This window comes from Enterobacter cloacae complex sp. AR_0002 (assembly GCF_001922365.1).
GTDB lineage: Bacteria > Pseudomonadota > Gammaproteobacteria > Enterobacterales > Enterobacteriaceae > Enterobacter > Enterobacter hormaechei_C.
In genome coordinates this window covers 344,363-401,137 of record NZ_CP018814.1, presented here as the reverse complement: position 1 = coordinate 401,137, position 56,775 = coordinate 344,363, and the positions used below count along the sequence as shown (strand labels likewise).

Genomic DNA, 56,775 nt, shown 5'->3' with positions numbered 1-56,775 from the left:
AGGCTGAACGGCAAGCGAGGTGGCTTCCAGCATCTCTGCCAGCCTCGGGCCGTTGTTCCGGCTGCGCAGCGCGATCAGCGCCTTGCGCTGTTCATCAGTAAGGGAGGCAAAGACCGGCTGTTGATACCAGTCGGCAAAGACGGCCTCCAGCGGCTCACTGCGTAAACGTGATGCCCAGCGGCGGTCAGAGGTCAGCCGCGCCTGGCGCGCATCGGGGTCTTGCAGGCCCGGGTGTCCACCTTCCACAATAACCCCGTCTAACCCCGCTGGATGCTGGCAGGCATGGAACATCGCAATGCGGCCGCCGAGGGAGTACCCTATCAGCCAGTACTTTAGTATGTTGTAACTAAAAAGGGTGTGCGTGAGCAAATCGCTCACCTCTGCAAACCCCGTCACGTCCGTATCCGCTGAACCACCGTGCCCGGGCAGGTCAAGGTAGAGCCGGGGGTAGTCATGCAGCGACGCCCCGACAGCCTGCCACTCGCGACAGTCGCCGGAAAAACCGTGCAGGAAAACCAGCCAGGGGTAGCCTGGATTTCCTGGCTGGGTGACGCCTGCGAGGATCACAGGTGACTCACCTGCGCCAGCAGATGTTGCAGCTTCTGCGCGCCGTCAGCATCGTTTACCACCAGCTCAATGAGCGTCGCGCCAGGCTGCCGCCAGGCGGTGTTCAGCGCCGTCTCCAGCGCGTCCCAGTTTTCCGGGCGATGGTACTTCAGGCTGAACATGGCGGCGGCGTGTTCGAACTGCACGTTTTGCGGCATCAGATAGAAGCGCTCACGCTCGCTTTGCGGCGTCGGCAGCAACGAGAAAATCTGCCCGCCGTTATTGTTCACAATAATCAGCACGAACGGGGCCGACGCCTGACGCAGGAGCGCCAGCGCGTTGAGATCGTAGAGGGCTGAGAGATCCCCCACAATCGCCAGCGTGGATTTCGCGCTGGCCCTCTGTACGCCAGCGGCGGTGGAGATCAGGCCGTCAATGCCGCTCGCGCCCCGGTTGCTGTACACCGGATAACCCGCCGGCAGCTGCGAAAAGGCGTCAATCAGGCGCACCACCAGGCTGTTACCGACAAAAAGTTGTCCCTGCTCGGGAAGATATTTGCGGATACGGTGCGCCAGCCCGGCTTCACTGAACGCCTCGCACTGCGCTTTGGTGAGTTCCCACGCCTGACGTGACAGCGCCGGGATCTCCACCGCCCAGGGTTTGCGTTTTTCCGCCGGATGCAATTCCAGCCAGCTGTTAATATCGCTCACCAGGCGGCGGCCACGATGGTGCGCCGGGTCAAGGCGTCCTTCGAGCGGGTCCACCAGCCAGTACTCTTCAGGCGTACAGGTGGCCTGCCACTGGAGCAGACGCTTCCCCGTCAGGCTCGATCCCAGCTGGACGACAATCTGCGCCTGCGCCAGCTCGGTGACCGCTTTCGCGTTCCCCAGCCAGAGGTCGGCGCAGGGCAGCGGCTGGCCCGTCTGGGAAAGCACGTCACCAATCAGCGGCCAGCCAAGCGTTTGTGCCCACTCCGCCGCAAGCTTACCTTCCGCCGCACTCATCCGCCCGGCTATCACCACGCCGCGCTTCTGACGCCAGAAGAACCAGTCGCGCTGTTTAGCGCTTTCCAGATGCGTCTGCTCGCGCAGCCAGGGTTTTTCGCTCTCCCACCAGTCTCCCAGCTGCTGTTGCCAGACGAGGCCAGTATCGTTCATTTCACCGTACAGCGGCTCGGCAAACGGGCAGTTAATGTGTAGCCCGCCGCTGCGCAGTGCGTTCATGGCGTGGTCGAGGGTTGAGACCAGCCAGCTGGCGGGAATGTCCTGGGTGGGGCGCGGCAACGAGACCGTCTGTGAAGGATGCGAGGCAAAAATGCCAGGCTGACGAATAGCCTGGTTAGCGCCGCAGTCGATAAGTTCCGGGGGACGGTCGGCGGTGAGTAAAATCAGCTTTTCACCGGTTAATCCCGCTTCAATCAGCGCCGGATAGAGGTTCGCCACCGCCGTGCCGGAGGTGACGATCACCGCCACGGGCGCTTTACTGACTTTCGCCAGCCCGAGCGCCAGATGGCCCAGACCACGCTCATCAAAATGGGTGTGGTGAATAAAAGCCCGGTTTTCCGCGGCAGCAAGGGTGAGCGGCGTGGAGCGAGAGCCCGGGGCAATACACACATGCCTGACACCATGACGGGTCAGGGCTTCAAGGATCACCGCCGCCCAGCGTCGGTTAAAAGAACTTACTGACATGAGATTGTCCAGTATCAAGAATGCGACACAGTATAAATAATAGAAAAAGTCAGAATTTTGATATGAATCGGGATTGCACGAATCAGTATTAATCCCTTAGGAGAAGGGAACGCAGCCCGGCGGCCTTGTTTTCGATCTCCTGCCACTCCTGCTCAGGATCGGAGCCGCTGACGATGCCCGCCCCCGCATAAAGACGCAGCGCAGCGTTGTGAACGCGGGCGGAGCGTAATGCCACACAGAATTCGCTCTGATCGCGCGATAAATAGCCCGCCGAACCGGCGTACCACTCCCGGTCAAACGGCTCGACTTTCGCAATAAATTCTCGGGCCGCCTGTCGCGGCAGCCCGGCCACCGCCGCCGTCGGTTGCAAAATATGCAGACACTGTTCGTCGTCAGGCTGTTTAAGTTCGGTCCAGATACAGCGGCGTAAATGCTGCACCTTGCGCAGACGCAGCACCTGCGCCGGCAGGATCTCCAGCGTCCGGGTATGGTGCTGAAGACGCTGGCAGATATCTTCCACCACCAGCATATTTTCCCGCTGATTTTTATCGTCGTTCATCAGCCAGTCGCCCAGACGCTGGGCCTGCTTATCGTCAGAATGGCTGGCGACGGTGCCTGCCAGCGCTTCAGTGCGCAGCAGCGTGCCGCGTCGCCGCCACAGGCGCTCGGGCGTCGAGCCGAGGAAGGCATTGCTGGCGTCAAAGACCATACAAAAATGATAGCAGTTGAGTTTTAGCGCGCGGCTGGCAGCCATCAGCGCGATGGCGTTCACGGGCTGCTGGCACTGAACGTCTGTAGCACGTGCGAGCACCACTTTCTCAAAATCACCGCGAGCAAGGGTATCCGTCGCCTGACGAATCAACGCCAGCCAGTCCGGTTTTTCCGGATGATGGGTTTCCTGCACAATCTGCACGGACAACGGGCGGATCGGCGCGGCGTCGCGCAGGTTATCGACAAAATTCAGCGCCTCACGGGCATCTTCCCGCAGCGACGTTTCGCTCCACAGTTGCAGACGCAGCGTGGCGACCCCGCCAGACCGTCGCCAGAGAAGGCGCGGTAAAAACAGCTTGCCCTGCGCCGGGTTGAAGGCGTTCAGGCCGCAGATACGGGTGTCATTGGCTACGTCACGGGCATGCAAAAACCGCGAGGCCGAAGCCAGAGAATCAAACTGGGCGAGGCTTCCGAGCGCGGCAAGTTCTTCATCGCCGCTGCGCTGTTGCCAGTAAAACTGAGGATAGCATCGCTGCACACCCAGCCAGGCCAGCGGATCGAAGGCGTCGTTTAACGGGAAAGAGACATCGAAATGGCGTAAACCGGGTATAGCAGGCAATGCTTGCGCAAGCTGAGTGCGCAGGCTTTGCAGCGCGAGGAAAATCGAGTGCACGCGAACCTCTCCCTGTTAAAGCCTTATATTATACGGGGTACTGACGATAAATAGCAGTACCCACGTGTAGGGAGTGGTTTACCGGCTTAACGACGGGCTAACAGCAGACCCAGCACCAGCCCTACGGCCGCACCGACCCCAATGCCCTGCCACGGTTTTTCATGCACATAATCGTCGGCACGATAAACCGCCTGTTTGGCGCGGTAGTAATAATTGTCGGAGGCGTTACTGACGCGGTTTTTCACGTCATGCAGCGCCTGCTCGGCGCGGGCTTTGAGCTCAATGTACTTCTGATCGGCAGGATCGCCTGAAGAGCGCAGCACTTCTTCCAGCGTTTCGCTTAGCAGCGTCAGGTCGTCGTCGACTCGGGTATCCCAGGATTGAAATGACATATTTTTCTCCATGTTAGTACACCAGTCCGGTAACTATAGACAACGTATTGCTATTGCGCCTGTTTCGCTTCGCGTGCCATGCCGATGTGTGGGATGCCGTCTTCGTCGTAAATGTCCGTGACCGGGGTAAAACCAAAATGGCCATAGAATGATTGCAAATGCGCCTGCGCGCCCAGGTATAACGCCTTGTCCGGCCACTGTTTCTGGCATGCGTCCAGCGTTTTTTCCATCAGCTGATAGCCCAGCTTTTCACCGCGCGCGCGGCCACTGATAATGACGCGCCCAATGACGACAGGGTCAAATTCCTCTTCGCTTTTCAGAATCCTCGCATACGCCACCAGCTCGTTATCGCGCCAGCCGAGGATGTGCCGGTTCTCGCCGACCAGGTCATCGCCGTCGATATCCTGATACGGGCAGGTTTGTTCAACCACGAAGACTTCACAGCGCAGTTTGAGCAGGGCGTAGAGTGACTGCACGGTCAGTTCGCTGTGGTGTAGATCTTGCCACTGGATCATGTGTTTCTCCTTCCTGGGGTTCATCACGTTATACTAAACCCCTTCCCATTCGGCAAAGGGCTGATTGCGTTATGGAACTGATTTTTCTGGGTACGTCCGCCGGGGTGCCAACCCGCTCACGAAACGTGACGGCGATTCTGCTGGATCTTAAGCATCCTACCCGCGGTGGGCTGTGGCTGTTTGACTGCGGCGAGGGTACGCAGCATCAGCTGCTGCATACCTCATACCACCCGGGGAAAGTGGATAAAATATTTATCACCCATCTACACGGCGACCATCTGTTTGGCCTGCCGGGCCTGCTGTGTAGCCGTTCGATGGCCGGTAACGCTAACCCGCTGACCATTTATGGCCCTGCGGGTATTCAGGAATTTGTTGAAACCACGCTGCGCCTGAGCGGCTCGTGGACCGATTATCCGCTGGAGGTGGTGGAGATCGGCGAAGGTCTGGTGTTCGACGACGGAGATTATCAGGTGCGCGCTTACCCGCTTAACCATCCGGTGGAATGTTACGGCTATCGCGTTGAGGAGCATGACAAGCCCGGTGCGCTGAACGCCGCCGCGTTGCAGGCCGATGGGGTGAAACCTGGCCCGCTGTTCCAGCGTCTGAAGCACGGCGAGACCGTCACGCTGGAGGACGGGCGCGTCATCAACGGTCAGGATTACCTCGCGCCGCCGCAGCCAGGCAAAAAACTGGCTATTTTTGGGGATACCGCCCCCTGCCCTTCGGCGCTCAGGCTTGCCGGGGGTGTGGATGTGATGGTGCATGAGGCGACGCTGGAAGCGGCGATGGAAGAAAAAGCCAACAGCCGGGGGCACAGCTCAACGCGTCAGGCGGCGCAGCTGGCGCGTGAGGCTGGCGTCCGGAAACTGATTGTTACTCACGTCAGCTCACGCTATGACGTCCGCGGCGCTGAAAGCCTGCTGACAGAGTGTCGGGAAGTATTTCCGGCATGCGAGCTGGCGGAAGATTTTGCTCAGGTCAGCGTTTAGTCCTTCATTTTTCCCTCAGCGTGCCGATAACGATTAAAAGGCCAGCATTTCTCTTGAGGGTAGAATGGATAATTTCCAGAAAGATATTGATGACAGGGCGAACCTGACCCTGTCCAACCGTTTTGAACTGTTGCTGTTCCGTCTTGGCACCTCTCTGAACGAAAATAAATCCGAGCTGTTCGGCATCAACGTGTTCAAATTGCGCGAAATTGTGCCGATGCCGACCTTCACCAAACCGGCGGGAATGAAGTCTCCACTGATGGGGATGGTGAACATTCGCGACCAGGTGATCCCGGTGATCGATCTGGCCGCCGTCGCCGGCTGCAAGCCAGCCACCGGGCTGAACATCCTGCTGATCACCGAATATGCCCGCAGCGTGCAGGCGTTTGCTGTGGAATCGGTGGAAAACATCATGCGTCTGGACTGGAAGCAGGTGCATGCTGCGGAAACTGCCGTCAGCGGTCGCTACATTACCAGCATTGCCTGCCTGGACGAGAAGACGGATACCAACGATCTGGCGATGGTGCTGGACGTGGAGCAGATCCTGTACGACATCACCCCGGCGAACCACGATCTGCACGCCACCCATCTGGAAACCACCAAATTCAACATCAAGCCTGGCTCTGTCGCGATTGTTGCAGAAGATTCGAAAGTGGCGCGCTCAATGCTGGAGAAGGGATTGCAGGCGATGGAGATCCCGGCCCAGCTGCATATCACCGGCAAAGACGCGTGGGAGAAAATCACTCAGTTGGCCGCGCAGGCTCAGGCTGAGGGCGTCCCCGTTACCGATAAGATTGCCCTGGTATTGACCGACCTCGAAATGCCGGAGATGGACGGCTTTACGCTGACGCGCAAAATCAAAACCGACCCGGTACTGAAAGATATTCCGGTGGTGATCCACTCGTCTCTTTCCGGCAACGCGAACGAAGATCATATTCGCAAAGTGAAGGCGGACGGCTATGTGGCGAAGTTTGAGCTAAATGAGCTATCGTCGGTGATTGAAGAGGTGCTGGACCGCTCGATGAAGAAGATTGAAGGGCCGCTTATAAGCAGGAAGCAGTTAGCTTAGTCGGGTGACGCTTCGCTTACCCGACCTACAAGACCCGTATGCCCTGCAAGCGTAGCGCCCTGGGCATGTTTTACTCTGTGCGGGCTGGTGCCCTCACCCCGGCCCTCTCCCACGGGGAGAGGGAGAAAACAATAAAAAACCCGCCGAGGCGGGTTTTTTGTTTTTACATCAGCGGCATCGCTCGCTGCACGATATCAATCAGCGGCTGCGGATAGATACCGAAGATCAGCACCAGCAGCGCGGAGATTAGCACCACGATACCGCCGGCGCTGTACTGCCAGTTGGACGGCGCATCGCGGTTGAGCTGCTGAGGCGCGCTCAGGTACAGGCTCACGGCAACGCGCAGGTAGTAGTAGAGACCAATCGCGGAGCCGATAACGACACCCGCCGTCAGCCACCACAGACCCGCCTGCACACCGACGGCCAGCACGTAGAACTTACCGATAAAGCCCAGCGTCATTGGGATACCCGCCAGAGAGAGCATCATCACGGTCATTACCGCAGACAGAATCGGACGGTGCCAGAACAGTCCACGGTAGGAGAACAGGGAATCTGCATCCGGGCCACGGTACGGGCTGGACATCAGGCTCACCACGCCGAACGCGCCGAGGCTGCTGAACAGGTAACCGGCCAGATACACACCCACGGTTTCCATCGACATTTCACCGCTTTGCAGCGCAATCAGCGCCACCAGCAGGTAACCCAGATGGGAGATAGAGGAGTAGCCCAGCAGACGCTTGATGTTGGTCTGGCTCAGCGCCATCAGGTTACCGAAGATGATAGAAACGAACGCGATAATGCCCAGCACCACGCGAACCGCTTCGCTGTCACCCACCGGGGCGTACAGGAACAGACGCATAACCACGCCGAAGATAGCGATTTTACTCGCCGTCGCCAGGAAGGTAGAGACCGGTGCAGGCGCACCCTGGTAGACGTCTGGCGTCCACAGGTGGAACGGAACCAGAGAGAGTTTAAAGCCAAGGCCAACAATCATCATGCCCAGACCCGCCAGCAGCAGCGGCTCATGCATCATGCCGTCGCCGAGGCTCTTACCGATGGCCAGGAAGGAGAGGTTACCCGTCTGTGCATACAGCAGCGCGATACCGAACAGCAGGAACGACGACGCGGCAGCAGACAGAATGGTGTACTTGATAGCCGCTTCCAGAGAGCGCTTCTGACGGAAGGCGTAACCAATCAGGCCGAACAGCGGCAGTGAGATCAACTCAATACCAAGGAACAGCGCGGCCATGTGGTTCGCGTTCGCCAGCAGAATGCCGCCCAGTGCAGCAATCAGTACCAGCAGGTAAAACTCTTCTTTGTTGTCGCTGTACCCTTCGAGCCACGGGTACGCAAAGGTACAGGTTGCCAGGCTCGCCAGCAGCACCAGACCGGTGTAGAGCATGGCGTAGCCGTCAACGCGCATCAGCGGCGTGACGTCCATCGCTCCCGCCTGGCCAACAAACCAGAGGGAGACTAACGCAGCGTTCAGACCCAGAACGGACAGGGTCGCATTCAGGAAGTGATTGCGTCGCCACGCAATGGAGAGCATCACAACCACCACCGTCAATCCGACGATCAGCAGCGGTAGCAGCGCGATCAGTTGTTGTGGAGTTATTGTCATGGCGAATTACGGCCTTGTAGTAGAAGCAGAATTAACAAACCACTGCTGGATGTTACCCATCGCGGAGTGCGAGGTATCCAGAATCGGCTGCGGATAGAAGCCCAACAGCACCAGCAGTACGACCAGCAGCAGGATGATGAACAGCTCTCGCAGCGACATCCCCGGCAATTCTTGTGCAGCAATTTCACTCTTCGCTTTACCGAAGTAAGCGCGGTGCAGCATCGCCAGCGAGTACACGGAGGCAAACACCAGACCAAAGGTGGAGATGACGGTGATCGTCGGTACCACGTTGAAGCTGCCGAACAGGATCATAAACTCGCCGACGAAGTTACCGGTACCCGGCATACCCAGAGTCGCCACCGCGAAGAACATCGAGAGCGCCGGCAGCCATTTCATTTTGCCCCACAGACCGCCCATCATACGCATGTCGCGGGTATGGAGACGTTCGTACAGCTGACCACACAGGATGAAGAGACCGGCAGCGGACAGGCCGTGCGCAATCATCTGGATCACCGCGCCCTGGTACGCCAGCTGGCTGCCGGTGTAGATGGCAATCAGCACGAAGCCCATGTGGGAAACGGAGGTGTAAGCAATCAGACGTTTGATGTCGTACTGCGTGAAGGCCATCCATGCACCGTAGAAGATACCGATCACGCCCAGCCACATGGCAATCGGCGCGAACTCTGCGGAGGCGTTAGGGAACAGCGGCAGGGAGAAACGCAGCAGACCGTAAGCCGCGGTTTTCAGCAAGATACCCGCCAGGTCAACGGAACCTGCCGTTGGCGCCTGAGAGTGCGCGTCTGGCAGCCAGCCATGCAGCGGAACCACCGGCATTTTAACCGCGAAGGCGATAAAGAAGCCCAGCATCAGCAGGTATTCCACGCCGTGGGACATCGGGGTCTTCAGCAGGTCTTCGTAGTTGAAGGTCCAGACACCGGTCGCGTTGTAATGCACAAACACCAGCGCCAGGATGGCAATCAGCATCACCAGACCACTCGCCTGGGTATAGATGAAGAACTTGGTGGCCGCCGTGATACGCGTTTTACCGTCGGATGCCTTGTGACCCCACAGCGCGATCAGGAAGTACATCGGCACCAGCATCATCTCCCAGAAGAAGAAGAACAGGAACATGTCGATGGCCAGGAACACGCCGATCACGCCGCCCAGGATCCACATCAGGTTCAGGTGGAAGAAGCCCTGGTATTTTTCGATTTCTCGCCAGGAGCAAAGTACCGCCAGAACGCCGAGCAGACCGGTCAGCACCACCATCAGCAGCGACAGACCGTCAATCGCGAGGTGGATCGTGATACCGAAACGTGGGATCCACGGCAGAATGAACTCAGACTGCCACTGCGGAAGGCCCGCAGACTGGGTCAGTGAGTAGCCACCCTGCAACCACAGTTGCAGGCCAAGCGCGAGCGTCAATCCCATGGTGATCAGCGCGATCCAGCGCGGCATCTTCACGCCAAAGCGTTCGGTCTGCCAGCACAGGAAGCCGCCGATGAAGGGAATTAATATTAGCCAGGGTAGTAACATGGCGATTTACATTCCTTTTTAAGGCCCCCAGCAGGGGCCTGATTTTCAACGAATTCGAATAAAATTCACTTTACGATCAACGCAACACCATCAGCAGCGCCAGCACGACAACCGCACCGATGCTCATGGACGCCACATACCAGCGCAGATAACCGTTCTCGCTAAACAGCAGGCCTTTACCTGCAAAGCGAGAGAGGATCGCCGGGATATTCATCAGGCTGTTCAGTGGATCGCGCTTCAGCAGCCACGCAATGCCCAGGAACGGCTTCACGAAGATCATGTCGTACAGCCAGTCGAAGCCCCACGCGTTGTACCACCAGGTGCCCAGCAGACGGCCCGGCGCGCTGTTGGCAACGGCAGTTACCAGCGTGCGTTTGCCCAGCCACAGCCATGCGGCAATCAGGATGCCCGCTATAGCCACTACGCCGGAGGTGATTTCAAGCGTCAGAACGCGACCGTGCTCAAGCTCGGTTGTTGCCGGCAGTACACCCTGCAACGGTGGCACAATCATCGCGCCAACGAAGGTGGACAGGACCAGCAGCACAATCAGCGGCAGGTGGTGGGTAATCCCCTTCCCTGCGTGAGCGTGAATTTGTTCTTTACCGTGGAAGACGATGAAAATCATACGGAAGGTGTACAGGGAGGTCATGAACGCACCGACCAGACCCGCAACCATCAGATTGATATGACCATTCGCCATGGCGCCCGCAAGGATTTCGTCCTTACTGAAGAAGCCCGCGGTAATCAGCGGCAGTGCCGCCAGCGCCGCGCCGCCCACCAGGAAGCAGACATAGACCAGCGGGATGGACTTACGCAGTCCGCCCATTTTGAAGATGTTCTGCTCGTGGTGGCAGGCCAGGATCACCGAACCGGATGAGAGGAACAGCAGCGCTTTAAAGAACGCGTGCGTCATCAGGTGGAAAATGGCTGCGTCCCACGCCTGAACGCCCAGCGCCAGGAACATGTAACCAATCTGGCTCATGGTGGAGTACGCGAGAACGCGTTTGATGTCGGTCTGCACCAGCGCGGCAAAGCCTGCCAGCACCAGCGTAACCGCACCGACAATACCCACCAGATGCAGAATTTCCGGGGTCATCAGGAACAGGCCATGGGTACGCGCAATCAGGTAGACACCGGCGGTAACCATGGTCGCGGCGTGGATCAGCGCGGAGACAGGGGTTGGACCCGCCATCGCGTCGGCCAGCCATGTCTGCAACGGCAGCTGCGCGGATTTACCCACGGCGCCACCCAGCAGCATCAGCGTTGCCCACCACAGCATGTTGTTGCCTGCTTCGAAGTGCGCCGGCGCCAGTTCCACCATTTCGCGGAAGTTCAGCGTGCCCAGTTCGTTGTAGAGAATGAACAACGCGAAAGCGAGGAAGACGTCACCCACGCGGGTCACGACGAACGCTTTCATGGCCGCTGCGCCATTCTTCGGATCGGTGTAGTAGAAACCGATCAGCAGGTAAGAGCACAGACCCACGCCTTCCCAGCCCAGATACATCAGCAGCAGGTTATCGGCCAGCACCAGAACCACCATGCTGGCGATAAACAGGTTGGTGTAGGCGAAGAAGCGGGAGTATCCCTCTTCACCGCGCATGTACCAGGAGGCGAACATGTGGATCAGGAAGCCGACGCCGGTGACCACGGAGAGCATGGTCAGAGACAGACCATCCAGCACCAGGTTGAAACCGATGTTGAAGTTACCGACCGACATCCAGTTCCACAGCGGTACGCTGTAGGCCTGACGTCCATTGTTAAAGAAGTCGATACCCGCATACGCTGTGACCAGCGCAGCCAGGCCGATAGAGCCAATGCCCACGGTGGCAGACAGATTCTCAGACCAGCGGCCGCGAGAAAACGCCAGCAGCACGAAGCCAATCAGCGGAAAAATAATGGTTAAGGCAAGCATGTTCATCCACGCAACTCACTTACTGAATCGATGTTCAGGTTCTGGCGGCGACGATGGAGCTGTAGCAACAGCGCCAGGCCAATACTCGCTTCAGCAGCCGCGAGGCTGATGGCGAGAATGTACATCACCTGACCATCGGTCTGGCCCCAGTAGCTGCCGGCGACCACAAAGGCCAGCGCGGAAGCGTTGATCATGATTTCCAGACCGATCAGCATAAACAGCAGATTGCGGCGGATAACCAGACCGGTTAAGCCCAGAACGAATAAAATCGCAGCGAGGATCAGTCCATGTGTTAAGGGGATCATGCGCGTTCCTCCGTTTTTCTTTTCGCGCGGTCGTCAGTGCGGTTGCTCAGCACCTCGCCGACACGCTCTTCGCGGCCAACGTGGAAGGCCACAACCAGACCCGCCAGCAGCAGCATCGAGGCCAGCTCAACCGCCAGAACGTACGGACCAAACAGGGTGATACCCACGGCTTTCGCGCTGATTGGCGTCCCGTCGATACCCTGGTCGTTGACGCCCAGAATGGCGTAAACAATCACCGCCAGCATGATGGCCGACAGAATCGCCGGGCCAATCCACACCTGCGGTTTTAACCACTGACGTTCCTGCTCAATTTCAGAGCCGCCCAGGTTGAGCATCATCACCACGAACACGAACAGCACCATGATGGCCCCGGCGTAGACGATGATTTCCAGCGCACCGGCGAAGTGCGCGCCCAGCGCAAAGAACACCCCGGAAATAGCCAGCAGCGAGATGATTAAATACAGCAGCGCATGCACCGGATTGGTGTGCGTGATCACTCGCAGCGTAGCCAGGATGGCGATAAGGCCACAGATATAAAAAGCGAATTCCATTGCCCTCTCCTTACGGTAACAGGCTCTTGACGTCGATAGGCTTAGCTTCGTTCTCAGCTTCGCCTTTATCTTTGCCGTCGATTGCCATACCCGCCATCCGGTAGAAGTTATATTCCGGGTATTTGCCCGGACCGGAAATCAGCAGATCCTCTTTCTCGTACACCAGATCCTGACGCTTGTACTCACCCAGCTCAAAGTCTGGAGTCAGCTGAATCGCCGTGGTTGGGCACGCTTCTTCACACAGACCGCAGAAAATGCAGCGTGAGAAGTTGATGCGGAAGAACTCAGGATACCAGCGGCCGTCTACCGTCTCTGCTTTTTGCAAAGAGATACAGCCCACCGGACACGCTACCGCACACAGGTTACAGGCAACGCAACGCTCGGAACCGTCCGGGTCGCGCGTCAGCACGATACGTCCACGGTAGCGCGGCGGCAGATATACCGGCTCTTCCGGGTACATCCGGGTTTCGCGTTTGGCAAACGCATGCAGGCCGATCATCCAGATACTGCGTACCTGGGTGCCGAAACCTACCAATAATTCTTTTAAGGTCATGATCTCAAAGCCCCTTATGGCTGCTGCCAGAGAATGACAGCCGCCGTTACCAACAAGTTGACGAGCGTCAGCGGCAGGCACACTTTCCAGCCGAAGGACATTACCTGGTCATAACGCGGACGCGGTAACGCTGCGCGAATCAAAATGAACATCATCATGAAGAACGCGGTTTTCAGCGCGAACCAGATGAACGGCGGTAAGAACGGGCCATGCCAGCCACCAAAGAACAGGGTTACCATCAACGCCGAAATGGTGACGATACCGATGTACTCGCCCACGAAGAACAGACCGAACTTCATACCGGAATATTCAATGTGGTAACCGTCGGCCAGTTCCTGTTCGGCTTCTGGCTGGTCAAACGGGTGACGGTGACACACCGCCACGCCCGCGATGGCAAAGGTAATAAACCCAAAGAACTGCGGGATAACGTTCCAGATGTCGGCCTGGTTGTTGACGATGTCGGTCATGTTAAATGAACCGGCCTGCGCCACCACGCCCATCAGGGAGAGACCCAGGAACACTTCGTAGCTCAGCGTCTGCGCGGAAGCACGCATCGCACCCAGCAGCGAGTATTTGTTGTTACTGGACCAGCCTGCGAACAGCACCGCGTAAACCGCGAGGCCTGCCATCATCAGGAAGAACAGAATGCCGATGTTCAGGTCAGCGACCACCCAGGTCGGGCTGACCGGAACGATAGCAAACGCCAGCAGCAGCGAGGTGAAGGCGATCATCGGCGCCAGCGTAAAGATCACGCGGTCCGAGAAGCGCGGAACCCAGTCCTCTTTAAAGAACATCTTGATCATGTCCGCGACCAGCTGGAGTGAACCACCCCAGCCCACGCGGTTCGGTCCGTAACGGTTCTGGAACAGACCGAGCAGACGACGTTCACCAAAGCTCATGAACGCGCCGCAGGTGACCACCACCAGCAGAATCACAACCGCTTTCAGAATGCTCAGCAGGATGTCGATAAGATCCGGCGTTAACCAACTCATGCTTTTGCCTCCTGAAGGTTATCAAGATGCGCACCCGCCAGGACCGGCGCGATGCCAGGCATACCCATCGGCAGACCCACCTGCCCTGCTGACAGGCGTTCAGAAATAATCAGCGGCAGGCTGATTGTCTGGCCGTCGTAGCTAAAGGCAATGTTCGCACCCGCGTTAACGCCAAGCTTCGCGGCATCCGCCGGGTTGAGCTTGATGTACGGCTGCGGCATACGCTGCTGGAATACCGGAGAACGCTGGGACATTTCGTCGCTACCGAACAGATGGTAGTACGGTGCAATACGCCAGTGACCTTCCTGCGCCTGGAAGCTCGCCGGAACGGTGGTGAAGAAGTCCAGACCGGTTTCGGAGGCTTCAATCAGACGCACGCCCGGATCGCCGTGGCGCAGGTGACCGCCCACTTCAGCCTGGAATTTGTTCCATGCCTGCGGGGAGTTCCAGCCCGGTGCCCATGCAAACGGGATTTGCGAACGCGGCGCAGACGGCTGGTTGTTCCCTTCCATCGAGAAGGCGAACATGGTGTCTTTATCCTGCGGCTGACGCGGTTCGTGCACGCTGATGTTGGCGCGCATCGCGGTACGACCGCTGTAGCGGTGCGGCTCACGCGCCAGTTTCTGGCCGCGAATGCGGAAGCTTGCATCCGGCGCGGCATCTTTAATACCCGCCAGCTGAGGCAGTTTCTCAACAACCGCGTCGATAACGTGGTCGAGCTGCGTCCAGTCCACTTCACGGCTCTGCACGGTGCTGTGCAGAGAGTGCAGCCAGCGCCAGCTTTCCAGCATCACGGTGTTGCTGTCGTAGTAGGCCGGGTCATAAACCTGGAAGAAACGCTGGGCGCGACCTTCGTTGTTGATCACCGTCCCGTCACTTTCTGCGAAGCTTGCCGCAGAGAGTACGAGATGCGCTTTGTCCATGATCGCGGTGCGCTGATGGTCGATAACCATCACCAGCGGCGCTCTGGAGAGCGCGGCGTCAACGCGAGCGGCAGAAGCATGGCGATGCAGGTCATTTTCCAGCACCACAACGGCGTCAGCGGCACCGGATTCCAGTTCGCTTAACGCAGCTTCCAGCGAGCCGCCGCCAATCATGCCCAGACCAATGCTGTTCACCGCACGGGCAATCATGGTCACACCGACGTCAGCACCGCGGCCTTTCAGGGCTTTGGCCACGTTGGCTGCGGCCTGAATGATCTCTGCGCTACCGGCGTTAGTACCGGAAATAATCAGCGGTTTCTTCGCCCCCGCCAGCGCCTGAACAATCACGTCGACCTTGTTTTGCAGGTCGCGATCCAGTTCAACGGCCGGCGAGTTGCTGTCCAGCGCGTGGGCAATGGCAAATCCGAGGCGCGCCTGATCTTCAACCGGCGCGCAGTAGGTCCACGCCGCGATATCGTCCAGACGGGTGTTGTCGACGTTAGTCACAAACAGAGGATGCTTCGCGCGCTGACCGATGTTGAGGATGGCCGCAATCTGCCAGTCAGCCACTTTCTGCGCCGCTGCCATTTCACGTGCTTTGCCTTTCACCGCCTGACGAACCGCCAGGGCCGCGCGTGCGCCAGTCTGCGTCAGATCTTCACCCAGCACCAGAACCGCATCATAAGATTCGATTTCGCGCAGCGCAGGCGTGTGAATGCCGCCTTCACGCAGCACTTTCAGCACCAGCTGGAGACGTTCCTGCTCGCCCTGGGCGATACCGGTGTAGAAGTTTTCCGCCCCAACCAGCTCGCGCAGCGCGAAGTTGCTTTCGATGCTGGCGCGCGGGGAGCCAATGCCGATCACTTTCTTCGACTGACGCAGAATATCTGCCGCGCCCTGCATCGCCTGCTCAGCGTTGAGGGTAATGACGTCATCGCCACGGCGCTGAACCGGCTGACGCGGACGGTCTTTCAGGTTCACATAGCCATAGCCGAAACGACCGCGGTCGCAGAGGAAGTAGTGGTTAACGGTACCGTTGTAACGGTTTTCGATACGACGCAGTTCGCCGTAACGTTCACCCGGGCTGGTGTTACAGCCAAGGGAACACTGCTGGCAGATGCTTGGCGCAAACTGCATGTCCCATTTACGGTTGTAACGTTCAGAGTGGGTTTTATCCGTGAATACGCCGGTCGGACAGATTTCTACCAGGTTACCGGAGAATTCGCTTTCAAGGGTACCGTCTTCCGGACGACCGAAGTAGACGTTGTCATGCGCGCCATATACGCCCAGATCCTGACCGTCTGCATAATCTTTGTAGTAACGCACGCAGCGGTAGCAGGCGATGCAGCGGTTCATTTCGTGAGAGATGAACGGCCCCAGATCCTGGTTACGGTGGGTACGTTTGGTAAAGCGATAGCGACGGAAGCTGTGACCGGTCATGACGGTCATATCCTGAAGGTGGCAGTTACCGCCCTCCTCACACACCGGACAGTCGTGCGGGTGGTTGGTCATCAACCACTCCACCACGCTTTCACGGAACTGTTTGGCTTCTTCGTCATCAATCGAAATAAAGGTGCCTTCGGCGGCTGGCGTCATACAGGACATCACCAGGCGACCACGCGTGTCTTCCGCGTTTTGATATTGCTTCACCGCACACTGGCGGCAAGCACCGACGCTGCCCAGCGCCGGATGCCAGCAAAAGTACGGAATATCGAGGCCAAGAGACAGACAAGCTTCCAGCAGGTTGTCCGCCCCGTTGACTTCGTATTCTTTGCCGTCTACATGAATCGTAGCCATTAGCATGCTTCCAGTTGGCTCGGCCGAAACCGAGCGTTAATCAAAATTCTGTTTTTACCAGCGCGCTTTCAGCAGGTTCGGCTGAATACCATTGATCGAATGGGTATTGCTGAACGGCTGCTTGATGCCTGCTTCGAATTCGTCGCGGAAATATTTAATCGCGCTTTGCAGCGGCTCGACGGCGCCCGGTGCGTGGGCACAGAAGGTTTTACCCGGTCCTAAGAATCGACACAGTTGCTCAAGTGTCTCGATATCGCCAGGCTGGCCTTCGCCACGTTCGATAGCACGCAGGATCTTCACGCTCCACGGCAGACCATCACGGCACGGTGTGCACCAGCCGCAGGACTCGCGGGCGAAGAACTCTTCCAGGTTACGCACCAGGGATACCATGCCGATCTCGTGGTCGACGGCCATCGCCAGCGCGGTACCCAGACGGCTACCTGCTTTACCAATGCTTTCGAACTCCATTGGCAGGTCAAGGTGGGCTTCGGTCAGGAAGTCCGTCCCTGCCCCACCCGGCTGCCAGGCTTTGAATTTCAGGCCATCGCGCATGCCGCCGGCGTAGTCTTCAAGAATTTCCCGTGCGGTGGTGCCGAACGGCAGCTCCCAGACGCCAGGGTTCTTCACCCGACCGGAGAAGCCCATCAGCTTGGTACCAGCATCTTTGCTTGAGGAGATGCCCTGATACCACTCCACGCCGTTCGCAAGGATCGCCGGGACGTTACACAGGGTTTCGACGTTGTTGACGCAGGTCGGTTTACCCCACACGCCGGAGCTTGCCGGGAACGGTGGCTTGGAGCGCGGGTTCGCGCGGCGGCCTTCCAGGGAGTTAATCAGCGCGGTTTCTTCACCGCAGATATAACGCCCGGCACCGGTGTGCACGAACAGCTCGAAGTCAAACCCGGTGCCCAGGATGTTTTTACCCAGCAGTCCCGCTTCGGTGGCTTCGGCAATCGCGCGACGCAGGTTTTCCGCCGCTTCGATGTATTCGCCGCGCAGGAAGATGTAGCCACGGTACGCTTTCAGCGCGAACGCGGAGATCAGCATGCCTTCCACCAGCAGGTGCGGCAGCTGTTCCATCAGCAGACGGTCTTTATAGGTACCCGGCTCCATTTCATCGGCGTTACACAGCAGGTAACGGATGTTCATGGATTCATCTTTCGGCATCAGGCTCCACTTCAGACCGGTGGAGAAGCCCGCACCACCGCGGCCTTTCAGGCCAGACTCTTTCACCGCGTTAACGATGTCGTCCGGCGCCATGCCGCCAAGGGCTTTACGCGCACCGGCATAGCCGTTTTTGCTCTGATATTCGTCGAGCCATACCGGCTGTTTGTCATCACGCAGACGCCAGGTCAGCGGATGCGTCTCAGCAGTACGAATTACAGTTTTCATTTGTACTGCTCCAGCAGGTCAGGAATCGCTTCCGGCGTCAGATGGCTGTGAGTGTCCTCATCAATCATCATGGTCGGCCCCTTGTCGCAGTTACCCAGGCAGCAGGTTGGCAGCAGAGTAAAACGTCCGTCGAACGTGGTCTGGCCCGGCTTAATATTGAGTTTCTTCTCAATCGCAGCCTGAATGCCCTGATAACCGGTGATGTGGCAGACCACGCTGTCACAGTAGCGGATCACATGGCGGCCTACCGGCTGACGGAAGATCTGGCTGTAGAACGTGGCTACGCCTTCTACGTCACTTGCCGAAATGCCCAGCACTTCTGCGATCGCATAGATCGCCCCATCCGGCACCCAACCACGCTGTTTCTGTACGATTTTCAGCGCTTCAATGGACGCCGCACGCGGGTCTTCGTAGTGGTGCATCTCGTGCTCAATGGCGGCACGCTCTGCTTCACTCAGCTCAAAAGCCTCGGTTTGTGGTTGTTGATTCTCGTGCATAATTAGCGGTCCACATCTGACATAACAAAATCGATACTACCCAGATACACAATCAGGTCGGAGACCAGACTGCCGCGAATGGCGGCCGGGATCTGCTGCAAGTGCGCGAAGCTTGGCGTACGCACGCGGGTGCGGTAGCTCATGGTGCTGCCGTCGCTGGTGAGGTAGTAGCTGTTGATACCCTTGGTCGCTTCAATCATCTGGAAGGATTCCTGTGCCGGCATGACCGGGCCCCAGGAAACTTGCAGGAAGTGGGTGATCAGGGTCTCGATATGTTGCAGCGTGCGCTCTTTCGGTGGCGGCGTCGTCAGCGGGTGATCCGCCTTGAACGGGCCTTCCGGCATGTTGTTGAGGCACTGCTCAAGGATGCGCAGGCTCTGGCGCAGCTCTTCCACTTTCAGCATCACGCGGGTGTAGCAGTCGGAAACACCGCCGCCAACCGGGACTTCAAAGTCGAAGTTCTCGTAACCAGAGTAAGGACGCGCTTTACGCACGTCGAAATCAATCCCGGTCGCACGCAGGCCAGCACCGGTAGTCCCCCACTCCAGCGCTTCTTTCGCGCCGTAGGCAGCAACGCCCTGGGAACGGCCTTTCAGGATGGAGTTACGCAGCGCAGCTTTCTCGTAAGACGCCAGACGTTTCGGCATCCAGTCGAGGAATTCACGCAGCAGACGGTCCCAACCGCGCGGCAGATCGTGCGCCACACCACCGATGCGGAACCAGGCTGGGTGCATACGGAAACCGGTAATCGCTTCTACCAGATCGTAGATTTTCTGACGGTCGGTAAAGGCGAAGAAGACCGGCGTCATCGCGCCGACGTCCTGAATGAACGTGGAGATGTACAGCAGGTGGCTGTTAATACGGAACAGTTCAGACAGCATTACGCGAATCACGTTAACGCGATCCGGGACGGTGATGCCTGCCAGTTTCTCAACGGCCAGCACGTATGGCATTTCGTTCACGCAGCCGCCGAGGTATTCGATACGGTCGGTATACGGAATGTAGCTGTGCCAGGACTGACGCTCGCCCATCTTCTCGGCACCACGGTGGTGGTAGCCGATGTCAGGCACGCAGTCGACAATCTCTTCGCCGTCAAGCTGAAGGATAATACGGAAAGCACCGTGCGCAGACGGGTGGTTCGGACCGAGGTTGAGGAACATGAAGTCCTCGTTTTCGGTGCCGCGCTTCATGCCCCAGTCTTCCGGCTTGAAGGTCAGCGCTTCCATCTCCAGATCCTGCTTGGCTTTGGTTAGCTCAAACGGGTCGAATTCGGTGGCGCGTGCCGGGTAGTCTTTACGCAGCGGGTGGCCGGTCCAGGTCTGCGGCATCATGATGCGCGTCAGATGCGGGTGGCCGTCGAAGGTCATGCCGAACATTTCCCAGGTTTCACGCTCGTACCAGTTGGCGTTCGGGAAAAGTTTGGTGATCGTCGGCAGATGCATGTCGTTTTCAGACAATGCCACCTTGAGCATGATATCCGTGTTGCGGTCTATTGAGATCAGGTGGTAGAAAACGGAAAAATCCGCGGCAGGGAGACCCTGGCGGTGCGTTCTCAGACGTTCGTCCATGCCGTGTAAGTCAAACAGCATGACGTAAGGTTTTGGCAATTTCTTGAGGAAATCGACAACTTCCAGTAATTGCTCACGCTTCACCCAAACAACGGGTACCCCGGTGCGGGTGGCCTGAACAGTAAAGGCATCCGGCCCAAAACGGTTGCGCAGTTCGCCAATGACCGGGTCATCGAGATGATCCCGAGTCTGCCAGGCGGCTTCTTGCGCGGTTAAGTCGGTCATATTGTTCACCATTGCAAATGGTCCGTGGTGACTGTTAAGCCTGGCTTCGCGCTATTTGAGTAGTGATATGCGAAGGTGTTCTCCAGGCCCACAGGCGCAAATTAAATTTCGTCAGGCGTACGCAGGTTGGTGACGGCAATACGTTCACCACGTTTACGCTCGCGCTCAGACTGCATGTTCGCGCGATAGACACCCTGATCGCCAACAACCCATGAAAGCGGGCGGCGTTCTTTACCAATTGACTCCTGGAGCAGCATCAGCGCCTGCATATAGGCCTCTGGACGCGGCGGGCAACCCGGGATGTACACATCCACCGGAATGAACTTATCAACGCCCTGCACAACGGAATAAATGTCGTACATACCGCCGGAGTTTGCACATGCGCCCATGGAGATAACCCATTTTGGCTCCAGCATCTGGTCATAAAGACGCTGAATAACCGGTGCCATCTTGGTAAAGCAGGTCCCTGCCACCACCATCAGGTCAGCCTGACGCGGAGAAGCACGCAGTACCTCGGCCCCAAAACGCGCAACGTCATGCACCGCAGTGAATGACGTCACCATTTCAACGTAGCAGCAAGAAAGGCCAAAGTTGTATGGCCAGATGGAGTTCTTACGACCCCAGTTGACCATGTCGTGCATGGCATGTTCGAGCTTGCCCATGTACACGCTTTTGTTGACTTCTTGCTCCAGGGGGTCGGTTACGATCTCCTGTTTTTGCAGGGGGTAACGGTCATTCTCACCGTTAGGATCTATGCGGGTGAGCGTATAATCCATCTTATTGCCTCGCTGTTACTGCTGACGATTAGAGATACTGTTTTCCGGGTTGATGTGTTCACGGCGTGAACGCACAGGTGTCCAGTCCAGCGCGCCAATACGCACCAGATAAACCAGACCGGCCAGTAACACTAAAATGAAAATTGCGGCCTCGACAAAGCCCACCCAACCACTTTCGCGAATGGAGGTAGACCACGCGAAGAGGTAAAGCGCTTCCACGTCAAAAATGACGAAGAACATGGCTACCAGGTAAAACTTGGCAGACAGGCGTAAGCGAGCGGTACCTACTGAATCAATACCTGATTCGAAAGGTGTGTTTTTGTGCCTTGCGCGGGCGCGACCGCCCAGGAACCAGCCGCCGACTAACATCAGGCAGCACAGGCCAATGGCTACAATAAGAAAGATTGCGAATGCCCAGTGATGAGCGATGATTTCTGTGGATGTTGACATACTCATTGCTTACTCATCAAAAGTGATACCGACGACACTGCTCTTGCTGGCAGATGGGCATCACATCGATTCATGGGGAGGAACAAAATAACCTTACACTAACTGTCAGAAATGAGACATAGACAGCAAAATGATGGGGTTTTTTACTCCTTTCTATAACCTTTTGTCAACTTTAACAAAGGTTTCTTCACATTAAATTACAACGTGCGATTCTCATTAACATTTGGTGCCCTTTAACCCTGGTGGGTACATGACTTTCCGTCAAATGCATCTTGTTGAATCGTGTCCGTTTTGGAAGTAAAAAAAATAACCCTCCTATTTTGACAGGATTTGCCAACGATTCCTCCCCCCAAATGGGAGTATTTTCTTGATCTGAGACACGCTTTTGTTAATTCAATCAAAAAAACAGCAACATATTTCCTGTTTTTTTAACATCGGTGGGGTATGAGGTAAGTTAGTACAGGTCTTGTTTACATCTTAATCAAAAGCATTTTCTGCATTGATAAATAAGCGGTATTTGCTTTATCCCTGCTCCGCCCGCGGTTATGAATAGCAAAAAAAACCACTCGCAGGAAAAAATCATGCGAGTGGCTCTTTTTTGCACTTACATTTTGTTACGAGAATTTTGAGGGAATGATCACTCAAAATCCCCTTCCACAATCAGGGAGTCATCCCCTCCTTCGGGAGTAACAGCCGCGTACTGCCATGGATTGTGGTAGTTTTCCATTGCCTCGAATACCACTTTTGCCAGCTCGTTGTTGCTGGCGGCGTTATGGCACAGCAGGTACTCCGTATCCGGCAACGACGGGAGTCCCTCGGATTGACCCAGCACACGCAGATCGGGGCTCATCATTTCCACCGGACGGGCCGTTACGCCAAGCCCAGCCTTCACCGCCGCTCGCACTGCGGGCAAGGTTGACGCCACGTACGCCAGGCGCCATGGAATACTGGCTTCGTTGAGTGCTGCCAGCACCATATCGCGGAATGGACTGGGATCATCCAGCAGGACCAGGGGTATCGGCTCACTTTTCTGCAATACATACTCCGCGGCACAGTACCAGTGCGTTGGAGAAGTACGCAGCGTCAGGCTGTCAAACTGGCCAGGTCGATGCGTGGTGACCACCAGGTCAACCTCGTTTTCTGTCAGCATCTCAACCATGAAGGCATTGCGTTTAACGCTAACGTCCAGGGCAAGCTTCGGATAAACCGAGCTAATTCGGTTGAGAAGGAAGGGTAAAATGGTATCTGCTGATTCATCTGACGCCCCTAATGTTAACACTCCCTGAAGGTTGCTAAACATTAATGACATACAGGCTTCATCATTAAAGCGCAGTATCTTTCTGGCATAACCCAGAAGCTGAATACCATGTTCTGTTAAAAGCTTATTACGCCCATGACGCGCAAAAAGCTCTTTACCAACCAGTTGTTCCAGCCGCTGCATTTGCTGACTCACGGCGGACTGGGTACGGCAAACGGCGGCAGCAGCTGCTGCAAAAGTGTTGAGATCGGCGACCGCAACAAACGTTCTCAGCAGATCGAGGTCGAGATTCATTATCGGACGATTTGCATTTATCATATCTTTTCACTTTCAGGTTGCTCGTGCGGAGCTGCCCGGGTTGAAGCTGTGTGTAACAGTTAAGCAATTCCTTCTGAAGAGTTTCCCTCGCATCCCGGCCCGGCAGACTGCCTGACAGATAGTTATTGTACTGCGGTATATCACCAGTCAGAAATCACGTTTCATGACGTTATTTTTATTCTCTTGCGTCCAGGATATTTCGTTGTTTGCAGGTCGATGTAAATACCATAAAAAGTAAGACATGTTTTCTGCCATCTATATCGCAGCGTTGCCAGCGTAGCAAGATGTGACTTACCCAATCAGCCAGAGATAACTTTAACAATAACAATCGATTAATACAGAAAAGCAGAAGCCGATATACGTAACAGGCCTATCGCTATGCTGCATTCCCGAAACACATCTTAACCCAAATCCACTATATTTATAAGTCTTATTGCAATATTAAGGAGTTACCGCCAATGATAAGCAACTACACTCTTTTTATTAAAATTAACGAAAGTTGCATTTTCGTCGTTAATAATAAATAAAGTTTAATTTAGATTCAGGCCATTCATTAATAACCCTTAACATTAATTTCACATGAGTAACTTTTAGCCTGGCTTTGCTAATATGGCAATCGGTATCTCAGCATTCAGGTTTTACGAATGATCACTCAGGGGGACTAATGCATCAGCCCGGATCGTCTTTTTATTTACACCAGAATAAAATTCATAGTTACATGCAATTTTTAGCATAAAAAACCCATTAATAACCTTTATTACGATAAATTCAGGCACAAAATCACTCCCTCGTTAGAGTAAGCGATCACAGCGACATTCCCCGGTGGAACGAAATCTTCTTCTGTGCGCCCTTCAAAACGAAGCGCGGTGGGAGTACATTGTTCCGTGCACACTTCCACGGCAGGAAGTTGCAATAATAGCGAAAAGGTTAAAGGTTCATGTCCCCTATCGAAAAATCCAGCAAGCTCGACAACGTCTGTTACGACATCCGTGGCCCGGTACTCAAAGAGGCAAAACGCCTTGAAGAGGAAGGCAATAAGGTTCTGAAACTCAACATCGGCAACCCCGCGCCATTTGGTTTTGAAGCGCCGGATGAGATCCTGGTGGATGTGATCCGTAACCTGCCCACTGCACAAGGCTACTGCGATTCAAAAGGGCTTTACTCCGCCCGTAAAGCCATCATGCAGCACTATCAGGCTCGCGGTATGCGCGACGTCACCGTTGAAGATATCTACATTGGCAACGGTGTCTCGGAACTGATCGTTCAGGCGATGCAGGCGCTCCTGAACAGCGGCGATGAAATGCTGGTTCCTGCCCCAGATTATCCGCTGTGGACGGCTGCGGTGTCCCTGTCCAGCGGTAAAGCGGTGCACTACCTGTGCGACGAATCCTCTGACTGGTTCCCGGATCTGGATGATATTCGCGCCAAAATTACCCCGCGCACCCGGGGTATCGTGATCATTAACCCGAATAACCCGACGGGCGCGGTCTATTCAAAAGAGCTGCTGATGGAGATCGTCGAGATCGCCCGCCAGCATAACCTGATCATCTTTGCCGACGAGATTTACGACAAGATCCTGTACGACGCGGCGCAGCACCACTCTATCGCCGCGCTGGCACCCGATCTGCTAACGGTCACCTTTAACGGACTGTCTAAAACTTACCGCGTTGCCGGTTTCCGTCAGGGCTGGATGGTACTGAACGGTCCGAAAAAACATGCGAAAGGCTACATTGAAGGGCTGGAGATGCTGGCATCCATGCGTCTGTGCGCCAACGTACCGGCGCAACATGCGATCCAGACAGCACTCGGCGGCTATCAAAGCATCAGCGAGTTTATCGTTCCAGGCGGCCGCCTGTATGAACAGCGCAACCGTGCATGGGAATTGATTAATGATATTCCGGGCGTCTCCTGCGTGAAGCCTAACGGCGCGCTGTACATGTTCCCGAAAATCGACGCGAAGCGCTTTAATATTCACGACGACCAGAAAATGGTGCTCGACTTCCTGTTGCAGGAAAAAGTGCTGCTGGTTCAGGGTACGGCGTTTAACTGGCCGTGGCCGGATCACGTGCGTATCGTCACCCTGCCGCGCGAAGACGATCTCGAAATGGCCATCAGCCGCTTCGGGCGCTTCCTCTCCGGGTACCATCAGTAGCGCTGACTATCCGCCGGGTAGCGCTGCGCTTACCCGGCCTGCAACATCCGCAAATTTGCATCTTCCCTCCCCTCCCCGCACAATGAAGTCTGTCGCAGTGAAGACATAAGGTAACCTATGAGTCAGAGTCATTTCTTTGCCCACCTCTCCCGCCTGAAACTCATCAACCGCTGGCCGCTGATGCGCAACGTGCGCACTGAAAATGTGTCTGAGCACAGTTTACAGGTTGCCATGGTCGCGCACGCGCTGGCCGCGATTAAAAACCGCAACTTCAACGGGCAGGTGAATGCCGAACGTATCGCCCTGCTGGCGATGTACCACGATGCATCGGAAGTGCTGACCGGGGATCTGCCTACGCCGGTGAAATATTTCAACTCGCAGATTGCCCAGGAATATAAAGCTATTGAGAAGATTGCCCAGCAGAAGCTGATTGACATGGTGCCTGAAGAGCTGCGCGATATCTTCGGGCCGCTCATCGACGAGCATCAGTATACGGAAGAGGAGAAATCCCTGGTTAAGCAGGCCGATGCGCTGTGCGCCTACCTGAAGTGTCTGGAAGAGCTGTCCGCCGGGAATAACGAATTTTTACTGGCAAAAACGCGTCTGGAAAAAACGCTGGAATCTCGTCGCAGCGAAGAGATGGACTACTTTATGCGCGTGTTTGTGCCGAGCTTCCATTTGTCACTGGATGAGATTAGCCAGGATTCGCCGCTGTAGTTTTTTGCCGGGTGGCGGCTCCGCCTGACCCGGCCTACGTTTCTGCACTCACGCTAAAACGGGAATAACACCGGAATTAACACCACGCATACCAGCATTACCAGCACGGTGAACGGCACACCCAGCTTCACGAAATCACTGAAACTATAATTCCCGGGCCCCAGCACCAGCGTATTGACCGGGGAAGAGACCGGCGTCATAAATGCCGCGGACGCCGCCATCGCAACCATCATCGCAAACGGATACGGCGAAACGCCCATCGATTTTGCCATCGCCAGTGCAATGGGCGCCATCAGCACCGCCGTTGCGGTATTGGAGATGAACAAACCAATGGTGGCGCACATGACGAACAGGCAAACCATCATCAGGTACGGACCATATCCCCCGCCCGCGTCCATTAAGCCTTTTACGATCAAATCCACCCCGCCGGTTTTCTGTAGCGCCAGGGCGAAGGGCATCATCCCGACGATGAGAATAATGCTCGGCCAGTGAATCGCTTTGTAAGCGCTTTCTGCGTCGATACAGCGGAATTTGCCCATTAACAGACAGGCGATTATTGCCGCCACCGGGTTAGGGATCTCGTCCGTCAGCATCAGGGCAACCATCAATACCAGGCAAAAAATTGCATGGGGCGCCTGGCTGTGCGCCGGTGATGCATCGCTCTCTTCAATCGGCATATTTAGCACCACAAAATCGCGGCCTTTCTGCCCGAGCTGGCTAATCAGTTTCCAGTTGCCGACCACGAGGAAGATATCCCCCAGCAGGATCGGCTCATCCACCACCGCCCCTTCAAGGGCTACGCCATCGCGCTTCAGGCCTACCACGTTGAGGCCATAGCGGGTACGAAAGCCGATTTCACGCACGGTTTTGCCCAATAACTCCGATTCCGGGATCAGCGACACCTCGGCCATTCCCACATCCAGCGCCTGGTCAGAGAAATACTCGCCGCGCAGGACCATCGGCTCCAGCAGCTGCTCACTACAAAACTCCCGCAGATCCACGTCTGCGGTGGACATATCAATCAGCAGGACGTCACGCGCGCGAAACTCTGACACCCCGTTCACGTTAACGATCACCCGACGAAAACGACGCCAGCGCTCAACCCCGATGACGTTCGCGCCATAGCGTTCGCGTAGCTTAAGGTCATCCAGCCTCTGCCCCACCATAGGCGACCCCGGGCGGATAGCCAGACGTCGGGCACGCCCGGTCAGACGATACTCTTTAATCAGATCGCGGAAAGAGCGCCGCTTCCAGCCCTCTTTGGCTTTATCCTGCTTCTCCCCTTTCAGCGCAAAACGGGTCAATAGCATATAGATAATGCCCATCACCAGTACCACCAGCCCGATCGGCGTAACGCTGAAAAAGCTAAACCCCTCAAGCCCCTCACGGATCAGTTCGCTGTTCACGACGAGGTTCGGCGGCGTCGCGACCAGCGTCATCATGCCGCTGATGAGCCCGGCGAAGCTCAACGGCATCATCAGCCGCGAAGGGGAGATCTGCATCCTCATGCAGACGCTCAGCACGACCGGAATAAAGATGGCCACGACGCCCGTAGAGCTCATAAACGCGCCCAGCCCGGCGACCGTCAGCATCAGGTAAATCAGCATTTTGGTTTCGCTGCTGCCCGCCACCTTCACCAGCCACGACCCCATCATCGTCGCCACGCCGGTGCGTACCAGCCCGTCGCCAATAATAAACAGAGCGGCAATCAAAATAACGTTGGGATCGCTAAACCCGGAAAAGGCTTCCGGCAGGGAAAGGGTACCGCTTAGAACGAATGCGACAATCACAAACAGGGCGACGGCATCCATGCGCACCTTGCCCGTGGCAAAAAGAATGATGGCGATTAACAGCAGGCTCAGGACCCAAATCAGTTCACCGTTCACAACATGTCCTTGTCAGTGGAGGAGAAGCAATTCTGCCATAAAAAAGCCCCGGTAATGCGGGGCTATATCATGGGATTACATTTTTAGCGAGACGGTTACAACTCCGTCTGACGCCTTCGAGACGTCGATGGCGGTCAGGGTGTTAAGCACGAAATCCGCCTCCTCCAGCCGGGGGGAACCCGCCGGGACGTTAACGGCAATGACGTGGCTGCCGGCGTTCAGCCCGGCCAGCACGCCTGCCGCCGCGTCTTCCACCACCACGCACTCTGCTGGCGCAAGGCCGAGCAGTTCAGCGCCGAGCAGGAACGCATCCGGTTCAGGCTTGCCGCGCTTCACGCGCTCAGCGGTAATGAAGACGTCCGGCGTCGGCAAACCTGCCGCCTTATGGCGTGCATGCGCGACGGGAACCGAGCCGGAGGTGACGATAGCCCACGGGATCTGCGCTTCATTCAGGTGCTCAAGCAGTTCACGCGCACCGGGCAGCGCGGTGATACCCTCGGTATCGGTAGCTTCAATCTGCTCAAGATAGCGGAACTCCGCCTGAATCTCTTCCTCAGAACGTCCCGCCAGGAAGTGCCGCAATGAGGTAATGGCCTGTTTGCCATGGATGAAATTCAGTACGTCCTGATGGTCAATGCCGTGCCGGTCGGCCCAGTGGCACCACGAGCGCTCCACCACCGGCAGCGAATCCACCAGCGTACCGTCCAGATCAAACAGAAAACCTTTACACTGCACACGCACCTCCGTCAGGCATTAATGATTTGTTGAATTTCGTTGCTGCTTAAATGGTACTGACGCGGACAGGCGTGCCACGCGCTCAGCATACGTTGATACTTATCCCACATCGGGGTCTGGGCGTTGAAGCCGTGCGTACCCGCATCAAAATGGGTGTAGCGCCCTTCGGTATTCACCATAAAGCGTACATAGCTCAGATAGCGCGCTTCCGTCGCAGCATCAAAGCCCAGGAACGTCACGCGGCGCTCGTCAATGGTCTGCTGGTCCTTCAGATTGGTCCAGGACACATGCAGCGCATGGTACATCTCCATGATGTCGATAACGATACGGCAGGTTTCCTCTTTCAGTTCGCCAAATTCGCGATCCAGTTCGCGCATCTGCAAGCCAAAACCACGTTCAACAATGGTTTGCAGGCGGCTGTAGCGCGCAGCGTTATCGGGATCAAGCATAGTCATCATCTTGTACTGGTTAGACAAAATCAGACGTTGAGCATGGGTCATTTCCATCTTTCGACTCCTGTAGCGCATTGCACTGTAAAAAAAAGACACGGTAACTGATTGTTACTGTGCCTTCTTTTGGTCGTCGTTTCGATGATCAATCACAAGTCATCGAGGAATGTTTTATCAAGCTGTTTAAACGCACGCTTGAGGGTATCCGCCAGCGCCTGATAGTCCGGCTTACCTTCAACCGGTGCCAGCGCCTGGCCAGCCTCTTCCAGTTTTCCACGCACTTCATAAAACCAGTGTAAAATAGAAGGCGGAAGTGGCGTGACGGAACGTTTACCTAACCACCATAGCCCCTGCATCGGCAGGCTTAACGCAAAGAGCGCCGTCGCGACGGCAGGGCCAAGCTGCCCACCTAACGCTATCTGCCAGCACAGGGTAAAAACGGCAATCGGGGGCATAAAGCGAATCGCATAGCGCGTGGCGCGAATAGTGCGATTTTCAATAAACATGGGCGCGAGGCGCTTTTCCATCGGCCATGTCTTTGCGTAATGCTGTCCCCGACGAAACAGACTAAAAAAGTTCACGGACGGGATTTCGGGTGTCGACATGGCTGTACCTCAACTTCACATATAAAAATTAAAATTTTCGTGCAAAACCACAACAGGCTATGACAACGTTCAAAATATTTTGTCATCGCTACCCCGTATCGGGTATCCTGTGCCAGCCTGATAGGGCCGTAGACGATAAGCGTTAACTCGTCAAATTATCGCATATTATGCCATTGTCTGAAAAATGTTCAAAATGGCTTAAAATCATAGGTATTTCTTTCATCCTGCCAGAATGTTCGTTTGGCATGATGTTAATCATAAATGTCTGGGTCAGCATGCGTTACGCTTTTAGACTCACTGACGTTTTTTTAGCCACGTATCAATAATAGGTACTTCCATGTCGAGTAAGTTAGTACTGGTTCTGAACTGCGGTAGCTCCTCACTGAAATTCGCCATCATCGATGCGCTCAACGGTGACGAGTACCTCTCTGGTTTGGCCGAATGTTTCCATCTGCCTGAAGCACGTATCAAGTGGAAGATGGACGGCAGCAAACAAGAAGCGGCTTTAGGTGCAGGCGCCGCTCACAGTGAAGCGCTGAACTTTATCGTTAACACTATTCTGGCACAAAAACCAGAACTGTCTGCTCAGCTGACCGCAATTGGTCACCGTATCGTCCACGGCGGCGAAAAATACACCAGTTCCGTGGTAATCGACGACTCCGTGATTCAGGGTATCAAAGACTCTGCGTCTTTCGCACCGCTGCATAACCCGGCTCACCTGATCGGTATCGCTGAAGCACTGAAATCCTTCCCGAGTCTGAAAGACAAAAACGTGGCCGTGTTTGATACTGCGTTCCATCAGACCATGCCGGAAGAGTCTTACCTCTATGCCCTGCCATACAGCCTGTACAAAGAGCACGGCGTCCGTCGTTACGGCGCACACGGCACCAGCCACTTCTATGTGACTCAGGAAGCCGCAAAAGTGCTGAACAAGCCGGTAGAAGAAGTCAACATTATCACCTGCCACCTGGGCAACGGTGGTTCTGTTTCCGCTATCCGCAACGGTAAGTGTGTTGACACCTCTATGGGTCTGACCCCGCTGGAAGGTCTGGTGATGGGTACCCGTTCCGGTGATATCGACCCGGCGATCATCTTCCACCTGCACGACACCCTGGGCATGAGCGTTGACGACATCAACAAAATGCTGACCAAAGAGTCTGGCCTGCTGGGCCTGACCGAGGTCACCAGCGACTGCCGTTACGTTGAAGACAACTACGCAGAAAAAGCTGACGCTAAACGTGCAATGGACGTTTATTGCCACCGCCTGGCGAAGTACATCGGTTCTTACACCGCGCTGATGGAAGGCCGTCTGGATGCTGTTATCTTCACCGGTGGTATCGGTGAGAACGCGGCAATGGTACGTGAACTGTCCCTGGGCAAACTGGGCGTTCTGGGCTTCGAAGTTGATCATGAGCGTAACCTGGCTGCCCGCTTCGGCAAGTCTGGCTTCATCAACAAAGAAGGCACCCGCCCTGCTATCGTTATTCCAACTAACGAAGAGCTGGTCATCGCGCAAGACGCACACCGCCTGACTGCCTGATTCCACACCGCCAGCAATGCTGGCGGTGCTGTTTTGTAACCCGCCCAACGCGGCGGTAACGAAAGAGGATAAACCGTGTCCCGTACTATTATGCTGATCCCTACCGGAACCAGCGTCGGCCTGACCAGCGTCAGCCTCGGCGTGATCCGCGCTATGGAACGCAAAGGCGTTCGTCTGAGCGTCTTTAAGCCTATCGCCCAGCCACGTGCCGGTGGCGATGCGCCAGACCAGACCACCACCATCGTTCGCAAGAACTCCAATCTGCCAGCGGCTGAACCGCTGAAGATGAGCCACGTTGAATCTCTGCTCTCCAGCAACCAGAAAGACGTGCTGATGGAAGAGATCATTGCCAACTACCACGCAAACGCGCAGGACGCGGAAGTGGTGCTGGTTGAAGGCCTGGTCCCGACCCGTAAACACCAGTTTGCCCAGTCTCTGAACTTTGAAATCGCGAAAACCCTGAACGCAGAGATCGTTTTTGTAATGTCTCAGGGCACGGATACCCCAGAGCAGCTGAAAGAGCGTATCGAACTGACGCGCAGCAGCTTCGGCGGTGCGAAAAACACCAGCATCACCGGCGTGATTGTTAACAAGCTGAACGCGCCAGTAGATGAGCAGGGCCGTACGCGTCCTGACCTGTCCGAAATTTTTGACGACTCCTCCAAAGCGAAAGTCATCAAAGTTGACCCGGCTAAGTTGCAGGATTCCAGCCCGCTGCCTGTTCTGGGCGCGGTGCCATGGAGCTTCGATCTGATTGCCACCCGTGCAATCGATATGGCGCGTCACCTGAACGCCACCGTGATCAACGAAGGCGATATCAACACCCGCCGCGTGAAGTCCGTAACCTTCTGCGCACGTAGCATTCCACACATGCTGGAACACTTCCGCGCAGGTTCCCTGCTGGTGACCTCTGCTGACCGTCCAGACGTGCTGGTTGCAGCGTGCCTGGCTGCGATGAACGGCGTGGAAATCGGTGCAATTCTGCTGACCGGCGGCTATGAAATGGACGCGCGTATCAGCAAGCTGTGCGAACGTGCGTTCGCCACTGGCCTGCCAGTCTTCATGGTGAACACCAACACCTGGCAGACCTCCCTGAGCCTGCAAAGCTTCAACCTCGAAGTGCCGGTTGATGACCACGAGCGTATCGAGAAAGTTCAGGAATACGTTGCGGGCTACATCAATGCGGACTGGATCGAATCCCTGACGGCGACCTCCGAGCGCAGCCGTCGTCTGTCTCCTCCAGCCTTCCGTTACCAGCTGACCGAGCTGGCGCGTAAAGCGGGCAAACGCGTGGTTCTGCCAGAAGGCGACGAACCACGTACCGTTAAAGCGGCAGCCATCTGTGCAGAACGCGGTATCGCGACCTGTGTGCTGCTGGGTAACCCGGATGAGATCAACCGCGTTGCGGCGTCTCAGGGCGTTGAGCTGGGCGCTGGCATTGAGATCGTTGACCCGGAAGTGGTTCGCGAAAGCTACGTTGCTCGCCTGGTTGAACTGCGTAAGAACAAGGGCATGACCGAAGCCGTTGCGCGCGAGCAGCTGGAAGACAACGTCGTGCTGGGTACGCTGATGCTGGAGCAGGACGAAGTTGACGGTCTGGTTTCCGGTGCGGTTCACACCACCGCGAACACCATCCGTCCACCGTTGCAGTTGATCAAAACCGCACCGGGCAGCTCTCTGGTCTCCTCCGTGTTCTTCATGCTGCTGCCTGAACAGGTTTATGTTTACGGCGACTGCGCGATCAACCCGGATCCAACCGCAGAGCAGCTGGCAGAAATCGCTATCCAGTCTGCGGACTCCGCGATTGCCTTCGGTATCGAACCGCGCGTCGCGATGCTCTCCTACTCCACCGGTACCTCTGGTGCAGGTAGTGACGTAGAGAAAGTCCGTGAAGCGACCCGCATTGCGCAGGAAAAACGTCCGGATCTGATGATCGACGGCCCGCTCCAGTACGATGCCGCGGTAATGGCTGACGTGGCGAAATCCAAAGCGCCGAACTCGCCGGTTGCAGGTCGCGCTACCGTGTTCATCTTCCCGGATCTGAACACCGGTAACACCACCTATAAAGCGGTACAGCGTTCAGCAGACCTGATCTCCATCGGGCCAATGCTGCAAGGCATGCGCAAACCTGTGAACGACCTGTCCCGTGGTGCGCTGGTAGACGATATCGTCTACACCATCGCGCTGACGGCGATCCAGTCTTCGCAGCAGCAGTAATGTTTTGCCGGATGGCGCTTCGCTTATCCGGCCTACAGGACCGTAGGCCCGGTAAGCGCCAGCGCCACCGGGCAACAAAAAGGCGACCACACGGTCGCCTTTTTTTATTACAACAGCTCCCGCGCCGCCGACACAATGTCATGTGCCGTCAGGCCATACTCCTTTTGCAAGAAGTCCTGCGTGCCCACCTGACCATATCGTTCCTTCACCCCCACCCGACGCAGGGGCACCGGACAGGTTTCCACCAGCACTTCCGCCACCGCCGACCCCAGCCCGTTGTGAATGCTGTGGTTTTCGCAGGTCACAATACGCCCGGTTTTCTCGGCATAGTTTTTCACCAGCATCCGATCGATAGGCTTCAGGGTAAACATGTCGATGACCGCTGCGCTTACCCCTTCCTGCTCCAGCTGGCGCGCCGCCTCCAGCGCTTCCGCCACCATAATGCCGTTAGCAATCAAGGTAATATCGGTTCCCTCGCGCAGCACGTTGCCCTTGCCGATGGTGAAGGTTGACCCCGGGGCATACACGCTCGGGGCTTGTTTACGGATGGTCCTCACCCAGTAGAAGCCTTCCAGGTCGATAAGCTGACGCAGCACATCTTCGAACATCACCGCATCGGTCACCTCCAGCACCACTGAATGCGCCAGACCGCGCACGATGCCCATGTCCTCAAACGACATATGCGTCCCGCCGTTGTGGCAGGCCGTCACGCCCGCATCCGAGGCAATCACCTTCACGTTATTGCGCTGGTAGTCCAGGGACATAAACAGCTGGTCGAAGCAGCGACGGCTGGCAAAGGCGGTAAAGGTATGGACGAACGGCTTACGTCCGGTGAGCGACAGCCCGGCGGCCGTCCCAATCACGTTAGCCTCCATAATGCCGCAGTTGATGACGTGCTGTGGATAATCACGCGCTACGCCGTCCATCGCCATCGAACTCATCAGATCCGCTTCGAGCGCAATAATCTCGCTCCCGGCCTCAATCTGTTTTGCCACAAAACCCGCGTAGACCTTACGCATCTCAACGGCATCTTTCTGTCCTGTCGGTGCAACCTTAATCATGTGAAGCCTCCAGTTGGCGAATCGTCTCGTTGAGCGCCGCTTTGCTCTCCTCAGTTAATCGCAGGTGATGCGAGTTGCTGAGCTGTTCCAGGTATGGCACCCCCTGCCCTTTGATGCTGTCGAGGATCACCACCCGCGGACGCGCATCGGCCGCAGGGATCGGCGCGGTCACCTCCAGCAGCGCCGGAATGTCATCCCCTTTCACCGTTACCACGTCAAAACCAAAGGCGCGGAATTTGCCTTCCAGGTCGAAGGCGCTGATGATTTCGTCCAGCTCGCCGTCGAGCTGCTGTTTGTTCCAGTCCACGAATACCGTCAGGTTGTTCAGTCGATGGTGAGCAATAAACTGGAAGGCTTCCCAGCACTGTCCTTCGTTCAGCTCCCCGTCACCGACGATGCAGAACACCCGGTTTGGCCTTCCTGCCAGCTTGTGCGACAGCGCCATGCCGCCAGCAATGGAGATCCCCTGCCCCAGTGATCCGGTGGTGGCATCCACGCCGCGTGTTTTCAGGCGATCCGGGTGACTTGGCAGACGCGTCCCGTTCTGGTTCAGCGTGCTCAGCTCGTCAATCGGGAAGTAGCCCTTAATCGCCAGCGTACTGTACAGCGCCGGGCCCGCATGGCCTTTCGACAGCACAAAGTAATCGCGCTCTGGCCAGTCCGGATCGGCCGGGTCAATTTTCATCACCGCGCCGTACAGCACCGCCAGCGTTTCAACGACTGACATGCTGCCGCCGTAGTGCCCAAAACCCAGCTGCGTAAGGGATTTCAGCGTCTCAAGGCGAATCTGACGCGCCAGTTCGGTTATTTCATTCTCATTCATGATTTGGCTCCGGGGTTTTCCTGCGCGTTACCGCTGGCAGGTTTGTTTTTAGCGAAGACGTTGTAGGCCACCAGCAGCGCGAACAACACAACAACCAGTCCGGTGATGGCAAACGGCGACAGGAAGCGCGCCAGGTTGCCCAGCACAATCCCGACCGCACCAAAATCAGCGTCCGAGAAGGTCGTATTCGCAAAGCCAATTGCGCCCAGAACAGGCAGTAGCAGGACCGGGAGGAAGGTGATCAGCAGGCCATTAGCAAAGGCGCCAATCATTGCCCCGCGGCGTCCACCGGTGGCGTTACCAAACACGCCCGCCGTTGCACCGGTGAAGAAATGCGGCACGACGCCCGGCAGGATCAGCACCCAGCTAAACTGACCGCAGATGAACAAGCCCACAATCCCGCCGAGGAAACTAAACAGGAAGCCAATCAGCACCGCGTTTGGCGCATACGGGTAGACTACCGGACAGTCCAGCGCAGGCCGCGCATTGGGCACCAGTTTTTCCGAGAAGCCAGTAAAGGCCGGGACGATTTCCGCCAGAATCAGGCGCACGCCCTGCAAGATGATGAACACGCCTGCCGCGAAGGTGATGGCCATAATGATGGCGTACACCAGGTAGTTTTGGCCGCCGCTGAAGGTGGCCTCCACGTACTCACGTCCGGCGCTCACCGCCATGATCAGGTAGATAATCATCATGGTCAGGGAGATGGAGATTGAACTGTCACGCAGGAAGCTAAGGTTCTTCGGCAGGTTCATCTCTTCGGTGGAGCGCGAACCTTTACCGACCTTGCTGCCAATCCAGCCGGACAGCACGTAGCCCAGCGTGCCGAAATGACCGAAGGCGATCTCATCGTTGCCGGTAATACGCTTCATATAGCGCTGCGCAATCGCCGGGAAGAAGGCCATAATCAGGCCGAGGATCAACGAGCCGGTAAAGACCAGCCCGACCCCCTCGAAGCCTGCAACCGTCAGGATCACGCCAATCATGCATGCCATGTAGAAGGTGTGATGCCCGGTGAGGAAGATGTATTTCAGGCGGGTAAAGCGCGCAACAATAATATTCGCCACCATCCCGAAGGCCATAATGAGCGCGGTGGAAGCGCCATATTTTTCCAGGGCAATCGACACAATAGCTTCATTGTTGGGAATAATGCCCTGAATATTAAAGGCGTGCTCAAACATACCGCCGAGCGGATTTAATGAGCCCACCAACACGGTTGCGCCGCCGCCCAGTACAATAAAGCCGAGAATGGTTTTAATTGTGCCTTTTACCACATCCGAAAAGGCTTTTTTCTGCGCCACAAGACCAATCAGGGCAATTAAACCGACCAGCACTGAAGGGACTTTTAAAATATCAACAACGAAGTTCAGCGTTTCAAGGATAAACATATCCACCTCGCCTTATCAGGATTATTGTCTTTCGAACCAGGCGCGCAGCTGCGCTTCGAGTTCGTTAATATCGATGATATTGTTGATCACCACCAGCTGGCTTTCCGGCACGCTGGCGCTGGCGGCAATGTCTTTCGCCATTACAAACAGGTCCGCCGCGCCCGGCGTAGCCGAGGAGAGATCGGAGTGTTCAACCTCGGCCTCAATTTCCAGTTTTTTGAGCACCTTTTTAATATTCATTTCGACCATAAAACTGCTGCCCAGGCCGGAGCCGCAAATAGCCATGATTTTCATTGTTATCCCCTTTTTTGAGTAGAGTACGCCCCATCACGCTGATGCGTAATGTTGAGATGAATCGGATTAAATAATTAAATCAGAAGCGATCGATGATGGTTTTTATCTCCTCCAGCGTATTCGCCCGATGTAATTCAGCCATATCTTCGTCGCTGGAAAATAATTCCGCTAAGGCTGAGATCATTTCGATATGGCTATGCTTGTCCGGCGCCGCCAGCATCACAATCACATCGACGGGGTCAAACTCACCGGCACCAAAAGAGACACCCTGTTTCAGTTTTAATAATGACAGGCCAAGTCCTTTCGCCCCTTCTTCCGGTCGCGCATGGGGCATTGCCAGCCCTGGAGCAAGCACATAGTAGGGACCTAACGTGTGATGCTGCTCGATGATAGCCGTGACATATTCCGGCGCAATGACCTGCAAATCCAGCAGCGGTTTCGCGCACAGTTCCAGCGCCTGGGGCCAGCTTTCAACGCTATCCTGTAGGATGATGGTTGTATCATATATCCACTTTTTGAGCATTTTTCACTCCCGCTAAAGACCAGACATGGGCAAACTCTATTCAACCCATCAATTAATGACTGCGATCGCGATCACAAAGATAGCGCTACCAACAACTAACATGCAGAACTGTGATAGCGCTATCAAATTACTATCATGGTGCGAAATCACAGCAAAAAAAGGGATTTAAGGCGTATACTGCCTGTCACGTAAAATGAAGGATGAAACTGAATCGCGTCCTGTCAGCAGGAAGATGTATGTCTTTAACCCGAAAACGGCGCAGTACCGGAAAAGTAACGCTCGCGGATGTCGCGCAGCTTGCCGGCGTAGGCACGATGACTGTTTCCCGTGCCCTCCGCACGCCCGAACAGGTTTCCGATAAACTGCGTGAAAAAATTGAAGCCGCGGTGCAGGAGCTGGGATACATGCCCAATCTTGCCGCCAGCGCACTGGCATCGGCATCGTCATGGACGATTGCGATGGTTGTACCCGATCTTTCCGAAGCTGGCTGTTCCGAGATGTTCGCCGGGCTACAGCAGGTGCTCCAGCCAGCCGGATATCAGATCATGCTGGCGGAATCTCAGCATCGTCTTGAACAGGAAGAGAAACTGCTTGAAACGCTGTTGGCCTCGAACATCGCCGCGGCGATACTGCTCAGCGTCGAGCACTCCGATACCGTGCGACACTGGCTAAAAAACGCCTCTATCCCGGTGATGGAAATGGGTGCAATGCGTGCCGATCCGATTGATATGAATATCGGGATTGATAACGTCGCCGCCATGTATGAACTTACCGAGATGGTGATTCAGCGCGGCTACCAGAATATCGGCCTGCTGTGCGCTAACCAGGAACAGTGGATTTTTCAGCAGCATTTGCAGGGCTGGTACAAGGCGATGCTGCGCCACCACCTGGCGCCGAACAGAGTGATTAATGCCGCCATGCCGCCGAACTTCTCCACCGGCGCGGCACAATTGCCAGAGTTCCTGCTGGCGTGGCCGGAGCTGGATGCGCTGGTGTGCGTGTCAGATGAACTGGCCTGCGGCGCGCTGTATGAGTGCCAGCGTCGGCGCATCAAGGTGCCGGACGATTTAGCGGTCGTAGGTTTTGGCGACAGCGACGTCAGTCGCGTCTGTCAGCCGCCGCTGACGACGATGGCAGTACCGCATCGCAAGATTGGGATTGAAGCCGGGAAAGCGTTACTGGAACGTCTTAATGACGGAGACTGGCGCGACCATAAACCCATCGCGTCCAGCCTGTGTCTGCGGGAAAGCTGTTAAGGCTTACTCAGCCTCTTCCTCTTTTTCCGCCTTATTTTCCGGTTTAGCGGATTCGTTTTTGGCGTTGCGGGTCATCCACAGCGCCAGTGCTTTAAGGGAATCCGGCGTGAATTCGTCGCAACGCGCGGTGATCTCTTCCGGCGTCATCCAGCTGACTTCGCTCACTTCCTCTTCCTGCAAGGCGAAAGGCCCATGGGAAACGCAGCTAAACAGCCCGCCCCATACGCGGCAATGCTCATCTTCAAAATAAAACTGGCCGTGCTCGGCAAACGGCACGCCAGCGATACCTAACTCTTCTTCCGCTTCACGACGCGCGGAATCCAGCAGCACTTCATCGGCCTGCACGACGCCACCCGCTGTGGCATCCAGCATACCAGGAAGAAAATCTTTGGTGTCGGTGCGACGCTGGACCAGAATCTTGCCCATGCCGTCATGAACAACGATGTACGTCGCGCGGTGACGCAGACGCTCCGCACGCATTTGTTCGCGGCTGGCCTGCGCGATCACTTCATTTTCTTCGCTGACAATGTCAACCCATTCAGTACTTGCCAAATGATTCTGCTCCACCATCGGGAAACCTTCTCGTCTAAGCGCTCTTTCGGCGCGTTTGCAGTTGTGGTGTAACTTACGGATTAATCGCTATCTGCGCAATAACTTGCTGATCATTAAGTGCGATAACGCTTAATGTCCCGTCTTCATACATGCCGTAGCTTGCCGGGTTGCCGCCTTTAGGAATGCTGACAGACCCGGGGTTAAAGTGATAAAACGCCCCGCGCTTTTCCGCCACCGGAATATGAGTATGACCATAAACCAGGACATCGCCAGCGGCGAGTGACGGCAGGTTATCCGGGCCGAACAGGTGCCCGTGGGTCAGGAACAAACGGCTGTTTTCCATCAACACCTGTTGCCAGGGAGCGGTAATGGGAAAATGCAGCAGCATCTGGTCAACTTCACTGTCACAGTTGCCGCGAACGGCGATAATGCGCGAGGCAAAATGATTAAGTTTTTCCGCCACCTGCGCGGGAGCATAGCCTTCCGGCAACGCATTGCGTGGGCCGTGATTTAACACATCGCCCAGGATCACCAGCCATTGCGCCCCGCTTTGGGCGAACAGAGAAAGCACGCGTTCGGTCGCGGGCAGCGATCCATGAATATCCGACGCAAACATCAGTTTCATCAGTTACTCCTCGGGAATACAGACTGCCCCTATCATACCTCAAGCGTCCCGTCTTATCAGCCCGCGCGCTTAGCAGAGAGTGCCAGATAGCGCTGTACCGACGCGCGTTGCCACTGGAATGTGGCGTAATCTACCAGCAGTTGTGGGACGTCATCCCCGTTGAGGATCAGGCGATTGAGCATCAGCGCCAGATCGATGTCGGCAATGCACCACTCGCCAAACAGGTTGGGGTTACCCTGCGCCAGCAGCGATGACGCAGTTTCAATCAGCTTCCGGGCGCTGGATAAGCCTTCCTAACTGAGGGCGGGCTTTTTGACGCCAGCGAACACCACGTCCGTGGAGCGTTCTGTGCGAATCGGCACCAGGTCGCTACGCAGCCACGCCTGGATCTGGCGGGCGCGGGCGCGCTTTTGCAGATCGTGAGGATAGATGCGTTCCCACTCAGGCGGGGCAAATCGGTCCTCAAGGTACTCGTCAATCGCCGAAGATTCACTCAACTCAAAACCGTCGATCTCCAGCACAGGGACTCGGCGAGTGAGCGCGTAGCCCTGCCACTGAGGCTTCAGGTGTTCGCCGCTGTCCAGGTCAACGGTTTTCAGAGTAAAAGTAAGCCCCTTTTCTGCCAGCGCCACATAAACGCTCATGACATAAGGAGAAAAAAAGTTCGCATCGGACCACAACGTTATTACAGGCTGGCTCATAACATCCTCTTCGGCTGATCGGTTTTCACTCAACATATAATCTCTTTGCCTCGCTGTCACTTGATGAAAACTCACGATTTACAACAAGCACCTATACTGATTTTTCATGGCAACACTATTCGCACTGACAGGAGTTGAGAATGATAGATCTCTATTATGCCCCCACCCCTAATGGCCATAAGATCACACTCTTTCTTGAAGAAGCCGAAGTGGACTACCGGATCATTCGCGTGGATATCAGTAAAGGCGACCAGTTCCGCCCCGTTTTTCTGGCCATCTCGCCCAACAATAAAATTCCGGCCATCATTGATAACCTGCCCTCTGACGGCGGCAAACCGTTAAGCCTGTTTGAGTCCGGAGAGATTTTGCTCTATCTGGCAGAGAAAACCGGCAAGCTCCTGAGCGGTGAGTTGCGCGAGCGTCATCACACGCTGCAATGGTTATTCTGGCAGTCGAGCGGCCTCGGGCCGATGCTGGGGCAGAATCACCACTTTACGGCCTATGCGCCGCAGACGATCCCTTACGCCATTGAGCGATATCAGGTCGAAACCCAGCGCCTGTACGGGGTACTGAACCGTCGGCTGGAAAAATCACCGTGGCTGGGAGGTGAGCATTACAGCATCGCAGATATCGCCTGCTGGCCGTGGATCAATACCCATGAACGCCACCGGATCGACCTGGCCACTTATCCGGCGGTGAACAACTGGTTTGAGCGCATCCGGACCCGCCCGGCCACCGAACGCGCCATGCAAAAAATCCATCAGATTTGATCCTGCGCCCCGTTGGGTGCAGGTGTTCTCCTCATGTATGATGAGGTGAAAATACTGACACGGAGAAGACCTGCAATGTCCCAGCATGACGCTATTATTCGTATAAAAAACTTACGCTTACGCACTTTCATTGGTATCAAAGAGGAGGAGATCGCGAATCGCCAGGATATCGTGGTGAATGTAGTGATCCACTATCCGGCAGACAAGGCGCGCGCCAGCGAAGACATCAATGACGCGTTGAACTATCGCACGATCACCAAAAGCATCATCCAGTACGTTGAGAACAACCGTTTTGCGCTACTGGAAAAATTAACTCAGGATGTGCTCGACATCGCACGCGAACACCACTGGGTCACTTATGCTGAAGTGGAGATCGATAAACTTCACGCCCTGCGCTACGCCGACTCCGTCTCCATGACGTTAAGCTGGCAGCGCCAGGCGTAAACCTGGAGGTTGTATGAAGATCCTGCTCACCGGCGGTACGGGCCTGATTGGTCGCCATCTCATTCCACGTTTGCAGGCGTTGCATCACGACATTACCGTGGTCACGCGCAGCCCGGAGAAAGCGCGCCAGGTGCTGGGCACCGGCGTTGAGATCTGGAAAGGCCTGGCGGAAAGGCAGGATCTGAACGGCTTTGACGCCGTCATCAACCTTGCAGGCGAACCAATCGCCGATAAACGCTGGACCGAAGAGCAAAAACAGCGTTTATGCAGCAGTCGCTGGAATATGACCGAAAGGCTGGTTGAGCTGATTCGCAACAGCGAGACGCCGCCCTCGGTGCTGATTTCAGGCTCTGCTACAGGCTACTATGGCGATCTTGGTGAAGTGGTGGTGACCGAAGAAGAGCCGCCGCACAACGAGTTTACCCATAAACTCTGCGCCCAATGGGAGCGTATCGCCTGCGGGGCGCAGAGCGATAACACCCGCGTCTGCCTGCTGCGCACCGGCGTGGTGCTTGCTCCGAAAGGCGGTATTCTCGGTAAAATGTTGCCGCCGTTTAAAATGGGGCTTGGCGGGCCCATCGGAAACGGTCGTCAGTATCTGGCGTGGATCCATATCGACGATATGGTCAACGGTATTCTCTGGCTGCTGGATAACGACCTGCGCGGGCCGTTTAACATGGTGTCTCCGTATCCGGTACGTAATGAGCAATTTGCTCATGCCCTGGGTCATGCCCTGCATCGCCCGGCGGTGCTGCGCGTGCCTGCGACGGCGATTCGTCTGCTGATGGGTGAGTCTTCGGTGCTGGTACTGGGCGGGCAGCGCGCGCTGCCAAAACGGCTGGAAGCGGCCGGGTTTACGTTCCGCTGGTATGACCTGGAAGAGGCGCTGGGGGATGTGGTGCAGTGAATATGTTAGAGTTATACGCCATGTCTGGATGATATGGCGTAACTATGGCAACCATCACCACAACCCGGCTTAACCTCACCCCTTTCGAACCTTCTGACTGGGCATTCTTCCGCTCTCTGCGCGAAGACCCCGCCATCATGCGCTATATGGCCGCTATTACACCGGAAAAAGAGACGCGCCGCGTATTTGCCGCACGCCTGATGGCGGAGCATGTCTTTGTAATCCGTCTGCATAACGACGTTAAGCCGCTCGGGGATATCGGCCTGCAAATCAGTGCGGCGAACCGTGAAGAGGCGGATATTGGCTACACGGTTGTGCCTGCCGCGCAGGGAAAAGGCATTGCCAGCGAAGCGCTGCGCGCGGTGTGTGAGTATGCATTTAACCAGACGGGCGTGAAGGCGATAAACGCGTACGTGCTGGCGGATAACGTCGGGTCGGTGCGGGTCCTTGAGAAAGCGGGTTTTGTGCGCACGCAGGTGCTGGAGAAGGCGTACGAGATTAACGGCGTACGGTATGACGACTGGGTCTATCGGCTCGAGTGTTGAATGCCGGGCGGCACTGCGTTTGCCCGGCCTACGGTTTTTGTAGGCCCGGTAAGCGAAGCGCCACCGGGCAATTGGGCGGCTCTGCGGCCTGATGCCCCCACCCCGGCCCTCTCCCACAGGGAGAGGGAGAAAGGCCAAACCTACTTCAACGAGCCTTTCAGGAACTGCTGCAAACGCGGGCTTTGCGGGTTCGCCAGCACTTCGTCCGGATGCCCCTGCTCTTCTATCTTGCCCTGATGCAGGAAGATAACGTGGTTAGAAACGTTACGGGCGAAGCCCATCTCGTGCGTCACCACCACCATCGTTTTGCCCTCTTCCGCCAGCTTCTGCATGATGCGCAGCACTTCGCCAACGAGTTCAGGATCCAGCGCGGAAGTCGGTTCGTCAAACAGCAACACTTCCGGCTCCATCGCCAGCGCACGGGCGATGGAAACACGCTGCTGCTGTCCCCCTGACAGGTGCACCGGATATTTGATCTGCTGCCGCTCGTCGATACCCACTTTCGCCAGGTATTTGACCGCACGCTCGCGGGCTTCCTGCTTGCTTAAGCCGAGCACCTGAACCGGCGCTTCCATCACGTTCTCCAGCACCGTCATGTGGCTCCAGAGGTTGAAGTGCTGGAACACCATCGTCAGGCGTGTACGCAGCAGGCGCAGCTGGTTTTTATCCGCCACTTTAAGCTGGCCGTCTTTATCACGGACCATGTTGATGTTCTGTCCGCTCACCACAATCGACCCTTCGCTCGGCTTTTCGAGGAAGTTGATGCAGCGCAGGAAGGTACTTTTACCCGAACCTGATGAGCCGATAATACTGATCACGTCGCCCGCGTTAGCCTCCAGCGACACCCCTTTCAGCACTTCATGTTCGCCGTAGCGCTTGTGCAAATCAATTACGTTTAATTTGTTCTCAGCCATCATAAATTCTCAGTGCGTCGACGGTTTTATATGCTGCAACCAGCGTTTTTCAGCCTTACGGAACAGGCTGATCAGGACGTAAGAAATGATCAAATAGAGCACTGCTGCAATGCCAAACGCCGTAAACGGCTGGTAGGTGGCAGAGTTAATATCGCGGGCAATCTTTAACAGATCCGGTACCGTGGCGGTAAACGCCAGTGCCGTCGAATGCAGCATTAAAATCACTTCGTTGCTGTACGCCGGCAGCGCAATACGCAGCGCCGAAGGCAGAATAATACAACGGTAGAGCTTCACGGACGAGAAGCCGTACGCGCGCGCCGCCTCGATCTCACCGTGCGGCACAGAACGGATGGCCCCGGCGAAGATCTCGGTGGTATAGGCGCAGGTATTGAGGGTCAGTGCCAGCACCGTACAGTTCAGACCGCTGCGGAAGAACGCGTTCAGCATCTCGGTGCCTTTCACGATCTCCAGCGTGTACATCCCGGAATAGAACACCAGCAGCTGTACGTACAGCGGCGTACCGCGAAACACGTAGGTGAACAGCCAGATAGGGAACTGAATAAATTTATTGTTCGACACGCGGCCAATGGCGAGAAACACCGCCAGAATGCCGCCCATTACCACCGAGGAGATCAGCAGCCACAGCGTGATCGCCACGCCAGTAAAGCGGTAGCCATCTGTCCAAAGCAGGGATTTCCAGTACTCCTGAATAATCTCAATCACAGGTCAGCCCTCTTCACACCCACGGAGTAGCGACGTTCGAGCAGAAGCAGCACACCATTGGAGACGGTCGTAAAGACCAGATAGATTACGCCGCAAACCACCGCAAAATAGAACGGTTCCCAGGTGCTTTTACCTGCCAGCTGCGTGGCCTTCACCACATCTTCCAGACCCAGCAGGGAGACCAGCGCCGTTGCCTTGAGAATAACCTGCCAGTTGTTCCCGATGCCCGGCAGCGCGTAGCGCATCATGGCCGGGAACATGATCCGGCGAAACGTTTGTGAGGAGGTAAAACCGTAGGCGGTCGCCGCTTCAATATGCCCTTTCGGCACGGCCATGTAAGCGCCGCGGAAAGTCTCAGTGAAATAGGCACCGTAGATAAAACCAAGGGTAATAATACCGGCCACCATCGGGTCGATATCGATCTGCTCCATGCCGATGGCATCCGTCACGCCGTTAAGTGCGATTTGCAGGCCGTAAAAGATCAGCAGCATCAGCACCAGGTCAGGCACGCCGCGAATCAGCGTGGTATAGCCTTCAAATATCAGCGCCAGCGGTCTGTTGGCGGATAATTTAGCCCCCGCGCCCGCCAGGCCTATCAGCACCGCCAGCACCACGGAGCTGATAGCCAGCTCAAGGGTGACAAGCGCGCCCTGTAAAATAACGCCAGAAAATCCGTACAGCATACCGCGTGCCCTGTCGTCTCGTGAGTGGTGGAACCGTGTCTTTTCCCCTCCCGGAACGGGAGGGGCCGCACGTTATCAGACGGGGCGATTAGCCGCCGTAAACATTAAAATTGAAGTACTTTTTCGCCAGCTTGTCATAGGTGCCGTCCGCGCGCATCTCGGCGAACGCTTTGTTCAGGGCTTCACGCAGTTCGTTGTCTTCTTTACGCAGGCCCATACCGGTGCCAACGCCAAAGAGTTTTTCGTCCTTAATGGACGGACCGCCGAACTTGTAATCTTTACCCACAGGCTGTTTCAGGAAGCCTTCGCTTGCCGCCACTTCATCCTGGAATGCTGCATCAATGCGGCCTGCCGTCAGGTCTGCGTAGATGTTTTCCTGACCCTGGTAAGAGACAATTTCAATCCCCTTTGGCGCCCAGTGCTCGTTGCCGTAGGTTTCCTGCGTAGTACCCTGCAACACGCCCACGCGTTTGCCTTTCAGAGATTCAAGGGTTGGCTGAATGTCAGAGGATTTCGCCACCACCAGACGTGAGTCCGCCGCGTAGAGTTTGTCCGTGAAGGCAATCTCCTGCTGACGTTTTTCAGTGATGGACAGGGAGGACATGATCACGTCAATTTTCTTCGCTTTCAGGGACGGGATCAGCGCATCCAGCGGGTTTTCAACGTAGGTACATTGCACTTTAATGCGTTTGCACAGCTCGTTAGCCAGATCGATGTCAAAACCGACCAGTTCTCCCTTCGCATTCTTCGATTCGAAAGGTGCATAGGTTGGGTCAGTTCCAATACGAATTTTCTGCGGAATTGCTGCGAATGCCGCGGTGGCGCTGGAAAAAGCCAGTACCAGAGAAAGTGACAACACCAGTTTTTTCATATCTGTCCTCAACAAACTGTCTTAATACGAGATTTTTACGACGACGGGGTGTTGCTAATGTGCCATTAATCCCCTCATTCAGGCAAAGATTAATGCCTTTGAACGGGAATTTTTGCATTATAAATGCTTAACTATGCACACAGCGATCCAGCATGGTGCATGCGTTGCACCATACTGGAACACAACCCCGCAGAGATGCACCACTTCAGGGCATCTCATTCAGGCATTAATCACCGTAGACGTTGAAATCGAAGTATTTCTTCGCCAGTTTGTCGTAGGTACCGTCTTTACGCAGCTCATTAAACGCTTTGTCGAAGGCGGCTTTCAGCTCGGTATCATCCTTACGCAGGCCAATACCGGTACCGTCGCCAAAGTATTTTTTGTCTTTTACCGACGGGCCGGCAAAGGCGTACTCTTTACCCGCAGGCTGTTTCAGGAAGCCTTCGCTCGCGGCGACTTCATCCTGAAACGCGGCATCCAGACGGCCTGCCGCCAGGTCAGAGTAGATCAGATCCTGGTTCTGGTAAGCCACAACATCGACGCCCTTCTCGCGCCAGTTAGCATTGGCGTAACCTTCCTGGGTCGAACCCTGAAGCACGCCAACATGTTTGCCTTTCAGCGAGTCGATGGTCGGCTGGATTGGCGAGCCTTTCGCGGCAATCAGACGTGAGTCGGCAGCGTAGAGCTTCTCAGAGAAGGCAATCTCCTGCTGACGTTTTTCCGTGATGGAGAGAGAAGAGATAATGGCATCAATTTTCTTGGCTTTCAGCGACGGGATCAGCGCGTCAAAGTCACTGCCCACCCATGTGCATTTCACTTCCATGCGTTTGCACATCTCATTTCCCAGATCGATATCAAACCCCACGAAGTCGCCTTTCGCATCCTTGGAAGAGAATGGCGCGTAGGTTGCGTCTGTACCGATACGAACTGTCTGTGGAAGCGCTGCATAGCTACTTGCTGCCGCACTCAAGCCCACGAGCAAAGACAGAGCCAGAACCGTCTTCTTCATACATTTACCCTCAAGAACCGTGATTTTATTATGGTTTATGTTGTGTGTTGTGTTGCAGGCTGCTCTTGCAGGTCTTATGCCACATTGTCGTCGGGATAAAACTACGACGTTAAATATGTTAATAAAACGTTGCGATACTGCCTTAATGGTGAAAGATAGCAGGTCTGCCGAACGAACCGGAAAGAGAAAAAGGGAAAAAGCGAATTAAATGTCGAGGATATGATCGCGGTTGCAGTTTTGCCCTGAAACAGGGCAAATTGTCTTTTCATGCACCTTGTTTGTGCACAGCTTCACGCCCCCTGCCAGCGGGTAAAGAGATCTTCCGGCAGGTCGATATCGAACTGATCCAGCACGCGGTTAACGGTCTGGTTGATGACATCATCCAGCGTTTGCGGACGATGATAGAACGCGGGGACCGGCGGCATAATCACGGCACCCAGTTCGGCTGCCTGCGTCATTAAACGCAGATGTCCCAGGTGCAGCGGCGTTTCCCGCACGCAGAGCACCAGAGGACGACGCTCTTTCAGCACCACATCCGCTGCACGCGTCACCAGCGTGTCGGTATAGCTGTTTACAATGCCGGAAAGGGTTTTAATCGAACAGGGCAAAATAACCATGCCGGCCGTTTTAAACGAGCCCGAAGAGATGCTGGCGGCGATATCGCGGGCATCGTGGACAACGTCAGACAGGGCCTGAACGTCGCGCAGAGAGAGATCGGTTTCAAGAGAGAGGGTCTGACGCGCCGCCTGGCTCATCACCAGATGGGTTTCTACGCCTGCAACGTCACGCAGCACCTGTAACAGCCGGACGCCATAAATCGCGCCGCTGGCACCGCTGATCCCTACAATGAGTCGTTTCATGATTTTCGCCCTTGCTGATTTCAGGGCAGACTGTGCAGGATTTTACGGGGAGTTGCAAGTGAGGGCGAGCGCCCTCACCTGCATACGCATCAACCTTCGTTGTGCATCTCTAAGCTTTCGAGATCGTTTTGCAGCTGGACGGCTTTCGCATCGTCGTTACGCAGAGAATCCAGATAGTCGAGATACTGCTGGTCAACGTCTTTCGTCACGTAGATCCCATTGAATACCGAGCATTCGAACTGCTGAATATCCGGGTTCTCGGCGCGCACCGCGTCGATCAGATCGTTCAGATCCTGGAAAATCAGACCGTCGGCACCGATGATCTGCCGGATTTCGTCTACTTCACGACCGTGAGCAATCAGCTCGTTAGCGGTTGGCATATCAATGCCATACACGTTCGGGAAACGAATTTCCGGCGCTGCGGAGGCAAGATACACTTTCTTCGCCCCGGCCTCACGCGCCATCTCGATGATCTGCTCAGACGTCGTGCCGCGCACAATAGAGTCGTCCACCAGCAGCACGTTCTTGTCGCGGAACTCGGCGCGGTTAGCGTTCAGCTTACGACGTACTGACTTACGACGCAGCTGCTGGCCCGGCATGATAAAGGTGCGGCCCACGTAGCGGTTTTTCACGAAGCCCTGACGGTACGGCTTGTCCAGAATACGGGCAATCTCCAGCGCGATATCACAGGAGGTTTCAGGGATTGGGATGACGACGTCGATGTCGAGATCGTCCCACTCGCGGGCAATCTTCTCGCCCAGCTTCGTCCCCATATTGACGCGCGCGCTGTAAACGGAAATCTTGTCGATGAACGAGTCCGGACGCGCGAAGTAAACGTATTCGAACAGGCACGGGTTGCTCACCGGATTGTCGGCGCACTGACGGGTAAACAGCTGGCCCTTCTCAGTGATGTAGACCGCTTCGCCTGGCGCGACATCACGCAGGAATTCGAAGCCCAGAGTATCCAGCGCCACGCTTTCGGAGGCAACCATGTACTCGGAACGGCCATCGCCGAGATCACGTTTGCCGAGCACCAGCGGGCGAATGCCGTTTGGATCGCGGAAGGCTACCATGCCATGACCGATGATCATCGCCACGCAAGCATACGCGCCACGGATCTGGCGATTAGTCGCGGCAACGGCAGCAAAAATGTTGTCTGCTTCCAGCGGATAATGGCGGAAGTTATCCAGCTCGCTGGCAAAGATATTGAGCAGGATTTCAGAATCAGAGGTGGTGTTAATGTGGCGACGTTTCTCTTCAAACAGCTTTTTACGCAGCTCGTGGGCATTGGTCAGATTACCATTGTGGGCAAGCGTGATGCCATACGGGGAGTTAACGTAAAAAGGCTGAGCCTCAGAGGCGCTGGAACTGCCAGCAGTAGGATAACGAACGTGACCGATCCCCATATTACCTTGCAGACGCTGCATATGGCGGGCTTCAAATACATCGTTTACCAGGCCGTTCGCCTTGCGTAAACGGAAGCAGTTGTTTGCATCAATGGTGATGATACCCGCAGCATCCTGCCCACGGTGCTGAAGCACCGTTAACGCGTCATAAATCGACTGGTTTACCGGCATGAAACCGGCGATACCGACAATACCGCACATTCGTCTTTTCCTCGTTAAGCCACATCTCAGGGTTTATGCCCTGGGCAAGAAACTCGACGAGCTTTGCAGATAGTCAAAGAACCATCTGATGATGAAGCTGAACTCCGGAATGAGCTGCGATTTTTGCCAGTCTTCACTTTTGGAGAACCCGGTAAAGGTATCCAGGAAGAACAGGATCGCGGCCACAATGAGCACGCCTCGCAACGCGCCGAAACAGATGCCGAGCACCCTGTCCGTTCCTGACAGACCGGTTTTCTCGACCAGCTGACCTATCACGTAATTGACGATAGCGCCGACAATCAGCGTCGCGATAAACAGCACCGCGATGGCGATTCCGTTTCGGACCAGTTCATCTTCAAAGCCCGTGAACCAGACAGACAGGTAAGTGTAGTAATGACTGGCAACAAAGAAAGCACAACCCCAGGTTACCAGCGATAACGCTTCACGAACAAAGCCACGGATCAGGCTAACCAGACAGGAAAAACCAATCACCGCAATGATGGCGTAATCAATCCAGACCATATGTGTCCCACGATTTAACGCCCTGTCATCCAGTTCGGGGCGAATTCTAACAGAAAAAGAAAACGTTTGCGTAGGGATTTCCTTCCCACGCGTAAATAAAAAAGGCGCTGAAAAAATGCTCAACGCCCCGCACCTTTGACGTTTCTGTGAACGTCTGCCTCCCCCTCACCTCGGCCCTCTCCCTCAAGGGAGAGGGAGTAAACCGACCCCTCGCCCCTTTAGGGGGAGGGCCAGGGTGAGGGGATAATTTCTATCAGTTGGCGCTGTAGTTCATCACCACACCGCTCAGGCCGGAGATTTGCTTCAGCTCGCCAAGCGAACCTTTGAGCTTATCTTTCGACGCATCCGGCCCCACGAGGATACGCGTAATTTTACCCTGTACCGGCGTGGTGGGTGAAGTATAAACACGGTATCCCGCGCCGCGCAGTTTACTCACGATCTCATTGACCTTATCTGCATTTTTCAACGCACCGAGCTGAACGACATAGGCTTTGCCGGTAGGGGCCGCGTCCTGTTTTGCCTGCGGTGGCGTTTCTGAAGCGGCTGCCAGTTGCTCGGCCGCTTTATCCCGCTGCGGTTTCGGCTGCGGCTTCTCCACCGGTTTCGGCTTCTCAACAGGCTTAGGCTGTTCTACCGGCACCGGATCAATCTCGATGTTATTGTTCGTCGCCAGGCGCGAGGGATCGAGCGACGGTGCGGCTGCATCACCTGCGCGCACCTCTTCCGCTGCGCCTTCTGGCGGCTGGGCAGGCAGCGCCTGCGTTGCCGCTGGCAACATATCGGGCTCGTCGCGATCGCCCGGTTTGGGTACCAGCGGAATGGCCGCAAATTCATCCTGGTAATGCTTTTTCTGCCCGTCGAGCAATCCCGGGAGAATAATCACCCCGAGCGCGACCAGCACAATGGTTCCTGTTAAACGGTTCTGAAACTTACTCGCCACCGGTTCTCCCCGCGTCCATCACTTCCATGACATGTGCCACCGTGTGGAATGACCCACACACCAGCACGGTATCTTCTGGTTTAGCCTCCGCCATCGCGGCACGCCAGGCCGAAACCACACTGCTGTAGATTTCGCCTTTGCCGAGATGTTCCATCAACTGCTCAGCAGTCGCGCCGCGCGGCCCTTCCAGAGGAGCACAATACCAGCTATCGACCACACTCTCCATGCAGGCCAGCGTGCCGCCGATATCTTTATCATGAAGCATACCGATAACCGCCAGCACGCGCCCGGTTTTTGGTAACGATTTGAGACGTCCTGCGAGGTACGCCGCCGCATGCGGGTTATGTGCAACATCCAGAATCAGACGCGGTGACTCACTCACAATCTGAAAACGTCCTGGTAACAGTGCGTTCTGAATGCCATCGCGGATTGCCTGCTCGCTTACCGCTAATCCGCTGGCGCGCAGGGCTGCCAGCGCAGTCGCCGCGTTAGGCTGTGGCACCTGCGGCAGGGGCAGACTCTCCAGCACGCCCTGCGCATCGCTGAAGCGCCAGCCGTTGTCCTGCACCTCATACTGCCAGTCCACGCCGCGACGCAGCAGACGAGCGCCCTTCTCTTTCGCTACCTCAGCGATGGTATGTGGCATGTCCGGTTCGCCTACCACGGCAGGCTTATTGGCCCGGAAAATACCGGCCTTCTCACGGCCAATGCTCTCGCGGTCCGGGCCCAGCCAGTCGGTGTGATCCAGCGCGATGCTGGTGACGACGGCGACATCCGCATCCACCATATTGGTGGCATCCAGACGCCCGCCCAGCCCCACTTCCAGGATCACCACGTCCAGCTGCGCCTGCTTAAACAGCCACAGCGCCGACAGGGTGCCATATTCGAAATAGGTTAATGAGGTTTCGCCGCGCGCCGCTTCGATAGCGGCAAACGACGCCGTATGGGCCGATTCCGCCAGCTCGGTGTTTTGCACCCGCACGCGCTCGGTATAGCGCACCAGATGCGGCGAGCTGTAAACGCCAACTTTGTACCCCGCCGCCATCAGGACAGATTCCAGCGTGCGGCAGGTGGTGCCTTTACCGTTAGTGCCGGCGACGGTAAACACGAAAGGCGCGGGTTTCAGCACGTCAAGACGCGCGGCAACCTGGCTTACGCGCTCAAGGCCCATGTCGATAGTTTTACTGTGCAGGTTTTCCAGATAAGAAAGCCACGCGGCCAGGGGCGACGTGGCTTGAGGAATGCTTTTATTTTCCATGATGCCCGGTTGTCATTAACGGTTTAGAAAGCAAAAGGGCAGCGCCATTCGGCCCTGCCCTTTTCAGTTATCAGGCCTCGGGTTCCTGATCCGGTACCACCACGCCTTCGCGCGGCTCGTCCGGGTTAGGCGCTGGCAGATTCATCAGCTTCGCCAGAATGCTGGCCAGTTTCAGGCGCATTTCCGGACGGCGGACGATCATATCGATAGCGCCTTTCTCAATGAGGAACTCACTGCGCTGGAAGCCCGGCGGCAGTTTCTCACGTACGGTCTGCTCGATAACGCGAGGACCGGCAAAGCCGATCAGCGCTTTTGGCTCCGCGATGTTCAGGTCGCCCAGCATGGCGAAGCTTGCAGAAACGCCGCCCATGGTTGGGTCGGTCAGTACCGAAATGTACGGCAGACCGCGCTCCTGCATTTTCGCCAGCGCCGCAGAGGTTTTCGCCATCTGCATCAGGGACATCAGCGCTTCCTGCATACGTGCGCCACCGGAGGCGGAGAAGCAGATCAGCGGGCAGTTGTCTTCCAGCGCCTGCTCAACGGCACGCACGAAACGCGCGCCGACCACGGAGCCCATTGAGCCGCCCATAAAGGAGAACTCAAACGCGGCGGCAACCACCGGCATTTCATGCAGGGTGCCTTTCATGACGATTAGCGCGTCTTTCTCGCCGGTCTCTTTCTGCGCAGAGGCCAGACGATCTTTGTATTTTTTGGAGTCGCGGAACTTGAGCACATCTTTTGGCTCCAGTTCGCTGCCCAGTTCTACCAGAGAACCTTCGTCCAGCAGGCTATGCAGGCGGTTGCGCGCCGACATACGCATATGGTGGTCACACTTCGGACACACCTCAAGATTGCGTTCCAGCTCTGCGCGATACAGAACCTGGCCGCAGCTATCACACTTCGTCCATACCCCTTCAGGAATGCTCGCTTTACGCGTTGGGGTAATGTTGCTTTTAATTCGTTCAATCCAGCTCATTGATAACCTTTCTGCCTGAACCTGGTCGTATGCCAGTTTTGCTGTAAGAGGCGAATAATGCCATTTTTGCCTCCAACAGACCATGAATGTTGCACATTAAAACATAACAGCCCGAAACTTTGGATAAAAAAGTGGTCGAACCGCCAGCGTGCATTTACTTCGCTTGCTTTGCCGCCGCGCGTTTGTGACGGATAATTTCGATGACGCCAGGCAGTACGGAAAGCACAATAATCGCTACAATCAGTAACTTAAGGTTTTCCTGAACCACCGGCAGATCGCCAAACAGGTAGCCTGCATAGGTGAACAGCAGCACCCACAGCAGCGCGCCCACCACGTTGTACATGGCAAAATGACGATAGGACATGTGACCCATTCCCGCCACAAACGGTGCAAATGTACGCACAATAGGCACAAAACGGGCAAGGATAATGGTCTTACCGCCATGGCGCTCATAGAACGCATGGGTCTTATCTAAATAACTGCGGCGGAAAATCTTCGAGTCCGGATTACTGAACAACCGCTCGCCAAACACCCGCCCGATGGTGTAGTTGACCGCATCACCAACAATCGCGGCGATGATCATCAGGACGACCATCAGATGGACATTCAGGTCATTCGTTGGCAGTGCGGATAACGCGCCCGCCACGAACAGCAGTGAATCTCCAGGCAGGAACGGCGTAACCACAAGGCCGGTTTCACAGAACAGAATGAGGAACAGAATGGCGTAAACCCAGACGCCGTACTGCGCGACCAGCTCCGCCAGGTGAACATCAATATGCAGGATGAAATCAATCAGAAAACGTATTACGTCCATATTGTCTAAGCCCTAATTGCACCTTTGTTTAGTCCGCTAAAAACAGCGGGCCCATTGGCGGTTTTGGCAGGTCGAACCGGTCCGGATAATCCACCGAAACCAGATACAGCCCTTCCGCTTTCGCCGTTGCTGCCGCAAGCGTTCTGTCCTTCGCTGCAAGCAGTTCTGCAATCCAGCTCTCCGGCTGGTGTCCGGCGCCCACTTCCATCAGGCTGCCCACAATATTCCGCACCATATGATGTACAAAGGCATTGGCTTTGATATCCACCACCACATACGCGCCATACCGACTGACGTTAATGTGCATGACGTTACGCCACGGCGTACGGGACTGACACTGCACCGCACGAAACGACGTAAAATCATTCTCTCCAATCAGACACTGCGCCGCACGCTGCATACGTTCTGCATCCAGCGGTTCATAAAAATGCGTCACGCCCTGGCTTAACACCGCCGGGCGCAGGCGCTGGTTATAGATGACATAACGGTAGCGCCGCGCCGTCGCGCTGAAACGCGCGTGAAAATCATCCGGCACAGCTTTCACCCAACGCACGGCAATGTCACCAGGCAAATTCGCATTTACACCCAGCGTCCAGGCCGCGTCTTTGCGCACGGCGGTGGTGTCAAAATGCACCACCTGCCCCGTGCCGTGAACGCCGGCATCGGTGCGGCCCGCGCAGAAGACGCTTATCGGTTCATTCGCTACCTGAGAGAGCGCTTTCTCCAGCTTCTCCTGGACGCTGCGCACCTCATTCTGCCGCTGCCAGCCATAGTATTTACTGCCATCGTATTCAATGCCGAGGGCAATTCTGTGGACCGACTTTTGTTCCACATCTGACATCAGTACAGATACTCCTGCACCAGTTTTTCCGCGATTTTGACCGCCATCAGCGCGCCGCCGAAACGCACGTTGTCGGCAACAGACCAGAACTGCACCTGCTCAGGCATACCGTAATCGTTACGCACACAGCCCACAGAGAGATGCGCGCTGCCGGTGGCGTCGCCCACCTGCGTCGGGAATTCGCTCTCTTCGGACAGGACAATGTCCTCTCCGCGGCCAAACGCGTCGCGGGCTTCTTCAGCCGCCAGCGGACGCAGGGCTTCAAACCCGACCATCTGCGCGTGGCCGTAAAAGACCGGAGACTGCACGACATTCGCGGAGATCATCAGCCCGTCATCCTGCAAAATTTTGCGTGCTTCATCGACGATACGACGCTCTTCCCGCACCGAACCTTCACGATCCGGCAGTAGCGGCAGCATGTTGAACGCCAGCTGGCGGCCAAAGAAATCATCTTCGTCGATCGGGATACCGTTCAGCAGCTTCGCGCTCTGCCCTGCCAGTGCGTCTACGGCTTTTTTGCCGTTAGCGGAGGCTGACAGCAGGCTGGTCACGGAAATACGCGACAGGCCACCGTCGTCGATCAGCGGCTTCAGCGCGGTCAGCAGCTGGCTGGTGAGGCTGTTCGGTACTGCAATGATGTTGCGGTTGCGGTAGTCAGCCAGCACAAACGGGTTGACGTCCGGCACCACCAGCGGCACATCCGGCTCCAGGGAGAACAGGCCGCTCAGGTCGATCACCAGACAGCCTGAATTTGTCGCTTCTTCAATGTAAGACGCCGTGGCTTGCGCACCTGCGGCAAAAAACGCCAGCTGAGCCTGCGTCCAGTCAAACGCGGCGGCGTCCTGCACCATCAAGGATTTCCCGCCGAAACGCAGATGTTCTCCTGCGCTGTCGTTACGCGCCAGTGCGTAAATCTCACCCACCGGGAACTGACGCTCAGCAAGGGTTTCAAGCAGGGCTTCGCCCACGGCGCCAGTGGCACCCAAAATGGCAATGTTCCAGCCTTCAGACATGGTGGTTTACTCCAGAAATAAAAAGCGTCCCTGCCGGAGCATCCGACAGGGAGCATTAAGAAGACATTAACGTGCCGGGTGGTGAACGGCGTTAAATCCCAGTTTATGCAGCAGCCCCGCCGCTGACGCGTCATCGCACATGACATACAGGGAAGACCACTCGCGGCGCTCAAGGTAATTTTTGCGTAGCTTGTCAAACTCACCCGGAATACCCGCCACTTTACGCAGCAGCGCGTCATCGCGGCGCACATCATACACCAAATGCACCAGTCTTTTCAGCGTTGCCTCATCCAGCAG

Annotated in this window: 56 protein-coding genes and 1 pseudogene (2 of these 57 only partly in view); 11 read left to right on the top strand and 46 right to left on the bottom strand. The window is 55.9% G+C overall.

Annotated features, from left to right (window positions below; all coding sequences use genetic code 11):
* The 5 genes from menH to AM329_RS02090 form a co-directional block, all read right to left on the bottom strand.
* On the bottom strand, nucleotides 1-567 hold the 5' portion of the coding sequence (gene menH / locus AM329_RS02110; protein WP_023324996.1) for a 2-succinyl-6-hydroxy-2,4-cyclohexadiene-1-carboxylate synthase. Its footprint begins 210 nt before the window's first position; only the first 567 of its 777 coding nucleotides appear in the window; it begins with the start codon at nucleotides 565-567; its stop codon lies beyond the left edge, outside the window.
* A complete protein-coding gene (menD, locus tag AM329_RS02105; RefSeq protein ID WP_032609736.1) occupies nucleotides 564-2,234 on the bottom strand; it encodes a 2-succinyl-5-enolpyruvyl-6-hydroxy-3-cyclohexene-1-carboxylic-acid synthase in 1,671 nt (556 codons plus the stop codon). Before menD ends, menH begins: the two co-directional genes overlap by 4 nt.
* Before the next feature lie 88 nt (nucleotides 2,235-2,322).
* A complete protein-coding gene (gene menF / locus AM329_RS02100) occupies nucleotides 2,323-3,618 on the bottom strand; it encodes an isochorismate synthase MenF (protein WP_039264798.1) in 1,296 nt (431 codons plus the stop codon).
* A gap of 86 nt (nucleotides 3,619-3,704) precedes the next feature.
* Entirely contained in the window at nucleotides 3,705-4,010 is a 306-nt protein-coding gene (gene elaB / locus AM329_RS02095; protein WP_017693006.1) for a stress response protein ElaB, read from the bottom strand.
* 50 nt (nucleotides 4,011-4,060) lie between these two features.
* On the bottom strand, nucleotides 4,061-4,525 hold the full coding sequence (locus AM329_RS02090) for a GNAT family N-acetyltransferase (protein WP_023314583.1): 465 nt from the start codon (nucleotides 4,523-4,525) through the stop codon (nucleotides 4,061-4,063).
* A gap of 71 nt (nucleotides 4,526-4,596) precedes the next feature.
* On the opposite strand from AM329_RS02090, the gene rbn reads away from it, so the two are divergent.
* Both rbn and AM329_RS02080 read left to right on the top strand, forming a co-directional pair.
* Entirely contained in the window at nucleotides 4,597-5,514 is a 918-nt protein-coding gene (gene rbn, locus AM329_RS02085) for a ribonuclease BN (RefSeq protein WP_039264799.1), read from the top strand.
* A 64-nt stretch (nucleotides 5,515-5,578) separates the two neighbouring features.
* On the top strand, nucleotides 5,579-6,583 hold the full coding sequence (locus AM329_RS02080) for a chemotaxis protein (RefSeq protein ID WP_003859465.1): 1,005 nt from the start codon (nucleotides 5,579-5,581) through the stop codon (nucleotides 6,581-6,583).
* Nucleotides 6,584-6,746: 163 nt separating this feature from the next.
* Here AM329_RS02080 and nuoN read toward each other — a convergent pair whose 3' ends face one another.
* From nuoN to lrhA, 14 genes are all read right to left on the bottom strand, one after another.
* Nucleotides 6,747-8,204 (bottom strand): NADH-quinone oxidoreductase subunit NuoN, encoded by a 1,458-nt coding sequence (gene nuoN / locus AM329_RS02075; RefSeq protein WP_032609737.1) that lies wholly within the window; start codon nucleotides 8,202-8,204, stop codon nucleotides 6,747-6,749.
* A gap of 6 nt (nucleotides 8,205-8,210) precedes the next feature.
* Nucleotides 8,211-9,740 (bottom strand): NADH-quinone oxidoreductase subunit M, encoded by a 1,530-nt coding sequence (nuoM, locus tag AM329_RS02070; protein WP_003861498.1) that lies wholly within the window; start codon nucleotides 9,738-9,740, stop codon nucleotides 8,211-8,213.
* A 76-nt stretch (nucleotides 9,741-9,816) separates the two neighbouring features.
* The gene (gene nuoL, locus AM329_RS02065; protein WP_003861497.1) at nucleotides 9,817-11,658 is read right to left on the bottom strand and encodes an NADH-quinone oxidoreductase subunit L; all 1,842 of its coding nucleotides are present in this window, start codon (nucleotides 11,656-11,658) and stop codon (nucleotides 9,817-9,819) included.
* On the bottom strand, nucleotides 11,655-11,957 hold the full coding sequence (gene nuoK / locus AM329_RS02060; protein WP_003861496.1) for an NADH-quinone oxidoreductase subunit NuoK: 303 nt from the start codon (nucleotides 11,955-11,957) through the stop codon (nucleotides 11,655-11,657). Before nuoK ends, nuoL begins: the two co-directional genes overlap by 4 nt.
* Nucleotides 11,954-12,508 carry an NADH-quinone oxidoreductase subunit J gene (gene nuoJ / locus AM329_RS02055; protein WP_003861493.1) on the bottom strand — a complete coding sequence of 185 codons (555 nt, stop codon included), beginning with the start codon at nucleotides 12,506-12,508 and terminating at the stop codon, nucleotides 11,954-11,956. Before nuoJ ends, nuoK begins: the two co-directional genes overlap by 4 nt.
* A 10-nt stretch (nucleotides 12,509-12,518) precedes the next feature.
* Entirely contained in the window at nucleotides 12,519-13,061 is a 543-nt protein-coding gene (gene nuoI, locus AM329_RS02050; RefSeq protein ID WP_003861491.1) for an NADH-quinone oxidoreductase subunit NuoI, read from the bottom strand.
* Nucleotides 13,062-13,075: 14 nt separating this feature from the next.
* Entirely contained in the window at nucleotides 13,076-14,053 is a 978-nt protein-coding gene (gene nuoH / locus AM329_RS02045; RefSeq protein WP_003861490.1) for an NADH-quinone oxidoreductase subunit NuoH, read from the bottom strand.
* Complete coding sequence (gene nuoG / locus AM329_RS02040; protein ID WP_032609738.1) at nucleotides 14,050-16,773, bottom strand: NADH-quinone oxidoreductase subunit NuoG; 2,724 nt, start codon at nucleotides 16,771-16,773, stop codon at nucleotides 14,050-14,052. The genes nuoH and nuoG overlap by 4 nt, the downstream gene beginning before the upstream one ends.
* A 54-nt stretch (nucleotides 16,774-16,827) precedes the next feature.
* Nucleotides 16,828-18,165: an NADH-quinone oxidoreductase subunit NuoF gene (gene nuoF, locus AM329_RS02035; protein WP_003861487.1), complete on the bottom strand. Its 1,338-nt coding sequence runs from the start codon at nucleotides 18,163-18,165 to the stop codon at nucleotides 16,828-16,830.
* Nucleotides 18,162-18,662, bottom strand: a complete 501-nt coding sequence (gene nuoE, locus AM329_RS02030) for an NADH-quinone oxidoreductase subunit NuoE (RefSeq protein WP_032609740.1) — start codon at nucleotides 18,660-18,662, stop codon at nucleotides 18,162-18,164. Before nuoE ends, nuoF begins: the two co-directional genes overlap by 4 nt.
* Nucleotides 18,663-18,664: 2 nt before the next feature.
* Nucleotides 18,665-20,467, bottom strand: coding sequence for an NADH-quinone oxidoreductase subunit C/D (nuoC, locus tag AM329_RS02025; protein WP_003861484.1), 1,803 nt, complete (start codon nucleotides 20,465-20,467; stop codon nucleotides 18,665-18,667).
* Nucleotides 20,468-20,556: 89 nt separating this feature from the next.
* On the bottom strand, nucleotides 20,557-21,231 hold the full coding sequence (gene nuoB / locus AM329_RS02020; RefSeq protein WP_003861482.1) for an NADH-quinone oxidoreductase subunit NuoB: 675 nt from the start codon (nucleotides 21,229-21,231) through the stop codon (nucleotides 20,557-20,559).
* Between the two features lie 15 nt (nucleotides 21,232-21,246).
* Nucleotides 21,247-21,687: an NADH-quinone oxidoreductase subunit NuoA gene (gene nuoA / locus AM329_RS02015; RefSeq protein ID WP_032609742.1), complete on the bottom strand. Its 441-nt coding sequence runs from the start codon at nucleotides 21,685-21,687 to the stop codon at nucleotides 21,247-21,249.
* A 631-nt stretch (nucleotides 21,688-22,318) separates the two neighbouring features.
* On the bottom strand, nucleotides 22,319-23,257 hold the full coding sequence (gene lrhA, locus AM329_RS02005; RefSeq protein WP_032609744.1) for a transcriptional regulator LrhA: 939 nt from the start codon (nucleotides 23,255-23,257) through the stop codon (nucleotides 22,319-22,321).
* Between the two features lie 937 nt (nucleotides 23,258-24,194).
* Here lrhA and alaA point away from each other — a divergent pair.
* Both alaA and yfbR read left to right on the top strand, forming a co-directional pair.
* Nucleotides 24,195-25,409, top strand: a complete 1,215-nt coding sequence (gene alaA / locus AM329_RS02000) for an alanine transaminase AlaA (protein ID WP_003861471.1) — start codon at nucleotides 24,195-24,197, stop codon at nucleotides 25,407-25,409.
* A gap of 117 nt (nucleotides 25,410-25,526) precedes the next feature.
* Complete coding sequence (gene yfbR / locus AM329_RS01995; protein WP_032609747.1) at nucleotides 25,527-26,126, top strand: 5'-deoxynucleotidase; 600 nt, start codon at nucleotides 25,527-25,529, stop codon at nucleotides 26,124-26,126.
* Nucleotides 26,127-26,179: 53 nt separating this feature from the next.
* Here the strand turns inward: yfbR and AM329_RS01990 are convergent, their stop codons facing one another.
* From AM329_RS01990 to yfbV, 4 genes are all read right to left on the bottom strand, one after another.
* Nucleotides 26,180-28,012: an SLC13 family permease gene (locus AM329_RS01990; protein WP_032609749.1), complete on the bottom strand. Its 1,833-nt coding sequence runs from the start codon at nucleotides 28,010-28,012 to the stop codon at nucleotides 26,180-26,182.
* Between the two features lie 75 nt (nucleotides 28,013-28,087).
* Nucleotides 28,088-28,747: a sugar phosphatase gene (locus AM329_RS01985; protein ID WP_003861463.1), complete on the bottom strand. Its 660-nt coding sequence runs from the start codon at nucleotides 28,745-28,747 to the stop codon at nucleotides 28,088-28,090.
* Between the two features lie 11 nt (nucleotides 28,748-28,758).
* Nucleotides 28,759-29,253, bottom strand: coding sequence for a YfbU family protein (locus tag AM329_RS01980; RefSeq protein ID WP_003861461.1), 495 nt, complete (start codon nucleotides 29,251-29,253; stop codon nucleotides 28,759-28,761).
* A 92-nt stretch (nucleotides 29,254-29,345) separates the two neighbouring features.
* Nucleotides 29,346-29,801, bottom strand: a complete 456-nt coding sequence (gene yfbV / locus AM329_RS01975) for a terminus macrodomain insulation protein YfbV (protein WP_003861459.1) — start codon at nucleotides 29,799-29,801, stop codon at nucleotides 29,346-29,348.
* Between the two features lie 337 nt (nucleotides 29,802-30,138).
* On the opposite strand from yfbV, the gene ackA reads away from it, so the two are divergent.
* Both ackA and pta read left to right on the top strand, forming a co-directional pair.
* Nucleotides 30,139-31,341 (top strand): acetate kinase, encoded by a 1,203-nt coding sequence (gene ackA, locus AM329_RS01970; protein ID WP_015572267.1) that lies wholly within the window; start codon nucleotides 30,139-30,141, stop codon nucleotides 31,339-31,341.
* A 75-nt stretch (nucleotides 31,342-31,416) separates the two neighbouring features.
* Nucleotides 31,417-33,558 carry a phosphate acetyltransferase gene (gene pta / locus AM329_RS01965; protein WP_022651538.1) on the top strand — a complete coding sequence of 714 codons (2,142 nt, stop codon included), beginning with the start codon at nucleotides 31,417-31,419 and terminating at the stop codon, nucleotides 33,556-33,558.
* A 107-nt stretch (nucleotides 33,559-33,665) separates the two neighbouring features.
* On the opposite strand, the gene AM329_RS01960 is transcribed toward pta, so the two are convergent.
* The 5 genes from AM329_RS01960 to AM329_RS01940 all read right to left on the bottom strand — a co-directional run bounded on the left by AM329_RS01960 (nucleotide 33,666) and on the right by AM329_RS01940 (nucleotide 37,647).
* Nucleotides 33,666-34,619: a transketolase family protein gene (locus AM329_RS01960; protein ID WP_003861452.1), complete on the bottom strand. Its 954-nt coding sequence runs from the start codon at nucleotides 34,617-34,619 to the stop codon at nucleotides 33,666-33,668.
* Entirely contained in the window at nucleotides 34,612-35,442 is an 831-nt protein-coding gene (locus AM329_RS01955) for a transketolase (RefSeq protein WP_022651539.1), read from the bottom strand. Before AM329_RS01955 ends, AM329_RS01960 begins: the two co-directional genes overlap by 8 nt.
* Nucleotides 35,439-36,830, bottom strand: coding sequence for a PTS ascorbate transporter subunit IIC (locus AM329_RS01950; RefSeq protein ID WP_022651540.1), 1,392 nt, complete (start codon nucleotides 36,828-36,830; stop codon nucleotides 35,439-35,441). The genes AM329_RS01955 and AM329_RS01950 overlap by 4 nt, the downstream gene beginning before the upstream one ends.
* A gap of 21 nt (nucleotides 36,831-36,851) precedes the next feature.
* Nucleotides 36,852-37,124 carry a PTS sugar transporter subunit IIB gene (locus tag AM329_RS01945; RefSeq protein ID WP_003861447.1) on the bottom strand — a complete coding sequence of 91 codons (273 nt, stop codon included), beginning with the start codon at nucleotides 37,122-37,124 and terminating at the stop codon, nucleotides 36,852-36,854.
* Nucleotides 37,125-37,203: 79 nt separating this feature from the next.
* Nucleotides 37,204-37,647 carry a PTS sugar transporter subunit IIA gene (locus AM329_RS01940; protein WP_022651541.1) on the bottom strand — a complete coding sequence of 148 codons (444 nt, stop codon included), beginning with the start codon at nucleotides 37,645-37,647 and terminating at the stop codon, nucleotides 37,204-37,206.
* 236 nt (nucleotides 37,648-37,883) lie between these two features.
* Between AM329_RS01940 and AM329_RS01935 the strand changes: the two genes are divergently transcribed.
* Nucleotides 37,884-38,903, top strand: a complete 1,020-nt coding sequence (locus AM329_RS01935) for a LacI family DNA-binding transcriptional regulator (protein WP_032609750.1) — start codon at nucleotides 37,884-37,886, stop codon at nucleotides 38,901-38,903.
* Nucleotides 38,904-38,906: 3 nt separating this feature from the next.
* Here the strand turns inward: AM329_RS01935 and yfcD are convergent, their stop codons facing one another.
* The 3 genes and pseudogenes from yfcD to yfcF all read right to left on the bottom strand — a co-directional run bounded on the left by yfcD (nucleotide 38,907) and on the right by yfcF (nucleotide 40,781).
* A complete protein-coding gene (gene yfcD / locus AM329_RS01930; RefSeq protein ID WP_003861439.1) occupies nucleotides 38,907-39,473 on the bottom strand; it encodes an NUDIX hydrolase YfcD in 567 nt (188 codons plus the stop codon).
* Between the two features lie 55 nt (nucleotides 39,474-39,528).
* Nucleotides 39,529-40,080: a phosphodiesterase gene (gene yfcE / locus AM329_RS01925; protein WP_017692997.1), complete on the bottom strand. Its 552-nt coding sequence runs from the start codon at nucleotides 40,078-40,080 to the stop codon at nucleotides 39,529-39,531.
* A gap of 56 nt (nucleotides 40,081-40,136) precedes the next feature.
* Nucleotides 40,137-40,781 (bottom strand): annotated as a pseudogene (gene yfcF / locus AM329_RS01920) (glutathione transferase).
* A gap of 140 nt (nucleotides 40,782-40,921) precedes the next feature.
* Here yfcF and yfcG point away from each other — a divergent pair.
* The 4 genes from yfcG (at nucleotide 40,922) to AM329_RS01900 (ending at nucleotide 43,447) form a co-directional block, all read left to right on the top strand.
* Nucleotides 40,922-41,551 (top strand): GSH-dependent disulfide bond oxidoreductase, encoded by a 630-nt coding sequence (yfcG, locus tag AM329_RS01915; RefSeq protein WP_003861434.1) that lies wholly within the window; start codon nucleotides 40,922-40,924, stop codon nucleotides 41,549-41,551.
* Nucleotides 41,552-41,626: 75 nt separating this feature from the next.
* A complete protein-coding gene (gene folX, locus AM329_RS01910) occupies nucleotides 41,627-41,995 on the top strand; it encodes a dihydroneopterin triphosphate 2'-epimerase (RefSeq protein WP_003861432.1) in 369 nt (122 codons plus the stop codon).
* Between the two features lie 13 nt (nucleotides 41,996-42,008).
* Nucleotides 42,009-42,902, top strand: a complete 894-nt coding sequence (locus tag AM329_RS01905; RefSeq protein ID WP_003861430.1) for a TIGR01777 family oxidoreductase — start codon at nucleotides 42,009-42,011, stop codon at nucleotides 42,900-42,902.
* A 44-nt stretch (nucleotides 42,903-42,946) separates the two neighbouring features.
* Nucleotides 42,947-43,447 carry a GNAT family N-acetyltransferase gene (locus AM329_RS01900; protein ID WP_022651543.1) on the top strand — a complete coding sequence of 167 codons (501 nt, stop codon included), beginning with the start codon at nucleotides 42,947-42,949 and terminating at the stop codon, nucleotides 43,445-43,447.
* Between the two features lie 140 nt (nucleotides 43,448-43,587).
* Here the strand turns inward: AM329_RS01900 and hisP are convergent, their stop codons facing one another.
* From hisP to pdxB, 15 genes are all read right to left on the bottom strand, one after another.
* Nucleotides 43,588-44,361, bottom strand: coding sequence for a histidine ABC transporter ATP-binding protein HisP (gene hisP / locus AM329_RS01895; RefSeq protein ID WP_003861426.1), 774 nt, complete (start codon nucleotides 44,359-44,361; stop codon nucleotides 43,588-43,590).
* Between the two features lie 9 nt (nucleotides 44,362-44,370).
* On the bottom strand, nucleotides 44,371-45,084 hold the full coding sequence (locus AM329_RS01890; RefSeq protein ID WP_003861424.1) for an ABC transporter permease: 714 nt from the start codon (nucleotides 45,082-45,084) through the stop codon (nucleotides 44,371-44,373).
* The gene (locus AM329_RS01885; protein WP_015572256.1) at nucleotides 45,081-45,767 is read right to left on the bottom strand and encodes a histidine ABC transporter permease HisQ; all 687 of its coding nucleotides are present in this window, start codon (nucleotides 45,765-45,767) and stop codon (nucleotides 45,081-45,083) included. Before AM329_RS01885 ends, AM329_RS01890 begins: the two co-directional genes overlap by 4 nt.
* Before the next feature lie 88 nt (nucleotides 45,768-45,855).
* A complete protein-coding gene (gene hisJ / locus AM329_RS01880; protein ID WP_022651544.1) occupies nucleotides 45,856-46,638 on the bottom strand; it encodes a histidine ABC transporter substrate-binding protein HisJ in 783 nt (260 codons plus the stop codon).
* Between the two features lie 226 nt (nucleotides 46,639-46,864).
* Nucleotides 46,865-47,647 (bottom strand): lysine/arginine/ornithine ABC transporter substrate-binding protein ArgT, encoded by a 783-nt coding sequence (gene argT, locus AM329_RS01875; protein WP_015572255.1) that lies wholly within the window; start codon nucleotides 47,645-47,647, stop codon nucleotides 46,865-46,867.
* A gap of 290 nt (nucleotides 47,648-47,937) precedes the next feature.
* Nucleotides 47,938-48,507, bottom strand: a complete 570-nt coding sequence (locus tag AM329_RS01870; RefSeq protein WP_023314587.1) for a UbiX family flavin prenyltransferase — start codon at nucleotides 48,505-48,507, stop codon at nucleotides 47,938-47,940.
* An 89-nt stretch (nucleotides 48,508-48,596) separates the two neighbouring features.
* Nucleotides 48,597-50,114 (bottom strand): amidophosphoribosyltransferase, encoded by a 1,518-nt coding sequence (gene purF, locus AM329_RS01865; RefSeq protein WP_008502595.1) that lies wholly within the window; start codon nucleotides 50,112-50,114, stop codon nucleotides 48,597-48,599.
* A gap of 33 nt (nucleotides 50,115-50,147) precedes the next feature.
* The gene (gene cvpA, locus AM329_RS01860; protein WP_000262116.1) at nucleotides 50,148-50,636 is read right to left on the bottom strand and encodes a colicin V production protein; all 489 of its coding nucleotides are present in this window, start codon (nucleotides 50,634-50,636) and stop codon (nucleotides 50,148-50,150) included.
* Between the two features lie 253 nt (nucleotides 50,637-50,889).
* Nucleotides 50,890-51,576, bottom strand: a complete 687-nt coding sequence (dedD, locus tag AM329_RS01855; RefSeq protein ID WP_003861412.1) for a cell division protein DedD — start codon at nucleotides 51,574-51,576, stop codon at nucleotides 50,890-50,892.
* Nucleotides 51,566-52,834 carry a bifunctional tetrahydrofolate synthase/dihydrofolate synthase gene (gene folC / locus AM329_RS01850; protein WP_017692992.1) on the bottom strand — a complete coding sequence of 423 codons (1,269 nt, stop codon included), beginning with the start codon at nucleotides 52,832-52,834 and terminating at the stop codon, nucleotides 51,566-51,568. The genes dedD and folC overlap by 11 nt, the downstream gene beginning before the upstream one ends.
* A 70-nt stretch (nucleotides 52,835-52,904) precedes the next feature.
* Nucleotides 52,905-53,810 (bottom strand): acetyl-CoA carboxylase, carboxyltransferase subunit beta, encoded by a 906-nt coding sequence (gene accD, locus AM329_RS01845; protein ID WP_003861408.1) that lies wholly within the window; start codon nucleotides 53,808-53,810, stop codon nucleotides 52,905-52,907.
* 154 nt (nucleotides 53,811-53,964) lie between these two features.
* Nucleotides 53,965-54,624 (bottom strand): DedA family protein, encoded by a 660-nt coding sequence (locus AM329_RS01840; protein ID WP_003861406.1) that lies wholly within the window; start codon nucleotides 54,622-54,624, stop codon nucleotides 53,965-53,967.
* 28 nt (nucleotides 54,625-54,652) lie between these two features.
* Nucleotides 54,653-55,465, bottom strand: coding sequence for a tRNA pseudouridine(38-40) synthase TruA (truA, locus tag AM329_RS01835; protein WP_032609755.1), 813 nt, complete (start codon nucleotides 55,463-55,465; stop codon nucleotides 54,653-54,655).
* The gene (locus AM329_RS01830) at nucleotides 55,465-56,478 is read right to left on the bottom strand and encodes an aspartate-semialdehyde dehydrogenase (protein WP_032609757.1); all 1,014 of its coding nucleotides are present in this window, start codon (nucleotides 56,476-56,478) and stop codon (nucleotides 55,465-55,467) included. Before AM329_RS01830 ends, truA begins: the two co-directional genes overlap by 1 nt.
* A gap of 66 nt (nucleotides 56,479-56,544) precedes the next feature.
* Nucleotides 56,545-56,775 carry the end of a 4-phosphoerythronate dehydrogenase PdxB gene (gene pdxB / locus AM329_RS01825; protein WP_003861401.1) on the bottom strand. The gene runs 906 nt beyond the window's last position, so 231 of the gene's 1,137 nt are visible here — the last part of the coding sequence; its start codon lies beyond the right edge, outside the window; it ends in the stop codon at nucleotides 56,545-56,547.

Excerpts from the sequence above, each read along its gene's own strand:
- ackA (WP_015572267.1), top strand. The coding sequence starts at position 30,139 with ATGTCGAGTAAGTTAGTACTGGTTCTGAACTGCGGTAGCTCCTCACTG.
- AM329_RS02080 (WP_003859465.1), top strand. The coding sequence starts at position 5,579 with ATGGATAATTTCCAGAAAGATATTGATGACAGGGCGAACCTGACCCTG.
- nuoB (WP_003861482.1), bottom strand. The coding sequence starts at position 21,231 with ATGGATTATACGCTCACCCGCATAGATCCTAACGGTGAGAATGACCGT.
- cvpA (WP_000262116.1), bottom strand. The coding sequence starts at position 50,636 with ATGGTCTGGATTGATTACGCCATCATTGCGGTGATTGGTTTTTCCTGT.
- hisJ (WP_022651544.1), bottom strand. The coding sequence starts at position 46,638 with ATGAAAAAACTGGTGTTGTCACTTTCTCTGGTACTGGCTTTTTCCAGC.
- hisP (WP_003861426.1), bottom strand. The coding sequence starts at position 44,361 with ATGGCTGAGAACAAATTAAACGTAATTGATTTGCACAAGCGCTACGGC.
- AM329_RS01980 (WP_003861461.1), bottom strand. The coding sequence starts at position 29,253 with ATGGAAATGACCCATGCTCAACGTCTGATTTTGTCTAACCAGTACAAG.
- AM329_RS01830 (WP_032609757.1), bottom strand. The coding sequence starts at position 56,478 with ATGTCTGAAGGCTGGAACATTGCCATTTTGGGTGCCACTGGCGCCGTG.
- elaB (WP_017693006.1), bottom strand. The coding sequence starts at position 4,010 with ATGTCATTTCAATCCTGGGATACCCGAGTCGACGACGACCTGACGCTG.
- nuoE (WP_032609740.1), bottom strand. The coding sequence starts at position 18,662 with ATGCACGAGAATCAACAACCACAAACCGAGGCTTTTGAGCTGAGTGAA.
- argT (WP_015572255.1), bottom strand. The coding sequence starts at position 47,647 with ATGAAGAAGACGGTTCTGGCTCTGTCTTTGCTCGTGGGCTTGAGTGCG.
- AM329_RS01960 (WP_003861452.1), bottom strand. The coding sequence starts at position 34,619 with ATGATTAAGGTTGCACCGACAGGACAGAAAGATGCCGTTGAGATGCGT.
- nuoM (WP_003861498.1), bottom strand. The coding sequence starts at position 9,740 with ATGTTACTACCCTGGCTAATATTAATTCCCTTCATCGGCGGCTTCCTG.
- nuoK (WP_003861496.1), bottom strand. The coding sequence starts at position 11,957 with ATGATCCCCTTAACACATGGACTGATCCTCGCTGCGATTTTATTCGTT.
- nuoJ (WP_003861493.1), bottom strand. The coding sequence starts at position 12,508 with ATGGAATTCGCTTTTTATATCTGTGGCCTTATCGCCATCCTGGCTACG.
- AM329_RS02090 (WP_023314583.1), bottom strand. The coding sequence starts at position 4,525 with ATGATCCAGTGGCAAGATCTACACCACAGCGAACTGACCGTGCAGTCA.
- AM329_RS01900 (WP_022651543.1), top strand. The coding sequence starts at position 42,947 with ATGGCAACCATCACCACAACCCGGCTTAACCTCACCCCTTTCGAACCT.
- alaA (WP_003861471.1), top strand. The coding sequence starts at position 24,195 with ATGTCCCCTATCGAAAAATCCAGCAAGCTCGACAACGTCTGTTACGAC.
- AM329_RS01905 (WP_003861430.1), top strand. The coding sequence starts at position 42,009 with ATGAAGATCCTGCTCACCGGCGGTACGGGCCTGATTGGTCGCCATCTC.
- nuoI (WP_003861491.1), bottom strand. The coding sequence starts at position 13,061 with ATGACCTTAAAAGAATTATTGGTAGGTTTCGGCACCCAGGTACGCAGT.
- nuoN (WP_032609737.1), bottom strand. The coding sequence starts at position 8,204 with ATGACAATAACTCCACAACAACTGATCGCGCTGCTACCGCTGCTGATC.
- folC (WP_017692992.1), bottom strand. The coding sequence starts at position 52,834 with ATGGAAAATAAAAGCATTCCTCAAGCCACGTCGCCCCTGGCCGCGTGG.
- nuoL (WP_003861497.1), bottom strand. The coding sequence starts at position 11,658 with ATGAACATGCTTGCCTTAACCATTATTTTTCCGCTGATTGGCTTCGTG.
- AM329_RS01940 (WP_022651541.1), bottom strand. The coding sequence starts at position 37,647 with ATGCTCAAAAAGTGGATATATGATACAACCATCATCCTACAGGATAGC.
- yfbV (WP_003861459.1), bottom strand. The coding sequence starts at position 29,801 with ATGTCGACACCCGAAATCCCGTCCGTGAACTTTTTTAGTCTGTTTCGT.
- yfbR (WP_032609747.1), top strand. The coding sequence starts at position 25,527 with ATGAGTCAGAGTCATTTCTTTGCCCACCTCTCCCGCCTGAAACTCATC.
- folX (WP_003861432.1), top strand. The coding sequence starts at position 41,627 with ATGTCCCAGCATGACGCTATTATTCGTATAAAAAACTTACGCTTACGC.
- nuoH (WP_003861490.1), bottom strand. The coding sequence starts at position 14,053 with ATGAGTTGGTTAACGCCGGATCTTATCGACATCCTGCTGAGCATTCTG.
- nuoA (WP_032609742.1), bottom strand. The coding sequence starts at position 21,687 with ATGAGTATGTCAACATCCACAGAAATCATCGCTCATCACTGGGCATTC.
- nuoG (WP_032609738.1), bottom strand. The coding sequence starts at position 16,773 with ATGGCTACGATTCATGTAGACGGCAAAGAATACGAAGTCAACGGGGCG.
- truA (WP_032609755.1), bottom strand. The coding sequence starts at position 55,465 with ATGTCAGATGTGGAACAAAAGTCGGTCCACAGAATTGCCCTCGGCATT.
- AM329_RS01840 (WP_003861406.1), bottom strand. The coding sequence starts at position 54,624 with ATGGACGTAATACGTTTTCTGATTGATTTCATCCTGCATATTGATGTT.
- yfcE (WP_017692997.1), bottom strand. The coding sequence starts at position 40,080 with ATGAAACTGATGTTTGCGTCGGATATTCATGGATCGCTGCCCGCGACC.
- AM329_RS01955 (WP_022651539.1), bottom strand. The coding sequence starts at position 35,442 with ATGAATGAGAATGAAATAACCGAACTGGCGCGTCAGATTCGCCTTGAG.
- purF (WP_008502595.1), bottom strand. The coding sequence starts at position 50,114 with ATGTGCGGTATTGTCGGTATCGCCGGTTTCATGCCGGTAAACCAGTCG.
- rbn (WP_039264799.1), top strand. The coding sequence starts at position 4,597 with ATGGAACTGATTTTTCTGGGTACGTCCGCCGGGGTGCCAACCCGCTCA.
- lrhA (WP_032609744.1), bottom strand. The coding sequence starts at position 23,257 with ATGATAAATGCAAATCGTCCGATAATGAATCTCGACCTCGATCTGCTG.
- AM329_RS01945 (WP_003861447.1), bottom strand. The coding sequence starts at position 37,124 with ATGAAAATCATGGCTATTTGCGGCTCCGGCCTGGGCAGCAGTTTTATG.
- yfcD (WP_003861439.1), bottom strand. The coding sequence starts at position 39,473 with ATGGTGGAGCAGAATCATTTGGCAAGTACTGAATGGGTTGACATTGTC.
- AM329_RS01935 (WP_032609750.1), top strand. The coding sequence starts at position 37,884 with ATGTCTTTAACCCGAAAACGGCGCAGTACCGGAAAAGTAACGCTCGCG.
- accD (WP_003861408.1), bottom strand. The coding sequence starts at position 53,810 with ATGAGCTGGATTGAACGAATTAAAAGCAACATTACCCCAACGCGTAAA.
- menD (WP_032609736.1), bottom strand. The coding sequence starts at position 2,234 with ATGTCAGTAAGTTCTTTTAACCGACGCTGGGCGGCGGTGATCCTTGAA.
- nuoF (WP_003861487.1), bottom strand. The coding sequence starts at position 18,165 with ATGAAAACTGTAATTCGTACTGCTGAGACGCATCCGCTGACCTGGCGT.
- nuoC (WP_003861484.1), bottom strand. The coding sequence starts at position 20,467 with ATGGTGAACAATATGACCGACTTAACCGCGCAAGAAGCCGCCTGGCAG.
- yfcG (WP_003861434.1), top strand. The coding sequence starts at position 40,922 with ATGATAGATCTCTATTATGCCCCCACCCCTAATGGCCATAAGATCACA.
- AM329_RS01870 (WP_023314587.1), bottom strand. The coding sequence starts at position 48,507 with ATGAAACGACTCATTGTAGGGATCAGCGGTGCCAGCGGCGCGATTTAT.
- AM329_RS01950 (WP_022651540.1), bottom strand. The coding sequence starts at position 36,830 with ATGTTTATCCTTGAAACGCTGAACTTCGTTGTTGATATTTTAAAAGTC.
- AM329_RS01885 (WP_015572256.1), bottom strand. The coding sequence starts at position 45,767 with ATGCTGTACGGATTTTCTGGCGTTATTTTACAGGGCGCGCTTGTCACC.